General features: G+C 63.1%; 51 protein-coding genes and 2 pseudogenes (1 of these 53 cut by a window edge). 27 read left to right on the top strand and 26 right to left on the bottom strand.

All coding sequences use genetic code 11. The features are described 5' to 3' along the window. The 3 genes in view from ACTJJM_RS05075 to ACTJJM_RS05065 are tightly spaced (at most 32 nt apart) and all read left to right on the top strand, a layout consistent with a single transcriptional unit that may run on beyond the window. Positions 1–13, top strand: partial view of a quinone-dependent dihydroorotate dehydrogenase gene (locus ACTJJM_RS05075; RefSeq protein WP_019338469.1) — the end only. 1043 nt of this gene lie to the left of the window's left edge; only the last 13 of its 1056 coding nucleotides appear in the window; the start codon falls outside the window, past its left edge; its stop codon occupies positions 11–13. Between the two features lie 8 nt (positions 14–21). Further along, on the top strand, positions 22–1083 hold the full coding sequence (gene murB, locus ACTJJM_RS05070; protein ID WP_440865208.1) for a UDP-N-acetylmuramate dehydrogenase: 1062 nt from the start codon (positions 22–24) through the stop codon (positions 1081–1083). Between the two features lie 32 nt (positions 1084–1115). Then, positions 1116–2003, top strand: coding sequence for a DMT family transporter (locus ACTJJM_RS05065; protein ID WP_019338467.1), 888 nt, complete (start codon positions 1116–1118; stop codon positions 2001–2003). Between the two features lie 118 nt (positions 2004–2121). Here ACTJJM_RS05065 and ACTJJM_RS05060 read toward each other — a convergent pair whose 3' ends face one another. The 3 genes from ACTJJM_RS05060 to ACTJJM_RS05050 all read right to left on the bottom strand — a co-directional run bounded on the left by ACTJJM_RS05060 (position 2122) and on the right by ACTJJM_RS05050 (position 4847). Next, positions 2122–3126: a phosphotransferase gene (locus ACTJJM_RS05060; protein ID WP_440865207.1), complete on the bottom strand. Its 1005-nt coding sequence runs from the start codon at positions 3124–3126 to the stop codon at positions 2122–2124. A 99-nt stretch (positions 3127–3225) separates the two neighbouring features. Continuing rightward, complete coding sequence (locus ACTJJM_RS05055) at positions 3226–4260, bottom strand: DUF418 domain-containing protein (protein ID WP_440865206.1); 1035 nt, start codon at positions 4258–4260, stop codon at positions 3226–3228. Beyond that, positions 4257–4847, bottom strand: a complete 591-nt coding sequence (locus ACTJJM_RS05050) for a TetR/AcrR family transcriptional regulator (protein WP_019338464.1) — start codon at positions 4845–4847, stop codon at positions 4257–4259. Before ACTJJM_RS05050 ends, ACTJJM_RS05055 begins: the two co-directional genes overlap by 4 nt. 143 nt (positions 4848–4990) lie before the next feature. Between ACTJJM_RS05050 and ACTJJM_RS05045 the strand changes: the two genes are divergently transcribed. After that, positions 4991–5416 carry a DoxX family protein gene (locus tag ACTJJM_RS05045; protein WP_029550851.1) on the top strand — a complete coding sequence of 142 codons (426 nt, stop codon included), beginning with the start codon at positions 4991–4993 and terminating at the stop codon, positions 5414–5416. On the opposite strand, the gene ACTJJM_RS05040 is transcribed toward ACTJJM_RS05045, so the two are convergent. After that, positions 5389–6192: an APH(3')-II family aminoglycoside O-phosphotransferase gene (locus ACTJJM_RS05040; protein ID WP_053442897.1), complete on the bottom strand. Its 804-nt coding sequence runs from the start codon at positions 6190–6192 to the stop codon at positions 5389–5391. The genes ACTJJM_RS05045 and ACTJJM_RS05040 overlap by 28 nt on opposite strands. 75 nt (positions 6193–6267) lie before the next feature. On the opposite strand from ACTJJM_RS05040, the gene ACTJJM_RS05035 reads away from it, so the two are divergent. From ACTJJM_RS05035 to ACTJJM_RS05025, 3 genes are all read left to right on the top strand, one after another. Then, positions 6268–6450, top strand: coding sequence for a hypothetical protein (locus ACTJJM_RS05035; RefSeq protein ID WP_053442896.1), 183 nt, complete (start codon positions 6268–6270; stop codon positions 6448–6450). Positions 6451–6478: 28 nt separating this feature from the next. After that, positions 6479–7195: an SDR family NAD(P)-dependent oxidoreductase gene (locus ACTJJM_RS05030; RefSeq protein ID WP_010484675.1), complete on the top strand. Its 717-nt coding sequence runs from the start codon at positions 6479–6481 to the stop codon at positions 7193–7195. A 96-nt stretch (positions 7196–7291) separates the two neighbouring features. Next, complete coding sequence (locus ACTJJM_RS05025; protein WP_010484673.1) at positions 7292–9238, top strand: EAL domain-containing protein; 1947 nt, start codon at positions 7292–7294, stop codon at positions 9236–9238. Here ACTJJM_RS05025 and ACTJJM_RS05020 read toward each other — a convergent pair. Beyond that, positions 9235–9846, bottom strand: coding sequence for a TetR/AcrR family transcriptional regulator (locus ACTJJM_RS05020; RefSeq protein WP_010484672.1), 612 nt, complete (start codon positions 9844–9846; stop codon positions 9235–9237). The two genes, ACTJJM_RS05025 and ACTJJM_RS05020, sit on opposite strands and share 4 nt — an antisense overlap. A 104-nt stretch (positions 9847–9950) precedes the next feature. Between ACTJJM_RS05020 and ACTJJM_RS05015 the strand changes: the two genes are divergently transcribed. Together ACTJJM_RS05015 and ACTJJM_RS05010 are read left to right on the top strand one after the other, a co-directional pair. Then, positions 9951–11027, top strand: a complete 1077-nt coding sequence (locus tag ACTJJM_RS05015; protein WP_440865205.1) for an MBL fold metallo-hydrolase — start codon at positions 9951–9953, stop codon at positions 11025–11027. 165 nt (positions 11028–11192) lie between these two features. After that, positions 11193–14312: a discoidin domain-containing protein gene (locus ACTJJM_RS05010; RefSeq protein ID WP_440865204.1), complete on the top strand. Its 3120-nt coding sequence runs from the start codon at positions 11193–11195 to the stop codon at positions 14310–14312. 141 nt (positions 14313–14453) lie between these two features. On the opposite strand, the gene ACTJJM_RS05005 is transcribed toward ACTJJM_RS05010, so the two are convergent. The 10 genes from ACTJJM_RS05005 to ACTJJM_RS04960 all read right to left on the bottom strand — a co-directional run bounded on the left by ACTJJM_RS05005 (position 14454) and on the right by ACTJJM_RS04960 (position 28254). Further along, a complete protein-coding gene (locus tag ACTJJM_RS05005; protein ID WP_440865203.1) occupies positions 14454–17408 on the bottom strand; it encodes a KAP family P-loop NTPase fold protein in 2955 nt (984 codons plus the stop codon). Positions 17409–17599: 191 nt separating this feature from the next. Next, entirely contained in the window at positions 17600–18574 is a 975-nt protein-coding gene (locus ACTJJM_RS05000; RefSeq protein WP_440865202.1) for an ABC transporter substrate-binding protein, read from the bottom strand. A gap of 16 nt (positions 18575–18590) precedes the next feature. Continuing rightward, entirely contained in the window at positions 18591–20336 is a 1746-nt protein-coding gene (locus ACTJJM_RS04995; protein ID WP_440865201.1) for an amino acid ABC transporter permease/ATP-binding protein, read from the bottom strand. Beyond that, positions 20333–20884, bottom strand: coding sequence for a GNAT family N-acetyltransferase (locus ACTJJM_RS04990; protein WP_440865200.1), 552 nt, complete (start codon positions 20882–20884; stop codon positions 20333–20335). The genes ACTJJM_RS04995 and ACTJJM_RS04990 overlap by 4 nt, the downstream gene beginning before the upstream one ends. Further along, a complete protein-coding gene (locus ACTJJM_RS04985) occupies positions 20881–22101 on the bottom strand; it encodes a M20 aminoacylase family protein (protein WP_329837753.1) in 1221 nt (406 codons plus the stop codon). The genes ACTJJM_RS04990 and ACTJJM_RS04985 overlap by 4 nt, the downstream gene beginning before the upstream one ends. A 4-nt stretch (positions 22102–22105) precedes the next feature. Further along, entirely contained in the window at positions 22106–23449 is a 1344-nt protein-coding gene (locus ACTJJM_RS04980; protein ID WP_049483186.1) for an LLM class flavin-dependent oxidoreductase, read from the bottom strand. A gap of 18 nt (positions 23450–23467) precedes the next feature. Next, positions 23468–24445, bottom strand: coding sequence for an MsnO8 family LLM class oxidoreductase (locus ACTJJM_RS04975; protein ID WP_010484656.1), 978 nt, complete (start codon positions 24443–24445; stop codon positions 23468–23470). Positions 24446–24459: 14 nt separating this feature from the next. Beyond that, on the bottom strand, positions 24460–24822 hold the full coding sequence (locus ACTJJM_RS04970) for a DUF3088 family protein (protein ID WP_010484654.1): 363 nt from the start codon (positions 24820–24822) through the stop codon (positions 24460–24462). Positions 24823–24979: 157 nt separating this feature from the next. After that, on the bottom strand, positions 24980–25561 hold the full coding sequence (gene msuE / locus ACTJJM_RS04965; protein ID WP_029379957.1) for an FMN reductase: 582 nt from the start codon (positions 25559–25561) through the stop codon (positions 24980–24982). A 116-nt stretch (positions 25562–25677) separates the two neighbouring features. Next, positions 25678–28254 (bottom strand): TonB-dependent receptor plug domain-containing protein, encoded by a 2577-nt coding sequence (locus ACTJJM_RS04960; RefSeq protein WP_029379956.1) that lies wholly within the window; start codon positions 28252–28254, stop codon positions 25678–25680. A gap of 338 nt (positions 28255–28592) precedes the next feature. Between ACTJJM_RS04960 and ftrA the strand changes: the two genes are divergently transcribed. Beyond that, positions 28593–29594, top strand: coding sequence for a transcriptional regulator FtrA (gene ftrA, locus ACTJJM_RS04955; RefSeq protein WP_010484649.1), 1002 nt, complete (start codon positions 28593–28595; stop codon positions 29592–29594). A 34-nt stretch (positions 29595–29628) separates the two neighbouring features. On the opposite strand, the gene ACTJJM_RS04950 is transcribed toward ftrA, so the two are convergent. The 4 genes from ACTJJM_RS04950 to ACTJJM_RS04935 all read right to left on the bottom strand — a co-directional run bounded on the left by ACTJJM_RS04950 (position 29629) and on the right by ACTJJM_RS04935 (position 33322). Continuing rightward, positions 29629–30123: a hypothetical protein gene (locus tag ACTJJM_RS04950; protein ID WP_049483177.1), complete on the bottom strand. Its 495-nt coding sequence runs from the start codon at positions 30121–30123 to the stop codon at positions 29629–29631. A gap of 91 nt (positions 30124–30214) precedes the next feature. Beyond that, positions 30215–30802 (bottom strand): TetR/AcrR family transcriptional regulator, encoded by a 588-nt coding sequence (locus ACTJJM_RS04945; RefSeq protein WP_049483175.1) that lies wholly within the window; start codon positions 30800–30802, stop codon positions 30215–30217. 84 nt (positions 30803–30886) lie between these two features. Further along, positions 30887–32656: an oleate hydratase gene (locus ACTJJM_RS04940; protein WP_057502642.1), complete on the bottom strand. Its 1770-nt coding sequence runs from the start codon at positions 32654–32656 to the stop codon at positions 30887–30889. A 141-nt stretch (positions 32657–32797) separates the two neighbouring features. Beyond that, on the bottom strand, positions 32798–33322 hold the full coding sequence (locus tag ACTJJM_RS04935) for a GNAT family N-acetyltransferase (RefSeq protein WP_440865199.1): 525 nt from the start codon (positions 33320–33322) through the stop codon (positions 32798–32800). A 163-nt stretch (positions 33323–33485) separates the two neighbouring features. Between ACTJJM_RS04935 and ACTJJM_RS04930 the strand changes: the two genes are divergently transcribed. The 6 genes from ACTJJM_RS04930 (at position 33486) to ACTJJM_RS04905 (ending at position 36509) form a co-directional block, all read left to right on the top strand. Continuing rightward, entirely contained in the window at positions 33486–33941 is a 456-nt protein-coding gene (locus ACTJJM_RS04930) for an SRPBCC family protein (protein ID WP_329764023.1), read from the top strand. 11 nt (positions 33942–33952) lie between these two features. After that, on the top strand, positions 33953–34267 hold the full coding sequence (locus ACTJJM_RS04925; RefSeq protein WP_241875090.1) for an ArsR/SmtB family transcription factor: 315 nt from the start codon (positions 33953–33955) through the stop codon (positions 34265–34267). A gap of 2 nt (positions 34268–34269) precedes the next feature. Continuing rightward, the gene (locus ACTJJM_RS04920) at positions 34270–34728 is read left to right on the top strand and encodes an SRPBCC family protein (protein WP_440865198.1); all 459 of its coding nucleotides are present in this window, start codon (positions 34270–34272) and stop codon (positions 34726–34728) included. A 134-nt stretch (positions 34729–34862) separates the two neighbouring features. Next, positions 34863–35282 carry a helix-turn-helix domain-containing protein gene (locus tag ACTJJM_RS04915; RefSeq protein WP_440865197.1) on the top strand — a complete coding sequence of 140 codons (420 nt, stop codon included), beginning with the start codon at positions 34863–34865 and terminating at the stop codon, positions 35280–35282. Further along, entirely contained in the window at positions 35279–36145 is an 867-nt protein-coding gene (locus ACTJJM_RS04910; protein ID WP_440865196.1) for an alpha/beta fold hydrolase, read from the top strand. Before ACTJJM_RS04915 ends, ACTJJM_RS04910 begins: the two co-directional genes overlap by 4 nt. Beyond that, complete coding sequence (locus ACTJJM_RS04905; protein WP_049410897.1) at positions 36138–36509, top strand: DUF4180 domain-containing protein; 372 nt, start codon at positions 36138–36140, stop codon at positions 36507–36509. The genes ACTJJM_RS04910 and ACTJJM_RS04905 overlap by 8 nt, the downstream gene beginning before the upstream one ends. On the opposite strand, the gene ACTJJM_RS04900 is transcribed toward ACTJJM_RS04905, so the two are convergent. Beyond that, positions 36506–37288 carry a 3-hydroxybutyrate dehydrogenase gene (locus ACTJJM_RS04900; RefSeq protein WP_049410900.1) on the bottom strand — a complete coding sequence of 261 codons (783 nt, stop codon included), beginning with the start codon at positions 37286–37288 and terminating at the stop codon, positions 36506–36508. The genes ACTJJM_RS04905 and ACTJJM_RS04900 overlap by 4 nt on opposite strands. Before the next feature lie 84 nt (positions 37289–37372). Then, positions 37373–37852: a hypothetical protein gene (locus tag ACTJJM_RS04895; protein WP_235650408.1), complete on the bottom strand. Its 480-nt coding sequence runs from the start codon at positions 37850–37852 to the stop codon at positions 37373–37375. Positions 37853–38151: 299 nt separating this feature from the next. Between ACTJJM_RS04895 and ACTJJM_RS04890 the strand changes: the two genes are divergently transcribed. Further along, entirely contained in the window at positions 38152–38526 is a 375-nt protein-coding gene (locus ACTJJM_RS04890) for a nucleotide pyrophosphohydrolase (RefSeq protein ID WP_049410903.1), read from the top strand. Continuing rightward, positions 38523–40406, top strand: coding sequence for a DNA/RNA helicase domain-containing protein (locus ACTJJM_RS04885; RefSeq protein ID WP_049410906.1), 1884 nt, complete (start codon positions 38523–38525; stop codon positions 40404–40406). Before ACTJJM_RS04890 ends, ACTJJM_RS04885 begins: the two co-directional genes overlap by 4 nt. A 66-nt stretch (positions 40407–40472) precedes the next feature. Here ACTJJM_RS04885 and ACTJJM_RS04880 read toward each other — a convergent pair whose 3' ends face one another. Beyond that, entirely contained in the window at positions 40473–41204 is a 732-nt protein-coding gene (locus ACTJJM_RS04880; RefSeq protein ID WP_197654200.1) for a hypothetical protein, read from the bottom strand. A 98-nt stretch (positions 41205–41302) separates the two neighbouring features. Beyond that, positions 41303–42142, bottom strand: coding sequence for a type 1 glutamine amidotransferase domain-containing protein (locus ACTJJM_RS04875; RefSeq protein ID WP_440865195.1), 840 nt, complete (start codon positions 42140–42142; stop codon positions 41303–41305). Between the two features lie 95 nt (positions 42143–42237). On the opposite strand from ACTJJM_RS04875, the gene ACTJJM_RS04870 reads away from it, so the two are divergent. From ACTJJM_RS04870 to ACTJJM_RS04835, 8 genes and pseudogenes are all read left to right on the top strand, one after another. Next, entirely contained in the window at positions 42238–43155 is a 918-nt protein-coding gene (locus tag ACTJJM_RS04870; RefSeq protein ID WP_440865194.1) for a LysR family transcriptional regulator, read from the top strand. Between the two features lie 548 nt (positions 43156–43703). Continuing rightward, positions 43704–44060, top strand: a complete 357-nt coding sequence (locus ACTJJM_RS04865) for a hypothetical protein (protein ID WP_440865193.1) — start codon at positions 43704–43706, stop codon at positions 44058–44060. A gap of 244 nt (positions 44061–44304) precedes the next feature. Further along, positions 44305–44466 (top strand): annotated as a pseudogene (locus tag ACTJJM_RS04860) (ATP-binding protein); the annotation flags it as partial. Between the two features lie 347 nt (positions 44467–44813). Continuing rightward, a complete protein-coding gene (locus ACTJJM_RS04855) occupies positions 44814–46157 on the top strand; it encodes a metallophosphoesterase (protein ID WP_440865192.1) in 1344 nt (447 codons plus the stop codon). Next, positions 46154–47185 carry a GTPase-associated system all-helical protein GASH gene (locus ACTJJM_RS04850; protein ID WP_440865191.1) on the top strand — a complete coding sequence of 344 codons (1032 nt, stop codon included), beginning with the start codon at positions 46154–46156 and terminating at the stop codon, positions 47183–47185. The genes ACTJJM_RS04855 and ACTJJM_RS04850 overlap by 4 nt, the downstream gene beginning before the upstream one ends. Before the next feature lie 53 nt (positions 47186–47238). Beyond that, entirely contained in the window at positions 47239–48243 is a 1005-nt protein-coding gene (locus ACTJJM_RS04845) for a TRAFAC clade GTPase domain-containing protein (protein ID WP_440865190.1), read from the top strand. Next, positions 48240–49088 (top strand): hypothetical protein, encoded by an 849-nt coding sequence (locus ACTJJM_RS04840; protein WP_440865189.1) that lies wholly within the window; start codon positions 48240–48242, stop codon positions 49086–49088. The genes ACTJJM_RS04845 and ACTJJM_RS04840 overlap by 4 nt, the downstream gene beginning before the upstream one ends. 1 nt (position 49089) lies before the next feature. Next, entirely contained in the window at positions 49090–51720 is a 2631-nt protein-coding gene (locus tag ACTJJM_RS04835; RefSeq protein ID WP_440865188.1) for a GAP1-N1 domain-containing protein, read from the top strand. 476 nt (positions 51721–52196) lie between these two features. Here ACTJJM_RS04835 and ACTJJM_RS04830 read toward each other — a convergent pair whose 3' ends face one another. From ACTJJM_RS04830 to ACTJJM_RS04820, 3 genes and pseudogenes are all read right to left on the bottom strand, one after another. Then, positions 52197–52475 carry a hypothetical protein gene (locus ACTJJM_RS04830; protein ID WP_440865187.1) on the bottom strand — a complete coding sequence of 93 codons (279 nt, stop codon included), beginning with the start codon at positions 52473–52475 and terminating at the stop codon, positions 52197–52199. Positions 52476–52575: 100 nt separating this feature from the next. Then, positions 52576–54348: a hypothetical protein gene (locus ACTJJM_RS04825; protein ID WP_440865186.1), complete on the bottom strand. Its 1773-nt coding sequence runs from the start codon at positions 54346–54348 to the stop codon at positions 52576–52578. A 384-nt stretch (positions 54349–54732) separates the two neighbouring features. Then, positions 54733–54957, bottom strand: a pseudogene (locus ACTJJM_RS04820) (hypothetical protein); the annotation flags it as partial. A 708-nt stretch (positions 54958–55665) separates the two neighbouring features. Between ACTJJM_RS04820 and ACTJJM_RS04815 the strand changes: the two are divergent. Beyond that, the gene (locus ACTJJM_RS04815; RefSeq protein WP_440865185.1) at positions 55666–56451 is read left to right on the top strand and encodes a hypothetical protein; all 786 of its coding nucleotides are present in this window, start codon (positions 55666–55668) and stop codon (positions 56449–56451) included. Positions 56452–56700: the final 249 nt, after the last annotated feature.

Below are 56700 nucleotides of genomic sequence, written 5' to 3'. Positions count from 1 at the left end.
GGCCCCACTGTGAGCGCGCCCATGGATACCGTCGACGGCAACGCACCGCTGCGCTGGACGCTCACCCGCAATGCGCCGCTGCAGGCGCTGAACACCTTCCATGTGCAGGCCAGCGCCGCGCAGCTGCTGGAACTGCACGATGCCGCACTGCTGCCGGACGTGCTCGCGCTGCCCGAGGTGGCCAACGGCCCGCTGTTGGTGCTGGGCAGCGGCAGCAACGTACTGATCGCCGAGGACCTGCCTGGCACGGTACTGGTGTTCGGCAACCGTGACATCAGTTTCCTTGAACACCGCGCCGACCATGCGGTGATCCGCGCCGGTGCCGGCGTGCCCTGGCACGGGCTGGTGATGTGGTCCCTGCAGGAGGGCCTGTCCGGCCTGGAGAACCTGGCGCTGATTCCCGGCACCGCCGGTGCCGCGCCGATCCAGAACATCGGTGCCTACGGCGCGCAGGTCGGCGAATTCATCCAGGCCGTCGAGGCCTGGGACTGCCAGGAGCGGGCCTGGGTGCGGCTGGACAACGAACAGTGTGGCTTCGCCTACCGCGACAGCGTATTCAAGCAGCAGCCTGATCGCTACCTGATCACCGCCATCGAGCTCAAGCTGCCGCTGCTGCACGATCTGCGCATGGACTACGCCGGCATCCGCGAGGAACTGCAGGCGCAGGGCGTGGAATTGCCGAGCGCGGTGGACGTGGCCAACGCGGTGATCGCAATCCGCCGCCGCAAGCTGCCCGACCCGGATGTACTGGGCAACGCCGGCAGCTTCTTCAAGAACCCGGTGCTGCCGCTGGAACAGGTCGACGTGCTGCTGCGGCACTTCCCCGAACTGCCGGTGTTCCCGTCCGACCAGGACGGCAAGCGCAAGGTCTCGGCGGCATGGATGATCGAGTCCTGCGGCTGGAAGGGCTTCCGCGAAGGCGATGCCGGCGTGGCGCCAAGCCACGCACTGGTGCTGGTCAACCACGGCAACGCCACCGGTGCTGAACTGCTGGCGCTGGCGCGACGTATTTCCGCTTCGGTGCTGGAGAAGTTCGGCGTACCGATCGAACCGGAGCCCCGCCTGCTCGGCGCACAGTGGTGAACAGCCCCGCCCTCTCCCCCAGCGCGACCCCGATGCGGGCGGCGCTGCTGATGCTCGGCAGCACCATGGCATTTGGCCTGATGGCGGTGGCGATCCGCTATGCCACGCGCTACGTGCCGACCCAGGAAGTGGCGTTCTTCCGCAATGCCTTCGGCCTGCTCGCGTTGCTGCCGATGCTGCTGCGCCCCGGCCACGCGCCGCTGAAGACCCAGCAGCTGCCACGCTATTTCGTGCGCAGTGCGATCGGCCTGGGCTCGATGCTGTGCGCGTTCTGGGCACTGGGCCACCTGCCGTTGGCGCAGGCGGTTTCGCTGTCGTACTCCACGCCGTTGTTCGTCACCATCGCTGCCGTGCTGTGGCTGGGCGAGACCGTGCGCGTACGGCGCTGGGCTGCAGTGGTGGTCGGCTTCATCGGCGTGCTGGTGATCGTGCGCCCCGGTACCGCCGGCTTCACCGCGGGCAGCCTGGTGGCAGTGGCTGCCGCCGTGCTCAGCTCGCTGGTGGCGATCCAGATCAAGCAGCTGACCCGTATCGACAGCGCCGATACCGTGGTGCTCTATACCTACGTGTTCTGGGTGCCGCTGTCGCTGCTGCCTGCCCTGTTCGTCTGGGTCTGGCCCACCGGCGTGGCGTGGCTGTGGCTGTTGGCCACCGGCGTGCTCGGCACGGTCGGCCAGCTGCTGTGGACGCGGGCGCTGCGCCTGGGCGAAGTCTCGGCGCTGACCCCGATCAGCTTCCTGCAGCTGCCGCTGGTGACGCTGTGCGGCTGGCTGCTGTTCAACGAAACGGTGGACCGCTGGACGATCATCGGCGCCGGCATCATCCTTGCCGCGAACGCCTATATCGCCCACCGCGAAGCCGTACTGTCGCGGCGTGCCGCAAGTGCAGCGGCCTCGGCAGCGGCCAAGCCCGCCGAGTAGATCCACGCCAAACGTGGATGACGCTGCACTCCTCTGTAGAGCCGAGCCTACGCTCGGCTGCTCTTCGCGCCTCCACCGTTGACTGAGCGCGCAGGGTTCATCCACGCATGGCGTGGATCTACAGCGCGCGATACACCCGCTCCGCCGCATCGAACACATTGCCCGGTGCGAACTGCTCGCCCAGGTAGTGCAGCGACTGCCTGCGCAGTTGCGGCGAACGCTCCTCACCGTCGCTGCCCAGCAGCACCTGCTGGAACTCGATCAGGTCCTGGAGAATGCGCCAGTGCCGGTACCAGGCGATCCAGCGCGGGTCGCCGCGGTCGCTGCCGTAGCCGTCCTCGAAGCCCAGCGGACTCTCGCGCCCCCAGCGCCCGCCAACAGCCGCACCGATGAACATCAGGTCGCGCTCGCGCGGTGCCAGCGACAGGCCATCCCAGTCAATCAGGTGCAGGCCCCCGTCATTGCCCATCAGCAGGTTGCCGGCATGCAGATCGGTGTGGCACAGATGCAGCTCTACCGGCACGTCCTGCAATGCCGCGAGCAGCTCCCGTGCCTGCGCATGCAGCGCCGCGATGCGCGCATGCTGCCGGTCCCATACCGAAACGAAAGCGCGGCCCAGCCCATCCTTCGCGGCCGCCAGGCCCTCGCCAGCCAGCCATTGCCCGACGGTTTCCAGCGCCGCGGTTTCCAGCCGTACGATCGGCAGCGCCTGCAGCAGTTCCGCTGGCAGCTGCGCGCCGTGCAGGCGCCGCAGCACCTCCCCCAGCCGTTTCCACTGCGTGCGGCTCAACGCCGCCTCGAACCCGGACTGGCCTTCCACATAAGGGAACAGGGTGAACTGCAATCCCCAACGCTGCACCGACGCACCACCGGTCAGTGCCGGCCACGGCGCGACGATCTCATCGATGCCCAGCGTGCCGCGCATCCAATGCAGGCTGTCCCACACTGCGGGGTCGACCTGGTAGGTGCGGCATTTCAACCACCACTGCCCGTGCCGCGCATCGACGCGATACACGCTGGCATTGGCGTCGGCACCCACCGGGCGTGGCACCACGGCGGTAGGGGTGATGCCATAGGATTGTTGCAGGACTTCGCCGAGATGCTGCGCCGAAGCGAATGACATGGATGCAAGCGGAAAGTGTTACCTGCCGCCACTATCGCAGATGCACTCGCCACGACACAGACATGTCCGTCACAACATCGCCTCGGCACGAGCAGAGAACTAGCCTGCGATGCGCCGCATCACCGCCTCCAGCGGGCCGCGTGCGAACTGCCACGACCATAGCCAGGCCGCGCCCGTAGCCAGCATCAGGAACAGCAGTGCCCAGAGCAGCACCGACGCGAGCGATGCACGGCCATCGAGCAGGCCCAGGCTTTCCAGCGTACCCATGCCCAGCAGGATGTGGCCGACGTACAGGGTCAGGGTCATGCGCCCGGCCGCGGTGAACGGTTCCAGCCAGTCACCCGGTCGCGCACGCGTCAGCCACAGGCAGGCGGCAATGACACTGCACGCTGCGCCCGCACCGGTGAGTACGTAGGCGGGCCCCGACGGCATCGGCTGCGTTCCCAGCCACGCCTGCCAGGGCGTTCCCTGTGCAAGCTGCTGCACGCCATGTCCAGCCGCGATCAACAGCAAGCCCAGCACCAGCAGCGCACGCTGGACCCGCGGTTGCGACAGTTGCAGGCGTGCCAGCAACATCCCCAGCAGGAAGAAGCACAGCCACGGCAGCAGAGGATGGAAGCCATTGAACAGCAGGTTGCGGGCCGCGCCCGGCCATTGCCACAGACCGGCGTACTCCAGCGTCTGCCAGTTCCACCCCTGGCTGTAGTCCCAGTGCAGCAACGCCCAGAACGAACCGGCCGCCAGAGCGATGATGCTGGCCAGCAACACCCGCGGCGAGGCCCGCAGCCACAGCACCGCCAACGCGAAATACACCGCGTAGTAGTGCAGGATATCGGCTGGGAACAGGGTCAGGTTGAGCAGGCCCAGCGCCAGCAGGAACACCGCGCGGCGCCAGGTCTGCACACTGGCCGGCCACCACCCTTGCCGCTGCGTGGCCAGCACCAGGCCAAGGCCGGCCAGCGTGACGAAGGTCGCCGAGGCCTTGCCTTCCAGCAGATGGAAGAACCCTGCCAGCCAACCCTCACCCTCTGCGGGCACGGCCATCGCCAGGCGGAAGTTGACCAGCACCATGCCGGCCAAGGCCAGGTAGCGCGCCAGATCAAGGCCGTGCAATCGCCGGTCAACGGCGCTCATGCGCGTGCCCCGAGCAGCAGCGCGAGCAGGCCAAGATCCAGCGATGCCTCCTCGGTGCCATCGGCTTCGCCCAGCCCCCGACGCAGCGCATCGCTTTCGATGGCATCCAGCAGCACCTGCGCCTGCAGTGCCGCTGCCAGCACGGGGCGCCGCCGCTCGCGTTGCGCCACCTGCTGAAGGGCTTCGGCCAGCGTCGCCTGCAATTGCCTGCGATTGGCCGCAAATGCCTCGGCCACGGCCGGATTGCGTGCGCTCTCGGCCAGCACTTCGACGGCAAGCGTCGCCCATTCCGGCTGGCGGCACAGTGCATGGAAGTCCTGAAGGAAAACCAGTACCTGTGCACGCTCGCCATCGGACGCGGTCAGTCGCTGCAGCAACGGTGCCAGTTCTTCGCTCTCGGCCACCGCCACTGCAAGGATGATCGCTTCCTTGCCCGGGAAGTGGTTGTAGAGATTGCCCAGGCTGACACCGGCCGCCTGCGCGATGTCACGCATGCTGGTCTGGTGGAATCCCCTTGCGACGAAGCACTGCAGTGCCGCCTGCAGGATCAGGATCATGCGCTGCTCATTGCGGTCGATTCTGCTCATGCCACAAATAGTGAACGAACGTTCGTCCATTTTGAAGAGGGTAACCCGGCCACCACCGGGCTTCGTTCAGGCAGCCTTGACCTCAACCGCTGTTGAGGCCCGATGCTGCCCGCCCCGCCCAACGCTCAACCCGGAGTTGCTGCATGCCACGGATGATCTCCACCCTGCTCGACAGCCGCGTGCTGTGGTTCCTCGCCCGACTGCTGCTGGCCGTGGTGTTCCTGTCCTCGGGTCTGGCCAAGCTGCTGGCGTGGGACAACAGCGTGGCCGAAATGCAGGCGGCCGGGCTGCAACCGCCCGCGCTGTTCAACATCGCCAGCGCCGTGGTGCTGCTGGGTGGCTCACTGTGCCTGCTGCTCGATCGCCTGCTATGGCTGGGCAGCGGCGCGCTGGCGGTGTTCATGCTGCTGACCATCGTCATCGTGCATACCTTCTGGACCAAGCACGGCGCGGAACAGCAGCTGGCGATGTTCTTCGCGCTGGAACACCTGAGCGTGGTCGGCGGCCTGATCTGCGCGGGCATCGCCAGCCATGCGCGGGCTCAGAAGAACTCGTCGAGCAACCGGTAGAACGCCAGCCGACGCTCGTCGACCAACGCGCCGTAGCGCTGGAACAACGGCGCCACCCAACGCGTGTCGCCGAAGTTGTGAACCAGGCTGCGCGCGGCCAGCGCCAGGTCCTGGTAGCGGTCGGCCACACCCAGCCGCCCACAGTCGATGAAACCACTGAAACGCCCCTCGACCGCCATCAGGTTCGGCAGGCACGCATCGCCATGGCTGACCACCAGATCTTCATGCTCGGGCCGGGTGCTGCACAGTTCGGCGAACACCTGCTGTGCGCTCTGCCCCAGGCGCTCGTCATCGAAGTCATCGGCGTCGACCAGGCCCGCCTCCACCCTTGCCTGCGCGGCCTGCAGGCGCGAGGCCAATCGCTGGTCGAACGGACAGGCTGCCACCGGCAACACATGCAGCCTGCGCAGCGCGTCAGCCAGCAGTTCCACCAACTGCTGCGGCGCAAGTTCCGGCGACGAGGCCAGGTCGCGGCCGGGCAGCGCGCTCATCAGCAACCAGCGCCGGCCCGCTTCTTCGGCGGTGGCAATCACCGTTGGCGCCGGCACTCCCTGTGCCTGCAGCCAGCGCAGGCGCGCGATCTCATCGCCCAGCTCACTGAAGGCGTCGATCACTTCCGACTTCAGGAAGGCGTCAGCCTGCCCGGGACGATGCACTCGCGCGACATCCGCACGAGACACGCCGATCGACTGCCGCTCGATGCGCGCATCGGCCAACGCTTCCTGCCACGCCCGCGGCAGCGGCAGGCCATCAGTGAAGGGATCGGGTGCTCCCATGTCGGGATGCTCCTGTTGCTGGGGACCCTACGGATTCTCGCCGATCCCGAAGCACACCGCCCAGCAGAGCCCGCAATGGAAGGCCTGACCAAACTGACCCGGCTGTCAGTGGTCAGTACATCCCAGCACCTGCAGCAGCTGCGACGGCTACTACCACAGTACCGTTGCCAGCTCGACAACATCGCCTCGATCATTACCGCTGAACGCAGCAACCTGCGCGCGTTCGCCGACTGGGACACCATTCTGGCTGCCGACTGAGGCCGCCGCAGTACAACAAGGAAGCAACATGAAATTGATGGTCATCGGCGCCAGCAGGGGCCTGGGTCGGGCGTTCGTGGAAGGCCTGTGCAGTGCGGGCGACACCGTCATCGGCGTTTCGCGCAGCCGTCCGCGCGATCTTGAATGCCCCGAGGGTGTCACTCTGCAGTGGATCGAGGCCGATCTGTCCCAGCCCACCCTGGCTGCCAATCACATCGCAGCGCAGGCACCGGCCGATCTGGATGTGCTGATCCACAACCTGGGCATCTGGGAAGAGACCGCCTTCAGCGACGAGTACGCCTTCCTCGAAGAGAGCGATGCCGCGCTCACCCAACTGGTCGACGTCAACATCACCGCCACCTTGGTGCTGCTGCAGCGCCTGCTGCCGCGAGTGCTCGGCGCACCACGCCCGCAGCTGGTGCTGACCGGATCAACCTCGGCACTGCCGCGCAGTGGCCGCCCGGAAGTGGCGTTCGGCGCATCCAAGTTCGCACTCAACGGCATCGCCGATGCACTGCGCGAGGGCTTCCGCGATCGCCGCCTGGCGGTGACCAGCCTGCAGCTGGGCTACCTCAACACCGACGATGCACTGTCGGTGCCGGTTGCAGAGGCTGCAGCGCGCGGCGACGGCGAATTAGTGCCCGTGCATGACGTCGTTGCGATGGTGCGCGCGTTGCTGCAGTTGTCACCGTCCGGCTTCGTGCGCGAACTGGTGCTGCCGGCCATCGCCGACCCGCGCTACTGACTGCAGAGGCCTCGGCCCGGGGCCCTTGGTGGCCGCTCGGGCGCCTGTGGTTTACCCTGCTCCCCACTGGCCGTCGGTCACAGGCGGGAACCTGCTATGGATGCGCTTTCACGGGTCTCGGCCCAGGTCCTGGACAGCGCCCTGCCCAGCCTGCCGCTGTACCTGCTGCAGGCCACGGCGGTGATCGGCATGATCGGCGTGCTGCTGATCGCCACCCGTCGCGCTGGCCATGCCATTGAAGGCCGCCGCCTGTACGTGGGCGTGGCGCTGGGCCTGATCTACCTGTTCAACGCCTGGTTCGTGGCCCGCTATACCCAAGGCGTGGTCAAGCTGCACCTCGGCTTCGACATCCTGCTGGTCAGCGGACTGCTCGGCGGCTGGCGCGGCGGCCTGGCCTGCCTGGGTGCCAGCCTGCTGGCCCGATACCAGTTCGCCGGCACCCAGTATTTTCTGCCAGCCGGCCTCGAGGCCACGCTGCAGATGCTGGCCGGCGTCTGGCTGCGCAGGCGCCTGCACCCGCGCATGCTCAATGAACTCTCGCTGCGCATGATCCTGCAGGCCTGGGGCGTGCGTATCGTCGTCACTGCGTTGGGCCTGGCACTGGGCGTCGCAATCATCGGCGCCAATCAGCTACCCGTGGAGGAGTTGGCAATCCAGCGCCTGCTGGCACTGCCACTATCGCTGCTGATGCTGGGCGCGGTGTTCGCACTGGTCTACAACGATGCGCAGATCGATGCACAGCGTCAGCGCGAACACGCCTGGCTGCGCATCGATCCGATCAGTGGCCTGCCCAACATGCGTGCGCTCGGCGAACGCCTGCAGCATTACTGGCGCGACAACGACGGTATCGGCAAGGCCTGCCTGATCGTGGCCGAGATGGGCAACCTGCGCGACCTGCGCCTGCGCTACGGTCCGCTGCAGGACAACGGACTGTGGCAGCGCGACAGCACCGAAGAGGTGCATCGGCTGCTGCCCTCGCTGCCGGCCGGCCAGCTGGAGATCTACCAGTTCGGCGATGCCGCGCTGGCGATCCTGGTGCGCGACCTGACCTTGTCCGAACTGCGCACGCAGCCGCAGATCACCGAGCTGGCCAGCAACCTGGCCGATCGGGTCGGCCGCGATTGGCCCGGCTTCCGGCCGCTGTTCCGCTGCGCGGTGGTCGAACTGAAGCCACCGGGCGCGGCAGACGATGGCCACCTGCCCTTCCGGGCAATCACCGTGGCGCTGAGTGCGATCGAATCCGGCGTCGTGTTCTTCGACGACCCGATCCAGCGCGACAGCGAGATCGACGCCCTGATTGAAGTCGCCCTTGATCGCTGGCTGCAGCAGGGCGACGCCCCGCTGTGCTACCAGCCCAAGCATCGCCTGCAGGATCGCCAGCTGGTCGGCGCCGAAGCACTGCTGCGCATGCGCGACGGCGAGGGTCGGCTGATCGCGCCCATGCGGGTGATCTCGCTGCTGCGCCGGCAGGGGCGGCTGGCTGAACTGGAATGGGCCACGCTGCAGTCGGCCATCCACTTCCTGCAGCAGTGCCGACGCGATGGCACGCAGCTGAAAATCGCCGTGAATGTTTCGGCCGAGTCACTGCGCCTGCCCGGCTTCGGCCTGCGCCTGCAGGAACTGCTGCAGCTGCACGATGTGCCCGGCGTGATGCTGCGCCTGGAGATCGTCGAATGGACCGAGATCGTCGAGCGCGACGTGGTCGATGCCAACATCGCACAGCTGCTGGCGGCGGAGGTCACGTTGTCACTGGATGATTTCGGCGCTGGCTATTCAACCCTGATCCTGCTCTCGCAGCTGGCCATCGCCGAGGTCAAGATCGAGCAGGCGCTGATCGCCACACTGTCCGACGCCAAGTCGCAGTCGATCGTGCGCTTCATCGTCGAAGTCGCGCACCGCTGCGGTGCAATCGTGGTGGCCGAAGGTACCGAGACCCTGGCGCAGGAACAGCAACTGCGCGCACTGGGTGTGGATGTCGGCCAGGGCTATCTGTACTCGGCGGCGCTGCCGGCCGACGAGTTCCGCCGCTTCGCGACCAGCTAGACCGCGTAGAAACCCAGGAACATCGCCACCGCTGATTCGGCAACGCGTGCACGCTCCTGTGCGCTCAACGGTGCCTGCCCCATCGTCACCTGTGGCCAGAACGCGAAGCTCTTCACCAGCCCGTGCAGCTGGTGGCCGGCGAACTCCGGATCGACCTCGCGCAGTCGGCCATCGGCGATGGCCGCGCGGATCCAGGCACTCTCGCCGCTTTCCTTTTCGCCCATGCGGCAGACGATGGCCTGCGCGCGCTCAGGTGAGTGGATGATCTCGGCCATCGCCACCCGCGCCAGGTCAATGAAGTTGGCATCGCTGAGCAGTTCCAGCTTCTGGCCCAGCAACTGCAGCAGCTGCGCCTGCAGCGGCTGGTCGGCGCGGTACGGTAACGCGTCGCTGGCCACGCTGCGTTCCCAGAGCTCCTCCAGGATCATCGAAAACAACGCTTCCTTGCTGGGAAAGTGGTTGTAGACGGTGCGCTTGGAGACCCCGGCCGCCTCGGCGATGCGGTCCATGCTGGTGGCCTCGTAGCCCGAGGCACGGAACTCCTCCACCGCCGCGCGCACGATGGCATCGCGTTTACGGTCGGTCAGGCGTTGCGGGGCACGGGGCATGGCAGAAACCGGATAACTGAACGGATGCGCACATTTTACACCGGACAGTGTACTTTTGAAAAACACGAAACTACACTGTGCAGTGTACCCAGCGGACGTCACCCATGAAGCGCCTGCTCGTTTTCCTTTTGCTTGGAATCCTCGCCGTGACCGCCTACACCTTCTGCAAGTCCTGGTCCCTCCCCGACTTCCCCGATTCGCCGCAGTACCGTGATGGCAAGTTCCGCAATGCCCTGCCCCGTCCGGCGATGGGCCTGCGCGACGGTGCGGAGATCTGGTGGACGTTCCTGTTCAACAAGCCCAAGGGCACCGTCCCGGCCCACCCCATTCCGGTGCTGCCGCTGGACCGCGCCACCCTCGACGCCGCGCCGGACCGCAGCCTGTTCCGGCTTGGGCACTCCACGATCCTGCTGAAGCTGCGCGGCCAGTACTGGCTGACCGACCCGGTCTTCTCGCAGCGCGCCTCGCCGGTGCAGTGGATGGGCCCGGCACGCTTCCACGCACCGCCGATCAGCATCGAAGAGCTGCCGCCGATCGCTGGCGTGATCCTCTCGCACAACCACTACGACCACCTGGACCATGCCGCCGTGGTGCAGCTGGCAGGCAAGACCGCGCGCTTCATCGCCCCGCTCGGCGTCGGCGACCAGCTGATTGCCTGGGGTGTGGACGCCAGCAAGGTCGAACAGCTGGACTGGTGGCAATCGACCGAGGCCAGCGGCCTGCGCCTGACCGCCACCCCGGGCCAGCACTTCTCCGGCCGCGGCCTGGGCGACAGCGACCGCAGCCTGTGGGCGTCGTGGGTGATCCAGGACGACGACTTCCGCATCTTCTTCAGCGGCGACACCGGCTACTTCGACGGCTTCAAGGCCATCGGCGAGAAGTACGGCCCGTTCGACCTGACCATGATCGAGACCGGCGCCTATGATCCGCGCTGGGCGTTCGTGCACATGCAGCCGGAACAGACGCTGCAGGCGCACCTGGACCTGCGCGGCAAGTGGCTGCTGCCGATCCACAACGGCACCTTCGACCTGGCCCTGCACGCATGGCAGCAGCCGTTCGAGCGCATCACCGCATTGGCGGCCGCGAAGAACGTGCCGGTGGCCACGCCGATGATGGGCGAAGCGCTGGACATGCAGGCGCCGCAGGCGGGTACGCGCTGGTGGGAGACGGTGGAGTTGTAGCGTGCGGTGCGCTTGACCTGCCGGAAACCATGTAGAGCCGAGCCATGCTCGGCTGCGTCAACCACAGAAGCGGCCTGCGACGCTGCAGTGCGTCATGTAACCGATTACATCCCTTGCTAGCGTAGCGCTCGCCCGACACCGGCCGAACCTGCGAGGCTGTACGTAATGACATTGCGCGCCGAACGCTCCAAGGTCTCCCGCTCAGCCATTCCATGGCGAGCTGCCGCCACCCTGCTGTTGGCCGCCCTCGCCGCTGCCGCACAGGCACAGCCCCTTCCCCCGCGCAGCCATTGGCAGGCCAGCAGTTCCTCGCAGCAGGTGCCGGCGATGGCGATCAGCCACCTGATCGACGGCGACCCGAAGACCGTCACCGGCGGCGCCTTCAGCCCCGGCCACTGGTTCCAGATCGATCTGGGCACGCCAACCCTGCTGGCTGGCGCACGACTCACCTGGGATGTCTCCAACCCGGAAGGCTATTCACTGCAGACCTCACTGGATGGTACGCAGTGGCAGACCGCGTACACGATGGCCGATTCACTGGGCGATGTGGAAACGCTGTACTTCGCGCCGCGGCAGGCGCGCTATCTACGACTGGCCAGTCCGCAGCGCACCTCCGACTGGGGTGTGTCGATCTTCGAGATGGAGCCGCTGGACAGCACACTCAGCGCACGCATCGCCGATGTCGATGCAACACAGGCAGCCGCGCTCTGGCAAGGCGGCGGCACCATTGCGGTTCCGACCGGAAAAGGTGGATCCCATGCGCTCGAGATCACGCTGCCGCAGGCTCAATCCTCGGCTGGCCTGGTGGTCGACTGGGCCGATGGCGCGCGCGGCGCTGCACGACTGCAGGCGCAGGATGCACAGGGCCGCTGGCAGGACCTCGCACACGATGCACAGGCGGCCAATCATCGGCAAAGCTGGCTGGCTGCTGACACGGCACAACCCCTGCGTGCGTTCCGGCTGAGCGTGGACGGCCCCGCACCGCAGGTCGCGCGACTGCGCCTGCTCGGGCCAAAGGCGGTAATGACGCCGATGAAGCGATACCAGATCACCGCCAGCGGCGCTCAGCGCGCGTTGTTCCCGGCATCGCTGCAGATGCAGCAGACCTACTGGACCGCCGTCGGTGTGCACGCAGGACGACAGAAATCGATCTTCGACGAATACGGCAATCTGGAAGCCTTCAAGGGCGCGCCGCTGGTGCAGCCGATCTGGCGTGGCGCTGACGGGCGTGCCGCTGGCGCGGCAGGACAGCCGATACAGCACGCGTTGCGGGATGGCTGGAAACCGATGCCCTCCGCTACGTGGTCACCGCAGCCCGGCCTGGAGCTGCGCAGCGAGGTATTCGCCATCGAGCGCGACGGCCAGCCGGTAACGTTCTTGCGGCATCGCCTGCACAACACGGGCAGCGCCAGGATCGAAGGCACGCTCAGCCTGGTCGTGCGCCCGATGCAGATGAATCCGCCGTGGCAGAACGGCGGGCTGTCACCGATCCGCGATGTGACCATCGATGGGCAGGCGGTGCGCATCAATGGACGCACGCTGCTGCAGTCGCTCACGCCGGTGGCTGCGTCGGGCGCGGCGCCGTTCGGCAAGGATGGCGCAACGGAAATCACCGCGACCCTCGCTGCCGGCCAGCTGCCCTCCACGCAACACGCGCGTGATGACCAGGGTCTTGCCTCGGCTGCGTTGAACTACCGCGTATCACTGGCACCGGGGGCCAGCGATGCCATCGTGGTCGCGTTCCCGCTGGGTACTACCGCCGCCGATACCAAGGGCGCACTGCCCGAAGCGCCTGCGCTCGATCTAGCCACGCTGCCCCGCGATGCCAATGCGGCGTTCGATTCCCTGGCCACGCAGGCGTCCGCGGACTGGCAGGCACGGCTGGGCCAAGTCGGGCTGCGCCTGCCCGATCCCTCACTGGTCGACATGCTGCGCGCGCAGGCCGCTTACATGCTGATCAACCAGACCGGCCCGGCCATGCAGCCCGGCCCGCGCAACTACAACCGCTCCTTCATCCGCGACGGCATGGCCACCTCGGCGGTGCTGCTGCGCATGGGCGAAGCCAAGGTCGCGCGCGACTACCTGGGCTGGTACAGCGAACACGGCGTGCATGCCAACGGCCTGGTCTCGCCGATCCTCAACGACGATGGCAGCGTCAACACCGGTTTCGGTTCGGATATCGAGTACGACAGCCAGGGCCAGTACGTGGCGCTGGTGGCCGATGTCGCGCGCCTCGATGGCGGACCCGAATCGGTACGTGCCTATCTGCCGAAAGTGAAGGCAGCGCTGCGCTTCCTGCAGGAACTGCGCGAACGCACGCTGGCGCCCGGCTACAAGGCCGACCAGCCAGCGCCGGAGCGCTTCGCGGGCATTCTTGCGCCGTCGATCAGCCATGAGGGTTATCCGTCTCCCACCCACAGCTACTGGGACGACTATTGGGGCCTGAAGGGCTGGCACGACGGCGCTTGGCTGGCCGAATCGCTGGGCGACCACGAGACCGCAGCGTGGGCACGCGAACAGTACAAACTGCTTTACGACGCGCTGCACGCCTCGATCCGGGCGACGATGGCGTGGAAGGGCATCGACTTCATTCCCTCCTCGGCCGATCTGGGCGATGGCGATCCCACCGGCGTTTCGATCGCACTGGACCCGACCGGCGCACAGAGCGTGCTGCCCGCCGAGGCGCTGCGGACCACCTTCGCGCGCTATCTGGACGATGTGCGCAAGCGCAGTCAGCCTGGTGCGTTGTACGCGTACACACCGTACGAGATCCGCAATGTGCTGAGCTATGTGCACCTGGGCCAGCCGCAGGTGGCCGATGAGCTGCTGCAGGGACTGCTGCATGATCGGCGCCCGCTTGAGTGGCAGGTGCTGGCTGAGGTCGTGCACTCACGCCTGCGCTTTCCGCGTTACCTGGGCGACATGCCGCATACCTGGATTGGTGCCGAGTACGGCCGCACGCTGTTCGGCATGCTGATGCGCGAAGACGATGATGCCCTCTCACTGCTGCCGGGTACGCCGCCCTCGTGGGTGGCAGGCGATGGATTGGCGGTGGAGCGGTTGCCGACAGCGTATGGCACGTTGCAGATGCAGGCACGGCAGCGCGATGGCACCTTGCGGGTCACGCTGGGCAAGGGCCTGCGCAAGGACACCGCCGTGCGTGTGTGGTGGCCCAGCCGCACCGCACCGAAAGAAGTGCGCGTGGACGGCCGGCAGGTCAGCGACTTCGATGTCGAAGGTGCGCGCCTGGCGAAGCCATTCCGAGTGCTCGAGGCGGTCTGGTAGCGCCGGCCAGGTCCGGCGCTACTACAGGTCCGGCAGCTCCGTAGTCTTGGGCCGCGTAGACCCAATGTACACATCCTACGAAGGGACTACATCTACGAGAAGTCCGTTAATAAACCTTTAGAGGACGCCGCCCTGTCCAACTCACCAGAAGCCATTCTTCAAGGACTTGGACATGGAATCCAATCGCTGCGGCCGAATGCACCTTTTCATGAAGTGGAAGAAGGCAGGATCAGATCTCCAGTCCATCCCTCCGACATCTATCCTTGCGGAGCCCACGACGTCCTCAGAGGCTTTCACAGAAACAGCGGGATCCAGTAGAGCAGCGACAGTGCCATGCCAGTTGGCGAAATCGTCAGACTCTCTGGAAATCTTCTCGATGTCTGCAATTCTATTCGACACAATCGACGACTCCTCCGCGTTCCCCGCCACGCTCGCGTCATGGCTCCCGCCCCACTGCAGCCACCGCACAAAGTCTGGCCAGCGAATTGCCATCACGATCCAGATTGCATAGCTCTCCAAAGAAGGTGCGACCCAGAAGTGATCAAGCTTGCGCCTCTCATTTCTAAGCGCGAGATACAATCTGGCCATATTTGCCATCCGCTTAATCTCCCGTGGATTGACCACGCCGAACTCCACGACACCCCTCATTATCCTCCCCACATCCTTGCTATCCAGAGTGGGAACGGACGCTGCTATAGCCGGGGACTCCGAGGCCTGAACGGAAACTCCCTTCAAGGAAATGGAACCATCAACCTTCGCCTCGCCAGCCCTCGATTCCAACGACTCTGCAGCGGGACGAGTTTTCCCCGCACCAGCATCGGATTGCTCATCCTCGTCAGGAAGAACAACCACACCCGAGAGCGACGAAATATACCTATCTGTGTTTGCTTGCGGAGGAATCGTAAATGGTAGCTGCACGAATTTGTCCATGAACCTCCATCCAAGCGGAACGCGACGCTCATAGCTTGGTAGACAGTCACGTATTTCCTTATGCGCACAATCAAGGGATGCAGCAACCACTTGCGGATCCATGCCTACAACAAAGACACAGCGATAGGAGTCACTCGCCAGCAACATGCTGATCCCCTCAACAACCGAGGACACCTTTGATGGCGAGCACCTGTCAAGATCATCAATAAAAACGACGACTTTTCCACTTTGCCCTTGAGCGGCTTGTGCAGATCTCATTACCCGCTCAAGGTCTTCATCCATTAGATGAATAGATCCGAGTGAGCGCGAATAGTCAGGAATACTGAGATAGGGAGCCAGAGAAAATTTGGCAGATTCCTTCCTCTTCCAGAACCACCTGCAAGCAGCAACTGCGCCGGTTACAAGCCCTGCCCCGCCCAGCATATTCAAGAGCATCGAAGCAAGGACACTCTGACCAATCATCAGAAGAATCGATGCAATGATCGCCAGGGGAATCAGCCAGACCATCACTGACAATGCCGACTCCAACAGGCGGTTGTACACCTTTCTCCTGATGACGCCAGCATCCATTCTGGAAATATGGAGCCTCAGATAGAATGCCTCCCGCTCGGCCAATGGCATTCGAGCCGCCAACTGACTAATGATCGCGTCAACCATCCCTGCCCAAAGCTGCTCGCTTGATTCATACTTCCATGCATTGAACCAAACAGTGGAGATTCCTTTTGCCTCACCAGAATTCGAATCATCCACACTCTCTTTCATGCCCCCCATTCTCTTCTTGAGAATTTTCATGACATCGCTCAAAGCGAGGCCAAACGAGGTCAGATAAACAGGCTTCGAATCATCCACACTACCCTTCGCGCCATCCATTCTCTTCTTGAGAATTTTCAGGACATCGCGCAAAGTTAGGCCAATCGAAGCCGCATAACCCGCCGCTTTTCGCTTATCTTCCGGATCAAGCTGGTCACGGATCATCTTCATCAGGGAAGATTTCCCCGCACCCCAGGGCGCCTGGATGCTCACACTGAGGGGAACTGGAGTCTCCGCATGCAAAACAAAGCCTGCTATCGCGGACGCGTAAACAGAGTAGCCGAGCAGATCCTCACTGGACGCCGAATCGTTGCATAGGCGCATCTTCACGTGACCGGACACTATTTCACTGAAAGCATCCGACAGATCATTCAACCCCACCTGCATCCGTTTCAGGTAAATTCGATACTGCCCCTCTCCCTCAAGCAAGGAGAAGACAAGATCCTCAACCGAGAACAAGTCTCGGCCGTAACCCTTCGCTCGCTCCAGAGCTGCTGCAAGAATCAGTGAGGCGCGCCTAGTAGCCGATTCAAACTGACGCCCATCGGCAAAAACCCCGACCACGCCAGTATCACCAAAAAGAGAATTCCATCCATCCATGTGGCGCGAACCACTCAAACCCAGAATGGCGGTATTGAATGCGCATGCGAAACGATCACTCGTTCGCATAGCCCCAGGGGAAGACCCTGCGTGCATCAAGCCAAACAGGATCAACTCCGTTGTCAGTTCCACCTGACCAATCTTCCTACCGAGGAAGAACGATAGCGAAAGCACCTCGGACGCGGTGGCACCCGCCCCCCAACGGTCTGCGCGACCTGTTCTTCCAGCCCTCACATGGGCCAGCAACGCCCTGAGATCGTCATCATCGGCCTGACCTGGCCTAGGCAGGGCGATGATGCTGGTCAAGCCACCGTCGAGTAGACGTCCAGCTTCCTTGAGGGCAACCATCGAGATATCAAAGCTCTCGATGAGGGAAAGCCCTGCATCTCCAGTGCCCAGCAGAGGAAGCCAAACAGAAGATGCGGAGCGAATCTCCGCACTAGACAGTGCCTTCTCAAGGTTCTTCGAAAGCAGATCTGCAGGCTTATGCCCTCCTTTGATGGTTACGACGAAACAGATGATCCGTTGTTCGTGACGTAGAATGGCATAGCCCTTCAACAGGAACGTAGCCTTGGGACGGAGACGTCTCTGCGAACCAAGCAAGCCCATTACATGGTCACTTAGTTGTCCTGGCGTTCCGACCTCATCTGTGGGAACGAAGATGACCTGCTCGTCGCTTGGCGCCTTCATGCACGCAACTGTTCCTCCGGCTATAGGAACAGCTTCGTCTTCATACAGGCGGTGAACATCGTCCATTGGAACCCCTCCTTGCTGGAGTCCTAGGATCTTACGAAACACCGGTTGTTCACAAGCACTTAAGAAGGGAGTTCATCCTCTGAACATGCTCCTAAGTATCTGCAGAAGCCGACTCCAATCAGGATTTTCTCAAAACCCGAGTTTTCGCGGAAGGCGATATTCGCGTGGCCAGCGCTGGGGCTCGCCTGGCGTCACAGCGTCGGCAACCCCGGCGGATTGGTCTGCGACTGCGGCACCGCTTCCTCGGCCACATTCCATCGCTTCAGCGCCTGCGCATAGGTGCCGCTGCCTATCTGGGTATTCAGCGCCTGCGTCACCGCGTCGGCCAGGCCGCTGCCCTTGCGCGTGGTCACCGAAATCGCCGCAGCGTTCGGCCATCCCCCTGGGAACAGGCCAACACGCCGCACCTTGCCATCGCGTGCCGAATAAGCGCCGGTGGCATTGGGCTCGAACGAGACATCGGCGCGGCCGGTGATCACCGCCAAGCGGCCGACCACCGCGTCGTCGAAGTACTGGTACTCCACCGGCTTCAGGCCGGCAGCGATGTTCTGCTGGTCCCACTGGCGCAGGATCTGGTCCTGGTTGGTGCTGGCGCCCACCACCACCTTCAGCCCGGCGACGTCGGCGGGCTTTTCGATCTTCTGTATCGGCCCATCAGTGCGCGTGTAGATGCCCAGCAGGTCGTAACGATAGCTGGAGAAATCGAACTTCTTCTTGCGCTCCTCGGTGACCGTCACGTTCGACAGCACTGCATCGTACTTGCCCGACTCCAGCCCGAGTGGCCAATCGGCCCATGCCACCGGCACGATCACCAGCTTCAGGCCCAGCCCATCGGCGATCAGCCGCGCGATGTCCGGCTCGATGCCGACCACGTCCTTGCTGTCGGCACCATAGTCGGCCAGCGGCAGCTGCCCCGGATGAGTGGCAACGGTGAATGTGCCGGGGGTGACGAAGCGATAGTCGGCCGGGATCAACGCCTGAGCCTTCGGGTCAAACGTACCCTTCAGCACGGCCGTGTTCGCTCCGGCCAGGCTGGTCGCAGCCACCGCCGCAGCCTCCGGGGCCTGGCGTACGCGCGAATAGACGATGCCGGCGATGCCGATGACCAGCACGCCTACGATCAACAGGGTGCTGCGCGAGGGGCGACGCGGTGCTGCAGGGCTCATGGTGTTCCTTCCAGGGCTATAGGGTCTTGGTCAGGAAATCGGCGGTGCGTTGCTGGCGCGGGCGCTCGAACAACGCCTCGGGCGTGCCCTGCTCGATCACCCGCCCCTGGTCCATCATCACCACGTGGTCGGCCACGCGGCGGGCGAAACTCAGCTCATGGGTGACGATCACCAGTGTGGTGCCGGAACGGGCCAGTTCCTCGATCACGCTGAGTACCTCCGCCACCAGTTCCGGGTCCAGTGCCGAGGTCGGTTCATCGAACAGCAGCACCTTCGGTTGCAGCGCCAGTGCGCGGGCGATCGCGATGCGCTGCTGCTGGCCACCGGACAGCTGGCGGGGGAAGGCATCGGCCTTGTCGGCCAGGCCGACCCGCTCCAGCAGTGTGCGCGCCTGCTGCTCGGCCTGCGCGCGCGATACACCACGTACCGCGATCGGTGCCTCGATGATGTTCTCCAGCGCGGTCAGATGCGGGAACAGGTTGAAGCCCTGGAACACCATGCCCACCTCGGAACGACGGCGGCGGATCTCGCGCTCGGAAAGTTCGTACAACGTGTCACCCTCGCGGCGGTAACCGATCAGCTGGCCGCCAACAGTCACGTAACCACTGTCCGCGCGTTCCAGGTGGTTGATCAACCGCAGCAGCGTGGATTTCCCGGCACCGGACGGGCCGATCAGCACCGTCACGCTGCCGGCGCGCAGGTCCAGGTTCACGTCTTCCAGCACCGGCTGATCGCCGAACACCTTGCCCACGCCATGCAGCGATACCGCCGCACCCTCGCCCGCTTCCACCTGGGTGGCGATGCGCGGCCGGTTGGCCACGCGCGGCGCAGCATCACTGGATGTCCGCACCGGTGACGACACCCGCGACACCGAGCGCTCGCGCTGCAGCTGGCCGCGCGCGAAGCGCTGTTCCACGCGCCGCTGCAGCAGCGACAACACGGTCAGGATCACCAGGTACCAGACCGTGGCCACCATCAGCAGCGGCACCACTTCCAGGTTGCGCCGATAGATCACCTGCACGGTGTAGAACAGCTCCGGCAGCGCCAGCACGTAGACCACCGAGGTGCTCTTGGCCAGGCCGATCACATCGTTGAACGCGGCCGGCAGGATCGAGCGCATCGCCTGGGGCAGGATGATGCGCCGCACCTGGCGACCGCGCGGCAGGCCGAGCGCGGCCGCGGCCTCGTACTGGCCGTGGTCGACCGAGAGGATGCCACCGCGGATCACCTCGGCCGAGAACGCGGCCTGGTTCAGGGTCAGGCCCAGCACCGCGGCGGTGAACACACCGATCAGCTGCGTGGTCGGGTACGAGAACAGGCTGATGCCGGTGAACGGCACGCCCAGTTCGATGGTGCTGTACAGATAGCCCAGGTTGTTCAACAGCAGCAACAGCACCAGCAACGGGATCGAACGGAACAACCACACATAGCCCCACGACACCGCCGACAGCAGCGGCGAACCGGAGACGCGTGCCAGCGCGAGCAGCGTACCCAGCGCGAAACCGAGGCCGGTGCCAAGCGCGGTCAGCAGCAGCGTGCGACCCAGGCCTTCCAGCACCGGGCGTGCGAAGAACCACTCGGCGAAGGTGCCCCAACCCCAGCGCGGATTGCCCAGCACGGACTGCAGCCCGATCAGGATCAGCGCCAGTGCCAGCACCGTGCCGAAGACCTGCAGCGGATGCCGGGCCGGCACGATCTTCAGTGCCTGTCCGGGCGCCGGACGAGCGGCGATGCCCTCCAGCGCGGTCGACGGTGTGCTCATGCGTGGGCTCCGTGCAGCAGTGCCTGTGCAGCGGTAACGACAGGCGTCGTCGCCCGCAGGTGCTTCTCGAACGGCAGATGCGCAACCGTTTCCGGGTCGGCCTCCAGATCGAACAGCGCGGTGTAGCCATGACTGAGGTACAGGCCAACGGCTTCAGGCTGACGGAAGCCGGTGGTCAGGAACACTCGTCGGTACCCTTGCCGTGCCGCCTGGTCTTCCAGCTCCTGCAGCACGCGTCGCGCGATGCCCTGGCGGCGCAGTCCGGGCAGCGTCCAGATGCGCTTGAACTCGGCGGTATCCGGATCGCGGTGCGGCATGAACGCACCGCCGGAAATCGCCACCCCGTCGCGCAGCAGCAGCACGAAGGCACCTACCGGGGCAGCAAAGGCCTGCGCCGGGTATCGCTGCAGCTCCTCGCGAGCGCTGCCACCGATGCGTCGGCGCACGTCGGCGTAGCGGCTGTCGTACTCCTGTTCAAGACCGTCGAACAGGGGCCGCGCCAGCGGATCATCCACCGAGGTATAGAGGAAGCGTTCGTTGCTGCTCATGTCGCATCCTTCACCAGATAGTCTTCGGCCAGTCGCGCCCACAGGCTGGCGGCGGGGGCAATGGCGGCATCGTTGAACACGTAGCGCGGGCTGTGCAGCGGCGCGCTCTCGCCGTTCCCGACGAACACGAAGCTGCCCGGTCGTGCCTGCAGCAGGAAGGCGAAATCCTCGCTGGCCGTGCGCGGCGCGAATTCGGGCACCACCTGTGCGGCGCCGAAGCCCTGCACGGCCACCTCGCGGATGTAGGCGGTCTGCTGCGGATGGTTGATCACACTGGGGAAGCCGCGCGGGAACTCGATCTCGGCGCGCGCACCGAACGCGGCGGCGGTGTGTTCGGCAATCTCGGTGACCCGGCGCCGCAGGGTGTCGCGCACTTCCGGCAGGTAGGCGCGGACGGTCAGCTTCAGCTCGACCACGTCTGGAATCACATTGGCGGCCTGCCCGCCGTGGATCGAACCGACGGTGACCACGCCCATCTGCCGCGGATCGACATTGCGCGACACCACGCTCTGCAGCGCGGTGATGATGTGCGCCGCCACCAGGATCGGATCGACGCTGCCCTGTGGCTCGGCGCCGTGGCCGCCCTTGCCGATCACCTTCAGCCGTGCCCAATCCACCGACGCCATCGCCGGGCCATCGACGAAACCGAAGTGGCCCACCGGCACGCCCGGCCAGTTGTGCAGCCCATAGATCGCATCCACCGGGAAACGCTCGAACAAGCCATCTGCAATCATCTTCGACGCGCCCGAACCCGTCTCCTCAGCAGGCTGGAACACCAGCTGCAGGGTGCCGTCGATGCGCCCGTGGTGGGCCAGGTAGTGTGCAGCGGACAGCAGGATGGCGGTATGCCCATCGTGGCCGCAGGCATGCATCAGCCCCTCGGTCTGGCTGGCGTAGGCCAGGCCGGAGTCCTCATGGATCGGCAGTGCATCGATGTCGGCGCGCAGGCCGAGACGACGGCTGCCCTGCCCGCGCTGCAGCGTGCCGACCACACCGGTGCCGCCGAGCCCGGTGGTCACCTCATAACCCCACTGCTGCAGCAACTCGGCCACGCGGGCGCTGGTGCGGTGCTCCTCGAAGGCCAGCTCCGGGTGCCGATGCAGATCGTGGCGGATCGCGATGGCGGCCTCGGCGCGTGCTGCGATCTCGGGCAATATGCCACTGGTTGGGGAAGTCCGCCGGGCGTGGCCCGGCGCTACCGCGGTTTCTCCGCTCATCGCCTTATCCCGCCTTCCGTGCCGGCTCGGCGTCGGTCGAATAGCGGCTGGCCTTGTACGGCAGACCCAGATGCTCGCGCAGGGTCTGTCCTTCCAGCTCGCGCTGGTGGTAGCCGCGCGCCTGCAGGATCGGCAGCACCTGGGTCACGAAATCGTCCAGGCCCTCGCGCTGCGCGGCGAAGCCGAGAATGAAGCCATCGCTGGCACCGGCATCGAACCAGCGGATCAGCTCATCGGCCACATGCTCCGGTGTGCCGATGAAGTTCGGCCGTGGGCTCACTGCTTCCAGTGCCACCTGGCGCAGGCTCAGGCCCTTCTCACGCGCATCCTGCTTGATGCGGTCGGTGGTGGAACGGAACGAGTTGCTGCCGATGTCACCCAGCTCCGGGAACGGTGCATCCGGATCGTACTGGCTGAAATCGTGGTGATCGAAGAAGCGCCCCAGGTACGCCAGTGCATCCTCCAGCGTGGCCAGTGCGGCAATCGCCTGATACTTGGCTTCGGCTTCCTCGGCGGTGCGGCCGACGATGGGGCCGATGCCCGGAAAGATCTTCACGTCATTGCCGCTGCGGCCGTGCGCGATCGCCGAGTTCTTCACCTTCTGGGTGAATGCACGGGTTTCTTCCAGCGACGGCGAATGGGTGAACACCGCATCGGCGTACTTGCCGGCCAGCGCGATGCCGTCGTCAGACGAACCGGCCTGAAAGATTACCGGCTGTCCCTGCGGCGAACGCTGGATGTTGAGCGGGCCTTCCACCTGGAAGAAGCGGCCCTTGTGGTCGAGGCGGCGGAATTTCTCCGGTGCGAAGAAGGTGCCGCTGTCGCGCTCACGCACGAAGGCGTCGTCATCCCACGAATCCCACAGCCCCTGCACGACGTCCAGGTACTCATCGGCGATCTGGTAGCGCAGCGCGTGCTCCGGGTGCGGCCGGCCATAGTTGCGGCCCGAACCTTCCAACGGCGACGTCACCACGTTCCAACCGGCGCGGCCGCCACTGAGCAGATCCAGTGAAGCGAACTGCCGTGCCACCGTGAACGGATCGCTGTAGGACGTCGACAGCGTGCCCGCCAGGCCGATCTTGTTCGTTGCCGTGGCCAGCGCCGACAGCAGCGAGATCGGCTCGAAGCGGTTGAGGAAGTGCGGGATCGACTTCTCGTTGATGTACAGGCCATCGGCCACGAAACCGAAGGCAATGCCGTTGTCCTCGGCGGTGCGCGCAATGTCGATGTAGAACTGCAGGTTGACGCTGGCATCGGCCGGATTGGACGGATGCTTCCAGGCATGCATGTGGCTGCCGGGGCCCTGCAGCATGATGCCGAACGGAATGTGGCGCGGGGTGGTGCTCATGGGAATCGCTCCTGCAGGTCAGGCCACCGCCGCGCGCGGCGCGGGCGACAGCAGTTCAAGGGATGTCAGGCGTGCGTCGAGGTCGGCCACCGGCGCATCGAGAATGAACTCACCCACGCCGAAGCGCCGGTGCAACGCGTCCAATTCGTCACGCACATGCTGCGCATCGCCGGACAGCACGCTGGGGCGCGTTTCCTCGATGCGGAAGTCCGCCACGCCCACCTGGCGTGCGTACTCGGCAGCCGCCTCGGGGCTGGGCAGGTTCACCGCCTGCCCGGGACCAAGGTGCAGCTTGTAGACGCGTAGCGCACCGATATGCCGCGCAGCCGCTTCGGCCGTAGGTGCGGCGAAGGCCACCGTGGCCAGCAGCGGGGGCTGCGAGGAGACGCTGCGGTAGGCGTCGAATGCGGCCTCGATGTGCTTCGGATCACCATCGAAGTGCGCGGCGTAGACGAAGCGCCAGCCCAGCTCGGCCGCCTGCTTCGCACTCTGCGGGCTGGCACCGAGCAGGAAGCGCTCCGGCGCCTGCTGCGGAATCGGCCGCGCCAGCACATCGGCTTCGGCGCCGGACAGATAGCCCTCAAGGTCGCGCAGTTGCTGGTCGAAGTCGGCGAACGCCGGGCGCCCGGCCGCCAGCGCGGCAGTCGACGCTGGCAGGCCGCCCGGCGCCTTGCCCACGCCCAGATCCACGCGCCCTGGCGCCAACGCTGCCAGCAGGTTGAAGTTCTCCGCCACCTTGTACGGCGCGTAGTGGCGCAGCATCACCCCGCCGCTGCCGATACGGATGCGCCGGGTCTGCGCCAGCACCCACGCCGCAAGCACCTCCGGTGCGGGACTCGCCAACGTCGGCGCGGCATGGTGCTCGGCAAACCAGTAACGGTGATAACCCAGCTGTTCGGCGCGCTGGGCCAACTGCAGGCTGTTGCGCAGCGCCTGTTCCGGCGAGGCGCCCTCGGCCACCGGGCTCTTGTCCAACACGCTGATCTGATAGCTCATCGTCGCGTCCTCGCTCAGGGATGGGCCACGGGGATGCCGAGCAACCCGTTCAGCGCGGCCAGGATCGGCTCGGCGCCGGAGATGTACTGGCGGTTCTGGTGCGCACCACTGGCCAGCTCGCTGTGCACGCCCTGCGGCAGCACCAGCTTCGGCAGCGACTGGTCCTGCTCGCCGATCTCGGCGATCACCTCGCGGCGCGGCCGCGCGAAGCCGATGCGGCGCACGTCCAGCTGCGCGTCCAGGCCGTCGATGCTCGACAGCGCCCCTTCCAGCAGCAGGCTGTGCCGACAGAAGAAGCGCTGGCCGGGAATCTGTCCGTCCTCGAACTCACGGTCGAGCAGGAACAGGATGGGCTTGTCGGTTGCGTCCAGACTCACGGGGTCGTCCTCATCGGGGGGCGGCAATGCGATGCCGCTTCGATATCGATGCTAGAGATGACGGCCGTCGGCACGGCGATGCCAGACGACAATCGGCGGTCAGATCCGGCCACGCAGATGCGCCTTGGCCATAAGCAAAGCGCCGCCGGTTATGCCGTCAGGCGATGCGTCGCAGCGGCGCCGCTACCGCCAGCGCCTGCGTAGCCAGATGCCCGGCCGCACGCTCGGTCGCCAGCGCGATCCGCGCCTGCAAAGCGGCACTGTTGATGTGCTCGCCATCGAAGTCGGCAGGCGTGGCATACACCCCGATCGGCAGCGTGTGCGCCTGCAGGAAGCTGAACAATGGCCGCAGCTGGTGGTCGATCACCAGCGCATGGCGCTCGCTGCCGCCGGTCGCTGCCAGCAATACCGGCGTATCCACCAGCGCTTCCAGCCCGATGAAGTCGACCAGGTGCTTGAACAGTCCCGGATACGATCCCCGATAGACCGGCGCAGCCACCACCAGCAGCCCGGCCGCCTCGATCGTCTGCAGCGCCTGCTCCACGGCGGGCTCCACTTCGTCGCGCGACAACGACTGCCCCAGCGAACGCGCGATCGGTGCCAGCTCCACCAGATCCACACTGGCATGCACCCGCTGCTGCAGCGACGCCAGCAGATGCCGCACCAGCAGCAACGTGCGCGACGTCGCCGAACTGGTCGGCGACCCCACCACTGCAACCACCCTCAATGCAGAAGACATGAACTGCTCCTCGATGATGCCGAACTACCGCCGGCCGCCTTTCGCCTTGTGTACAGCCGAGCCATGCTCGGCTGCTTTCGCCTTTGTGGAGCCGAGCCATGCTCGACTGCTCCAGATCAGAACCGGTAATTGATCCGCCCGTACCAGAACGCCCCGATGCGGCTCAGCACGTCGCCCGAATCCCACGTCGTCTCGATGCTCGCCACATCGGTGGCACTGCGCGCGTACTCGGGCACCTTGCGGGTGCGCTTGTCGAACACATTGTTGATGCCCAGCGCCGCACTCCAGCCCGCACCCAGTTCCACGGCACCGGAGAGATTGGTCACCAGCACGGGCGGCTGCTTGTACTCCACGCCGTTGTTCAGGCGCTTGATCGGGCCGTAATAGGTGAAGTCCAGGTTCGAGCGCCAGCGCCCGTTCTGCCACCCCAGCCCGGCCACCTGCGTGTAGCTCGGCGTACGGAAGCGCAGCGCGTACTCGCTGCTCTTGGTCAGCAGGTTGATGTTCGGCAGCCCCTGCAGCGCCGCCGGAATGTCGCTGACCTTCTGGATGGTGGTGCGACCCACGTTGGCCGCGTAGCTCCAGCGCAGCTTGCCCCACGTGGTTTCCTGGTTCGCCTCCAGGGTCAGCTCGACACCGCGTGTGCGGGTGTTGCCCACGTTGGTGAAGTAGCTCGCGTAGAACGCATCACCCGGCAGGATGCTGATGCCGGCCGACCCCAGCAGCGCATCGATGGTGTTCTTCTGCGCTGCGCTCAGCACCGTGCCGCTGTTGTCGGTGATGCGCGCCGGATCCTGTGCGTTGTAGCCGATCTGGCTGGACTGCCCGAGCTGGCCACGGATATCGATCTGGTACGCATCCACGGCCAGATGGAACGCCGGGCTCGGGTCCCAGGTCACGCCCAGGCTGTAGTTGGTGGCTTTCTCGGGCTTCAGCGGCGTGGCACCCAGTGCGATCGCCGCCGGCGAAGACACCTGCGCCACCAGCGTGGTGCCGCAGGGGCAGCTGCCCGTGGCCTGGTAGAACTGCGCGCCCAGGCTGGGTGCATGGAAACCGTTGCTGACCGTCGCGCGCACGCCCAGCGCGTCGGTGACGTCGAAGCGCGTGGTCAGGCGGCCGGTGGAGACACTGCCGAAGTCGGAGTGATCTTCCCAGCGCGCGGCCGCATCCAGATACCAGCGCGAGGTGATGTTGGTGGCCGCACCGACGTACACCGCCTTGCTGTTGCGGGTAGCCTTCACCGCATCGGCAGTCGAATAGCCGACGAACGCCGCAGCACCAAAGCCGGTATACGACTCCCACTGCCCGGCCCCGCGTTCATACTGTTCATGCTGGTATTCGGCGCCTGCGCTCACTTCCAGCGGCGAGGCGAATGCCGCCACCTCGAAGCCACGGCGCAGATCGAGGTTGGCGATACCCTGCTGGTAGTCCAGCTTGCCGTCATAGAAATCGGTGGGCGATCCCGGGTACGGCAGCGAATAGTTCACCGAATTACGGGTGTAGGTACGCACCGTGCTGCGGTTGCCGGTCAGGCTGGCGTCGTAGTCCCAGCCCGCGATCTGGCCTTTCACGCCCGCGGTGCCGGTGTACTGCTTCTCCTTGGTTTCCAGTACCGGCAGGAAGCCATCCGGGAACACGCTCAGCACGCCGGGTGCCTTGTAGGTGGTGAAGATGGTCGCCGGCAGTCGGAAGTTCTGGATTGCCTGCGCGGTGCGATCACTGGCTGTGGCATTGGCGTAGAACTGCGCACTTTCGCCCAGGCCATGGCCTACGTTCACCGCGAAGGCCTTCAGCGCATACGACGGCGAGCTGAGGATGGTGTTGGCCTCGGCATCGCGGTTGGCCTCAGCCGGGTTCGGCGCAGCACCCGCTGGCAATCGATTGTTCGGCCGCAACGCCACCAGATTGCCGCTGCCATCCACCGCCGGGTAGCTCAGATAGCCATCGATGTAGCGGCGGGTGCGGATCGCATGATGCTGGCGGGTGGTCTCGCCGGACAGATTGACGAAGCCATCCTGGCCCCACGGCAGGCCGACGTTGGCGCGCACGCTGGTGCGCGAGCCATCGCCATCGATGCTCTGCCCGCTCTCCACGGCAAATTCACCACCGTGGGCCTGCGACTTCAGGATCACGTTGACCACACCGGTGATCGCGTCCGAACCATAGATGGCCGATGCACCGTCGCGCAGCACTTCCACATGGTCGATGGCCGAGACCGGAATCAGCGCCAGATCGGCCCAGGCATGGCCGGGGAAGCCGCCGCCGTTGGCACCGCTCACATAGGCGCTGGCATTGCGACGCTTGCCGTTCACCAGCACCAGCGTGTAGCCCGGCGACAGGTTGCGCAGCTGGTAGCCGCGGATCAGGCTTTCCTGGTCGCTCTGGTAGCCGCCGATCTGGCTCAGCGACGGCAGGCTGCGCTGCAACGCTTCCAACAGATTGCCCTGCCCGGTCGCGGCAAGGTCCTCGGAGGAGATCACATCGATGGGCGTGGAGCTGTTCTTCACCGTGCGCGTGCTGGTGCGCGAACCGGTCACTACCACTGCATCCAGCGTGGACGCTGCCACGTTGGCTGTCGCGGCGGTGGCGGCAGGATCGGCATCGGCTTCCGCCGCATGGGTGGGCGACGCGGCGAGGATAGCAGTGATCAGAACAGCGAGAGTGCTCAGGACAGGGGCGTGGGCGGCAGGCATGGGGGCTCGTGGGGGGGGCCGGAAACACGCTTCCATTCAAGGGCCTGTTCACCTGGCGCGACAGGCGGGATCACGTCACCCAACCGTCATATCCGGCCACCCACATGACCGCTGGTAATGAGGTTAGGCGGCATTGCCGGTGCACTGCTGTCTGTAGAGCCGAGCCCACGCTCGGCTGCTCTTCGCGACGGCGTCAGATGCATCCACTTCTGCCAATTTTGAGCCGGGCGTGGGCTCGGCTCTACAAGAGGGGAGCGACCGCTCCATATGCCTGGCTGGCATCACCTCATGCCCGCGCACCACTCAGCGCCATGCATCTGCACCCGTAGCATCAAGCCATGCCCAGCCCACCCGCCGATCCCGCCGCGCCGCTCGTTGCCATCGTCGCCTGCCACGGCCAGGGGCTGTTCGAATTCGGCTGTGCGGTGGGCCTGTTCGCGCCGATAAGACCCGAGCTCGGCGTGGCCTGGTACCGCACCCAGCTATGCGCAGGCGAGCCCGGCGCACTGCGCATGCTCGGCAATGCGCAGGTGCAGCTGCCCTGCGATCTCAGCACGGTTGATGACGCCGACATCATCGTCATCCCCGGTTGGCGCGAACCCAGCGAACGCCCGCCGCAGGCACTGCTCGATGCGCTCAACCGTGCCCACGCACGCGGCGCGCGCATCGCCTCGATCTGCTCCGGTGCGTTCGTGCTGGCCTGGGCCGGGCTGCTCGACGGTCGCCAGGCCACCACCCATTGGCGCCTCACCGAAGCGCTCGCACGTGAGTTCCCACGCATCGATGTGCGCGAAGATGCGCTGTATGTGGATACCGGCAGCATCATCACCTCGGCCGGCTCGGCCACCGGCATGGACATGATGCTGCACATGGTGCGCAAGGACTACGGCGCGCGTGTAGCCAACCTGGTGGCCGAGCGGCTGGTGCTGGCGCCGTGGCGCGACGCCGGCCGCAGCCAGCGCGTCAGCCGGGCCATTCCCCATGGCGAGCCCACGCGCTTGGCAAAGCTGATGGAATGGATGCGCCGCAACCTGCGCGAGCCACATTCCCTTGGCAGTCTCGCCGAGCAGGCTGCACTCAGCCAGCGCACGCTGCAGCGGCAGTTCCTGGAAGCCACCGGCCTGTCGCCGATCGACTGGCTGATCCGCGAGCGCGTGGCCTTCGCGCGCGAACTGCTGGAAACCACCGACCGGCCGCTGCAGTGGGTCGCCGAGCAGGCCGGCTTTGGTTCACAGGAATCGTTCCGTCGGCACTTCCGGGGTCAGGTCGATGCGAGCCCTACCGAGTATCGCAGCCAGCATCGTGGCGGTATTGGCGCAGATCGGCTGGTGGGCTGCTGATTCCGCGGTACTTCGTGCTGCGGGCCTGCATCGCTTACAACGTGGTGGTGCGCCGATGGATCCGCCAGCACTGCGCGGCAAAGCCCATCACAAACACCACAGCCAATCCCAGCAGCGTCTGCAGCACCACCGGGGCCATCGGCGCCGCAGCAATCGGATGCGCCGCCGGCAAGCGGGTCAGCGTTTCATTGACGCCGGGCACCAGCGACAACAGGAAACTGAACGACAGCGCGAAGGTCGACAGGTAACGCGCTGCGCGCCCCAGCCAGCGCAGCCGCGCGGCCAGCACGCCGCCGAATGCCACCAGCAGCACGATCACCCCGAATGCGTGGCCCGGGTTGATCCCGCCCGTGCTGGAGACGGTGAATGAGGTAGCGACAGACAGCACCAGTCCCGCCAGGTACAGCTTGCCCGAGCGTGTTGCAGGGTCGATTGCGCGATGGCGAATGAAGGCATACAGGCCGCTGAGGACCGGGATCAGGCTGACAACGGTATGGAACACGCCCAGCGTGGACAGAGAGTGCGACATGGAACATCTCCAGAGTTAAATAAACCTACTAGTAGGTAGGTGCGTGATTCAAAAAATGACCCGCGTCGCCGCGGGCCCCACCACAGTCATGTCAGGCAGTCGCGCTCACCCGCGCAATGGCCAACCGCGCCAGTGCCGCGAACGTCGCCGCATCGCCGAAACCGCGCGCGGCCAGCATCGCGCCATGTACCGACGACATGAAGGCCTTCGCCTCGTCCGCCGCCGAGCCCTGCAGGCGCAACTGGCCCTGCGCGGCGCCCTTCTCCAGCGTCACCGTCAGCCACCCGCTCAGATCCTCGAAATGCCCGCGTACTTCTTCGGCAATCTCCGCAGGGATCATCGGTGCCTCTGCCGCCAGCATCGCGCAGATGCAGAACGAAGACGTGCCACCGGCGATACAGCTGGACCAGTAGTCCACATAGGCGTTGAGCTCCTGCAGCGGGTCGCCCAGCTGCCGGTCCAGCAGCGCCAGGCCCTCACGCGCCTCGGCCCGGTACAGCTCAACCACCGTGCGCACCAGATCCGCCTTGCTGGGGAAATGGTGGTGGATGCTGGCCTTGCTGATGTTCACTCGTGCCGACACGTCGGCGTAGCTGAAGCCGTTGTAGCCACCGGCCTCCAGCAGCGAACGGGCGTGGGCCAGGATCTCCTGGGCCTTGGGCGAGAGCGACTCTTTCATGCCACAAACCTACTAGTAGGTTGATACGCTGTCAACTCCCCGCTGCTGCACTCGCCGGGCATGGCCCGGCGCTACCCACTCCCGTCAGTCCTCCTGCACCAGCTTGAACTCGCGCAGCAGGCCACCGATCTGGGTCTTGTCCAGCTTGTTCATCAGCAGGTTGCGCAGGAACGCAGGCCCGGGAATATCCAGTTCCTTGCCATCGCGCAGACGACCGGCGGCGGCCAGCAGCGAGCGCACGTCGTAGGTGGAATTGAACACCTCCGGCACGCCGCGTTCGATATCCAGCAACGTGTACACCGCTTCCATCGGCGTACGCACCGAATACTCGGTGGTGAAAATGCAGTCACGCTGCTTCGATTCGGCGAACTGGCCGATGAAGGCGAAGTTCACCGCCCCCTCCGGCACCACGTCAGGGCGATCACCGGCCTGGCGCGGCATGAAGAACGCGGTGATGTACGGCATCATCACCGGTACCGTCTTCGCACCGGTCGCGGCCAGCTCGTCGATCTCGTCCACCGGCACGCCCAGGTGGTACAGCCACTCGCGGGTGATCTCCTCGCCGGTGCAGTCCTGCATCGGCTTGTTCACGTAGTCGCCGGGCGTATCCACGAACAGCGAATACACCCAGACCACGATCTGGTCCTTGGGCTGGTTCTTGAAATGTGGCTGCCGGTTCACCGTCCAGCTCATCAGCCAGCGCGAGTCGCGCACGCTGACGATGCCGCCGGTCACCACCTTGCCGCTGAAGGGATCGCGCTTGGCGATCTTCTGGATGTAGGCCGGAATGCGCGCATCCAGCGTGGTCACCGTCGCCGATTCCCACTTGGTTTCCGGAATGTGTGCGCCGAACACGTCCGGGCGCCCGAACGCCGCATCCTTCGCGGCAATGCGTCGCCACAGGTCCCAGGCCGGCGCCGGGCCTTCGTTCAAGCGTGCCGCAGTGTGGTGGTCGCCGTTGTCCGAGTTCTCAGTCAGCGAGCCGATGGTCATGAACAGAAGATCGTCCGCGCCCAGATCCACGCCACCGGCTACACCATCACGCATCCAGTGGATGCGCGTGGCCTGCTTGCGGCCCGGCTGCAGATCGAAGTCGACGTCGGTCACTTCGGTGCCGTACTGAAACACCACACCATGGTCCTGCAGCCACTTCACCAGCGGCAGCACCAACGATTCATACTGGTTGTACTTGGTGAACTTCAGTGCGGAGAAGTCCGGCAGCCCGCCGATGTGGTGGATGAAGCGGTGCAGGTACAGCTTCATCTCCAGCGCCGAATGCCATTCCTCGAACGCGAACATGGTGCGCCAGTACAGCCAGAAATTGCTGTCCAGGAAGTCGCGGCCCAGCACTTCGTTGATGCGCTTGTTCTCCATCTCCTGCCGGGTGGCCAGGAACAGCGCGATGATGTCCTTCTGCGCCTGCTCGGTCAGCGTAAACAGGCCATCGGTGTGCGCATCCTCGCCGCGATTGATGGTGGCGCGCTGCAATGAATAGTTCGGGTCGTCCTTGTTCAACCAGTAGAACTCGTCCAGCACGCTGGCGTCATCGATCTCCAGCGAGGGGATCGAGCGGAACAGGTCCCACAGGCACTCGAAATGGTTCTCCATCTCGCGGCCACCACGGATCACGAAACCCTTTTCCGGTACCTTCAGGCCATCCAGCGCGCCGCCGGCAATCTGCTGCTGTTCAAGGATGGTGATGCGTTCACCGGCCATGCGCCCATCGCGCACCAGGAACGCGGCTCCCGCCAGCGAGGCCAGGCCCGAACCGACAAACCAGGCGCTCTTGCCATCGACACCGGCCGGCTTGCGCGGGCGCGCGAAGGCTTCGTAGTTGCCACTGCTGTAGTACATGCGCTGCTCCTTCCTGGAGGGGGTCATCAGGAACCCGCAGCGGGATGACACAGCCATCCCGTGCAGGTCATGGCCCTACTCTAGCGCCGAACCGATGTACCGTTTCCTGCACACACGCTGCGACCGAATGACGCAGCCGCGTCAGAGCTGCCGGCCCAGCAGCATGCCAGGCCAACCGTCCACGTTGAACGGTGCGATGCGTGTGTAGCCACAGGACTCATAGAAGCGCACCAGATCCCCATTGCCACCGCCGTAGCAGTCCACGCGCAGATGGTCGAGTCCGGCAGCGCGCGCCTGCTCATCGGCAAACGCCATCAAGCGGCGGCCGACGCCGCGCACGCGGCTATCGCGCGAAGCCACCAGCACGCGTACGTACAGCTCTGGCCCATCGGGCGCCGGTACATAGGGCATCGCCTCACCCAGCGCCAGGAACGCACGCACCTCACCCAGTGCGTTCTGCGCCACCCACGCGCCGGGCAGCGCGCAGGCATCAGTCACCTGGGTGATTCGACGCGGCACCGTCGACCACGGCTCGCTGCCCCACTGCTGCAGATTACCGATCGACACGAACCATTCGATCACCTCGTCGAAGAGCCTCAGCACCGCAGGGGCATCGGCCACGCTGGCGCGGCGGATGGTCACGGTGTCCTTTCCAGCTTCAGTCATGCACGTACTCCTTTCAACGCATCAATCGGCTGCACCGAGGATGCCGGCCAGCGGCCGGCACTACCAGGGCCGGACGTCCGTGGGCCGGATTTGACATGCAGGCATTTACCTGCATATAGTCCACTCGACGGCGGCGCCTGCCCGCCCACGCGAGGAACCTGCAATGGTGGATATCGCACACCGGGTCGGCATCAAGGCCCCTGCAAGCCTGGTGTATCAAGCCCTGGCCACCCCCGAAGGCGTCGCCGCCTGGTGGGCTGAAGACACCCACGGCGACCGGAACGTCGGCGGCACGGTGAAGGTCCGTTTCACCCACAACGGCCAAGAGATCGGCGCCATGGAAATGCTGCTGGAACAGCTCATTCCCGGCGAGCTGGTGCTCTGGAAGTTCCTGGCCGGTCCCGCCGAATGGATCGGCACGCATGCGCGTTTCGCACTGAAACAGGAAGGCGACTACTGCATCGTGCTGTTCACCCACGAAGGCTGGAAAGAACGCGTCGAGTTCACCTCCCACTGCAGCACCAAGTGGGCGGTGTTCCTGTTGAGCCTCAAAGCCCTGCTGGAAACCGGCAAGGGCCAGCCCAACCCGCACGACGTCAGGATCGACAACTGGAACTGAAGACGCCCCGCATGAATGCAGACAAGGTGTTCAAGGCCCTGGCCGACCCCACGCGCAGAACGCTGCTGGACCTGCTCTGCGAAAACAACGGCCAGACCTTGGGCCAGCTCTGCGAGCACCTGGACATGGCCCGGCAATCGGTCACCCAGCACCTGGGCCTGCTGGAAGACGCGAACCTGATCAGCACCGTGCGCCAAGGCCGCGAGAAGCTGCACTTCATCAACCCGGTGCCGCTGCATGAAGTCTACGAGCGCTGGGTACGCAAGTTCGAGCAGCAGCGCTTGAGCCTGCTGCATGACCTGAAACGAGAACTGGAAGGAGAATGACGATGTCCGCAGAGTCCACCCGCTTCATCCACGTGATCTACATCGCCTCCACGCCGCAGAAGGTGTTCGAGGCCATCACCAGGCCCGAGATCGCCAGCCGCTACTGGGGCCACGAAAACGTCTCGAACTGGAAACCCGGTTCGCGCTGGCAGCATGTGCGTGCCAACGAAACGCGCTCGGTCGAACTGGTCGGCGAAGTGGTGGAAAGCACCCCGCCCTCGCGCCTGGTCATCACCTGGGCCGCCGCCTCGCAGGCCGACAATCCCGCAGCCTACAGCCGGGTCACCTTCGAGATCGTGCTCTACCAGGACATGGTGCGGCTGACCGTTACCCACGACGAGCTGGAACCCGGCAGTGGCATGGATACCGGCATCCGCCAGGGCTGGCCGATCGTGCTGTCGAGCCTTAAGTCGCTGCTGGAGACGGGCAAGGGGCTTGATGTGTTCGCCAAGCCAGCGTAGCCGTCGGGAGGGTTGGCCCGCGCGAGCGGCACCGGGCAGATGGCCCGCTGTCGCCGTCGCCGCACAATCCCCAATCGCTCCCCCACATTGCATTTCATGGAACAATAGGGAGCACATGGTTCTCGAGTTCCGTTATGTCCCCCGCGTTGCTAACCGTCGATCAGGCTGCCCAGCAGCTCAGCCTGCACCCCAAAACCGTCCTGCGGCATATCCGTAGCGGCCAACTGCGCGCGACCCGCATCGGCAAGTCCTATCGCATCACCGCTGAAGACCTCGACGTGTTCACCGGCACCGTGCGTGAGCCCTCCGCTGCGCGCCCACAGCTGACCACGGTGGTGGATATTCCCGGATGCGGTGCGGCACGTGCCGCCGACCTGGTGCGTGCCCTGCATGCGCGCGTCACCGGCCGCGAGGCCGACGATGAGCCGCTGCACATGGAGACGATCTATTCGCCTGAGCACGATGTGCTCAAGCTGATCGTGATCGGTGGCCTGGCAGGTTCCACGGCGCTGCTGGTCAGCCTGCAGCGTCTGCTGCAGGACCGCAGCGCATGAAGCGGCAGCGCCCCGGCATTCCCACGCAGCACGTACTTGCCGCCTATCGCCAGGTGCTTTCGGACTGGCCGGTACCACACGAATCGCACCATCTCGCCACCCGCGCCGGTTCGACATTTGTGGTCAGCTGCGGCCAGGAGCACGGCCCGGCCCTGGTGCTGCTGCATGGCACCCTCAGCAATGCCGCCAGCTGGATGTTCGATGCCGAACGTTGGAGCGAGTACTACCGCGTGCATGCCGTCGACATCATTGGCGAACCGGGCCTCAGCGAAGGCACGCAACCTGCGCTGGACAGCGACGCGCATGCGCAATGGCTGGATGATGTCCTCGACGCACTTGGCGTGGAAAGCGCAGCGTTCGTGGGCCTGTCGTTCGGCGGCTTCCTGGCACTGGACTACGCGCTGCGAAGGCCTGCCCGGGTCAACGCACTGGTCCTGGTCAGCCCCTCGGGTATCGGGCGCCAGCGTGCATTCCTGCTCAAGGCGCTGCCACTGTTGCTGCTTGGCCGATGGGGACGCGAGCGCCTGCGCCGCGCGGTCATGGGTCCCGCGCCACTGCATGCACCTGCACGTGCGCAGCCGCTGCTCGACCTGCTGGCATTGATCCGTGCCGAGGTTCGGCCACGTCCGCTGCGCATTCCCCGCATCAGCGACGAGCGCCTGGCTGCGTTGCATCCGCCGGCAGCCCTTGTCATGGGCGCGCGTGATGCCCTCATCGACACCCCTGCCGCCGCCGAACGCATGAAACGGCTCGTCCCGACGGCGGACGTCACCCTGCTCGCAGACGCCTATCACTACATCCCCGGCCTGCGCGAAGACATCCTCGCCCGGCTGCGTCAACTGCAGAACCTCCAGCATGAATGATTCCATTGAACACATCGGCACCACCCGCCTCCTGCGCATCGCGCCGCAGGGCCCCGCACTCGATGCCAACGGCCTGCGCGATCTGGTCGGCGATGCCCTTGGGTACCAGGCCGAGTGGATTGCCGTGCCGGTGCAGCGCCTTTCGGCAGACTTCTTCGAGCTTCGCTCCGGCATGGCCGGGCAATGGCTGCAGATGCTGGTGAACTACCGCCTGCGTTTCGCCGTGCTGGGCGATGTCAGCGCTTACCGCGCACAAAGCGAATCACTGGACGCGTGGATCACCGAATGCAACCGCGGCCACAACGGCTGCTTCGTGTCCGACTGGGATGCCCTGCTGGCACGTCTTCCCGTGTCGGCCAGCTAGCGCGCCGTCCAGCCCCCATCCATGGGCAGTGCCGTGCCGGTGATCTGCGCTGCGGCGTCCGAGGCCAGGAACACCACCATCTCGCCCAGCTGCTCGGGCGTCACGAACTGCAACGACGGCTGCTTCTCGGCCAGCAGCGCGCGCGCGGCGGACTCCTGATCCGTGCCCTCGCGCTCGGCCAACGCGGTGATCTGCTGCTCGACCAGCGCCGTTCGCACCCAGCCTGGGCAGATCGCGTTTGCGGTGATGCCGGTGCCCGCATTCTCAAGCGCGGTCACCTTGGTGAACCCCACCACGCCATGCTTGGCCGCCACATAGGCCGATTTGTTCACCGAGCCGACCAGCCCGTGCACCGACGCAATGTTGATGATGCGGCCAGCGCCCTGCTGCTTCATGTGCGGCAAGGCCGCCGCAGTGGCATGGAACACCGCCGACAGGTTCAGCGCCAGGATCGCATCCCACCTGTCGACCGGAAATTCCTCGATCGATGCGGTGTGCTGGATACCCGCGTTGTTCACCAGGATATCGATGCGCCCCATCGTCGCGATGGCGCGGTCGATCATCTCGCGCACTGCCTCGCCCCGCGACAGATCGGCGCCATCGTGTGCTACCCGTACGCCGAACTCAGCCTCCAGGCCGGTACGGAGGCGCTCGATCTCTGCCGCATCGCCAAAGCCATTCAACACGATGTCCGCGCCCTGCCGCGCCAGTGCCGTGGCAATGCCAAGACCGATACCGCTGGTGGAGCCGGTGACCACCGCAACCTTTCCAGAGAACATGGGCGAGCATCCATCGGGGGTAGGCCAGCAGTGTAGCTCCACGGGCCAACCCTTTTGAATGGAACGACCGATGTCGGCCCACGATTAGAAGATAACGCTCGCTCGATCAACGGTCGCGAGCGGATTGGCCTTCCGCACCGCCTCCAGGAAGAGCAGAAAGTCGCGGTTGAACAGCGACAGGTTATTGGTGAACGTCACGCACTTTCTACCCGATACCCTGCTGAAGCACACCTGCCAGACATAGCGCGCATAGATGACGTCGGACGTTCGTGTGACTGAGGTGATCTGCGAGAGCGGAACCGCCGTGGGCACCGGGCCCCGCCGCAGGTAGAAGGATTCTGTATCAAAGAAGTAGTGCTCGCGATCCTCTTTGCCATCCACCATCACCAAGGTCATGGACGTGCCGGAAATCCGACGAGGCGGACTCAAACGCAGCCCTGATCCCAACGCAGAACGGGCTCTCAGCGTCCTCCGCCGCTGGATGAACCAAATGGTCAACAACGGAAGTGCCGCAAGGGCAATGAAGCCTACGGTCTTCAAAACGGTTTCCAGCGTGCTTGGCACACAGATCTCCTGGATGATCGTTCAGGATGGGCGACGCCCTGCTCGCAGGGCCCGGTAGATCCACGCCACGCGTTGGTGCTCTCGCCTTATCACCCCCCACTTCCAATGCTGAGCTTCCATCGGGTGCAGGAAGCCATTGTAGCTGCTGTCTTTCGCCCTACTGACGGTGTTGCGATGCCCCTCTTCTCTGACCAGAGCTGTTCTGCGTCCCGCCGATTCTTCGGATATCACAGCGTCTGTCGCTTACGCCCTGCCGGGATGGGTAGAATTGGCCAACTTGTGTCGTATAAGGCCATGTCATGGATCACCCTCTTGTTGAGGTTCGGGGCGCTGCCCAGGCGCTCAGGGAGTTCGCTGAAGCCCGCGACTGGGCTCAGTTCCACTCCCCCAAGAACCTTGTCATGGCGCTCTCTGGTGAAGTTGGAGAGCTGAACGAAATCTTCCAGTGGATGACGGAGGCTGACTCCTTCAAGGCAGCGTCCTCTGAAGCCACCGCCAAGGCCGTGCGCGATGAGATCGCCGACGTAGCCTTGTACCTCATCCGACTGTCTGACGTGCTCGGCATCGACTTGAATGAAGCCGTCAGCAGCAAGCTGGCCACGAACGCCGCCAAGTACCCGGTGGACCTCTCTCGTGGCGTCAGCACCAAGTACAACAAGCTGGCGCAGTCATGATCGTCTATCAGGCGGACAAGGACGCGTTCCTTCGTGACTGCAACAACGAGGAGATCGAGGAGGTCATCCTCGCCAGCTACAAGGCAGCCACGAACACCAGGGTCAGCAGCTCCGAAGTCGTTTCCTGGCGTGATTCGCTGAGATATGTCGCTCGCGCGCTGAATCATCCCTCCATTCCCGGGGACATCGGCGTGGCAGTGGAGGTCATTCTTCCACAATCGCGAAAGCGCATCGATGTTGTCCTGACCGGCCACGCCGCGGACGATTCGCCCCACGTCATCATTGTCGAACTCAAGCAGTGGTCGGTGATCAAGCCTTCCGCTCGTGACGCGATGATCGAGCTACGCCCGGGAGACCTACGCGTCCACCCCAGTTATCAGGCATGGTCCTATTCCACCTTCCTGGAGGGCTTCAATGAAGCCGTCTACGAAGGCAAGCTCCAGCTTCACCCCTGTGCCTACCTGCACAACTATGTGCGGGATGGCGTGATCGACTCGCCACACTACCAGCCTTACATCCAGCGTGCCCCGCTCTTTCTGAAGGGCTCGTCCGACCTTCAGGATCTGCGCACCTTCATTGGTCAGTACACCAGCAAGGGTAACGGCCTCCCGGTGTTGGCCGAACTGGACAGCGGGCGTATCCGCCCCTCCAAGGCACTCGCCGACGAAGTGTATCGGCTCCTGTCAGGGAATAGTGCATTCACCTTGCTGGACGAGCAGAAGCATGTATTCGAGGCAGCCAAGGCAGCATGTGCTCAGGCGCGCGCAGACAGGAAACCCCGTGTTGTCATCGTTGAGGGCGGCCCAGGAACGGGCAAGTCTATCGTCGCCGTGAACCTCCTGGCCACGCTACGCGATGGCCTGAACGTCAAGTACGTCTCGAAGAATGCCGCACCGCGCGCGGTCTACAGTAACGCGCTCGGAAAATCGAAGGATAACGCGCGCCTGCACCACTTCTTCGGCGGTTCCGGGGCGTTCATTGATTCTCCTGAGAACCAGTTCGACGCTCTGATCGTCGACGAAGCGCACCGGCTTACCGAGCAAGGCGGATTCTACGGAAACGAGGGCAAGAACCAGATCATGGAGCTGATCAACGCTGCCCTGTGCAGCGTGTTCTTCATTGATGAAGACCAGCGGGTCACGCTCAAGGATATCGGCACCAAGGAAGCCATCCGGGAATTTGCGATTGCCCGTGGCGCCACCGTGGAGGAGTACGTTCTGTCGTCGCAGTTCCGCTGTGCGGGCTCGGACGGCTACCTGGCATGGTTGGATGACGTGCTGCAGATCCGCCCAACCGCAAACACCACACTGGATGGGATCAGTTACGACTTCCAGATATTTGACGACCCGACCGCGCTGCATGCCGCCATCGAATCAAAGAACGCCGACAACCGCGCGCGCGTCGTAGCCGGCTACTGCTGGCCGTGGAACAGCAAGAAGAACACCAAGGAGATGGACATTGTCATCGGCAGCTACCGGCGGCAATGGAACCTGGACAAGGACGGAAGCCTCTGGATCGTCTCCGCAGACTCGATTGACCAGGTGGGCTGCATCCATACCTGCCAAGGGCTGGAAGTCGACTACATCGGGGTGATCATCGGGCCGGACCTGGTCGTGGAAGACGGCGAGCTCAAGACTGTACCTCGCGCGCGGGACCGGCACGACAAGACCATGAAGGGGTTCGTAAAGCTGTCAAAGTCTCACCCCACCCAGGCCGCCGAACTCGCGGACACCATCATCAGGAATACCTACCGCACCTTGATGACCCGAGGAATGAAGGGCTGCTACGTCTATGCGACCGACCCGCAGGTTGCCGCCTACTTCAGGGCCCGGCTGCAGCGACAGGCAGCCGTAGAACAGTCGGTTGAGGTGGAGGCCTAAGCGCTCCACCTGACGGCCATCTCCGGTAGGTCCACGCCACACGGGGGGCTCTCCCTCAGCGCCCCATCACTTCCAATGATCCGGCCCCAGGAACGGCAGGCTCAACACAAACACCGGCACCGCCACAGGGATCAACGCCGCGCCCAGCACCTTGCCCGCCGCCGAACCCACACCCGGCTTGTCCTCCATCTCCGGCAGGATCCGCTGCGCCCGCGCATTGATCGGCTGTGCCAGCTTCCCCTTCTCCGCCAGCGCCGCAGCATCCGGCAACTTCACCCGCTCGCCGTCGCCCTCGAACAGCGCGCTGTAATAGCTGCCGCCCTTCTTGGAAAGATTGCAGGCCCGGTCAAACGCCAGCGCGTAACGGGTCCGGTCCATCGGCAGGTAGTAGCGCGCCCGCTCCTCCACGGCCTTGGCCTCACGCGGGGGGACCTCAATCCGCTCCAGCTTGAACTGCGCGGCCTGCTCCGGCGTCACCTGCTCCGGCCGCAGCAGCAGCGCATAGCTGCCGTGCACCTTGGCCTTGTTGGCCGGGTCGCGCCAATCCTCATGGAAGTACATCTGCGCGCAGGCCACCGCCTCGCGCAGCGGGCTGTCCATCAGCGCCCGGTACTCGCGGAACGGCGCGGCATTGAAGCGCATCGGCTCGTCATAGCGCGGCAGCAGGTACAGCTGGCCGTCGTCGGCCACGAACGCACTGGTGATCTCGCGGCTTGAGGCGTGCTCCTCCGGGCCACTGGCACAGCCGGACACCAAGCCAAGGCACAGGGCGGAGAGAATGAAAAAAGACGTTCGCATGTCGTGTTCTAGAGCTTCCGTGGAAAACCGGCCTCGCCCAAAGGGACGAAGCCAGTCCGCCATGGTGCCACGGCGCCGCATGCGGTGCAGAACCCGCCCTACTTCAACCTCTCCACCAACCGCTGCCCCACCTCCAGCGCCGAAGCCGGGTTCTGCCCGGTAATCAGCTCGCGGTCCACCACCACATGCCCGGTCCACGGCGTGGTGTTGATGCTGAACGTCGCCCCCGCCCGCTGCAACGCGGTCTGCGGGTAGAACTTCATCTCACCGCCGCCCAGCAGCGGCTTGGCCTGCTCTTCTTCCTGGTTGCTGATCACCGTCATCTGGTAGCCGCTGTAGATCCACTTCGGCGTGGCCGGCATCGCACCCGTCTCCAGCTTTGCCACGAAACCCGCCGCATCCGGCAGCGCCGACAGCAGCGCGATCGGCCCGTGGCAGACCAGCGCGGTGGTCTTGTTGCGCTGGTGGAAGTCAGCCAGCAGCCGGCCCAGCGCCGGGCTCTTCAGCAGGTCCTGCATCGGCGCGTGGCCACCGGGAATGTAGACCGCATCGAAACGCGCGTAGCCCTGCTGCTCAACGCGCGCCAGGCTGACCACCGGCGAGGCCGTCGGCGAGGTCAGCGCCAGTTTCTCCAGCAGGTCCTTGTGCAGCTTCAGCTGCGCGGCATCGTTGCCGAAGTAGGCCGGCGTCACCGAGGACGCATCCACCGTCGGCGCCCGCCCCTGCGGCGTGGCGAAGGTCACCTGGTGGCCCGCGTCCAGCAGCAGCTTGACCGGCTGCATCAGCTCGTTGAGATAGAAGCCGGTGGACAGCACCTTGCCGTCCTTCAGGTCCAGGTGGTTTTCGTCGGACAGCACCACCAGCACGTTTGCGGCATGCGCGCCGGTCGCAGCCAGGGTCAGGGCCAGCGCTGCGGCCAGCCGGGTCATCAGGTTCATGGGAGCTCCTATCGGGGAATGGCCGCCACTTTATTCATCGTCCCAGCGGCGATAAATTGGCCCCATCGCAAAACATCTGTTCCCCGGAGAGCCAAATGAGCCGCAAGTTCGACTACCTGGGCGATGTGGAAGTGTTCCTCGCGGTGGTCGAGCACGGCTCGTTCACGGCCGGCGCCGTGGCGCTGTCCACCACGCCCTCGGTGCTGAGCCGCGCGGTCACTCGTCTTGAAGCGCGGCTGGGCCGCCAGCTGCTGCAGCGGACCACCCGCCGCGTGGGCCTGACCGACGCCGGGCGGCTCTATCTGGAACAGGTGCGCACCGCCTTCGGCCTGCTGGACGACGCCGAGCGCGACGTACTGGCCCAGGACGGTGCGCTGGCCGGCCGCGTGCGCCTGAGCGTGCCGACCACCTATGGCCACTACCGGCTGCCGCCCGTGCTGGCGCGCTTTGCGCAGCAGTACCCGCAGGTGCAGGTGGAACTGAACATCACCAACCGCAACGTGGACCTGGTGGCCGAAGGCTTCGACCTGGCCATCCGCCTGGGCCAGCTGCCGGACAGCGGGCTGGTGGGGCGGAAGCTGGAGGATGCGCCGCTGCTGCTGGTGGCTTCGCCGGACTACCTGCAGCGCCGCGGCACGCCGCAGACGCTGGACGAGCTGCAGCAGCACCTGTGCCTGCCGTTTGTGATGCCGCGCACCGGGCGGTTGGCGCCGTGGATCTTCCGCGACGACGGGCGCGACGTGGACTGGTTGCCGCGTTCGTCCATCGAGACCTCCGACGATGTGCTGGGCGTGGTGTCGCTGGCCGAACAGGGCATCGGCATTTGCCAGAGCTATGCGTTCATCGTGCGCGAGCGGCTGCGGCGTGGGCAGCTGGTGGAAGTGCTACCGCAGCTGCGCGGGCGGTCGCGGCCGTTCTCGGTGATCTATGCGCCGCATCGACGGCAGTCGGCGGCGGCGCGGGCGATGATTGAGTTGCTGGTGGGGAATGCGGCTGAGGATCGCACTTGTTGAGGCCGCGAGGCGCGCTGGCGATGTCGGGTTTGAACCGCTTTTCGGGATGTGCGGCTGATCGGGCGCCGTTGCTTGGCGAGGCGGACTAAGAACTGTTGCAAAGAAGGCTGTCGCGCTATTCGCTTGCGGCATGGGCGATTGCGCCACTTTGATTCGCAATCGACAGGGCAGCTGCACGAATGCGTCTGCTGGCGTCGCGCGCTGCACGAATGGTGCGTGCAACAATAGTTCTTCGCTCTCGAGTTCGTCGATTCCTTCGCGAATTTCTATTGGCATTCGAAGCGGCTGCGTAAACACCATGGCGCGCCACCGACAACGGGTGGCCGGGTCTGCAAACCCGAAGAAAGCGATGTCTGTAGTTTGCGCTTGCCCGTCGGCACCGTCCTTAACCGGTGCCGGCGGGCAATCCGTCGGCCTGTATGGCGGGCGGTGCGTGGGGGCCCTCGGGCCCGCCGGTCTTATGACATCGCTTCTTCCGGTTTGCAGCCACGCATCGTCCGCCACCCTTCGCGGTGGCGCTGTTAAGCACAGCCACGGAAGCCGACGCCATGAACGAATCCGACACCTTCTCTTCGTACACCGTTGTTGAGCCCATCAACGACGACACTCCCCTGCCCGACCTGAACTCCCTCCTCGGCATCCTCAAGCGCATGCGCGGCTGCGAAGGGGCTGATGGGCATCCTTGGCCGGAAACCGATGTGTCACCTGGTCGTCGCGTGAGCTTGGCCAGGAGCGAGCGCGCGATGGTGGGAGCGCTGACGGTCTTGGAGCTGCTACACGCGGCAGACCGCTGCCGGGTGGCAGCGGACCCGGAGCGGCATTTGGATGAGGGGGTGGTGGATGGGTTGTTTTTGGCTTGCCGGGGGCTGGTTGAGTGGGCTTGTCAGCAAGTCAGGCCGGACTGACTTATGAGCGCACCCTTGGCGACGTAAATGCCATTCGTCGCCAAAGCGTCTGCTTTCGGCCAGAAGCGGACACCTTCATGGGACGCCAAGTCAAAATGAGCCTGCAAGAGCCGAGGCCCCTCCTTACCTCAGTGCGCCGTGCCCAAGTTGCTGGGCATGCCCTTGCGCAGCGCTGACAGATACCGGAAGTACTTGCCAACGAAGACCCCGGTGAACCCGCCGGATAGCATCAGATAGGCGGCGCTCCTCGCGCCTGCCCAGCCTGCTGCCGGATAGCGAAGAGATCGATGCCCTGCAGTTGGCGGCCATTACCTCGGTCAGCGGCGAAGGGCTGAATCCGAAGCGCTGGCAGCAGCAGCCGCTCCGGGCGCCGCACCACAGCGCGAGCGCGGCGCCCTTGGTGGGCTGTGAACTTGCAAAGAGGATGCAACTGCGCTGAAGAGGGTGCAACAATCGGACGAGAGGATCATAATTGGCGAGAAGATATGTTCAGTTAGGCATGAGGACTCGATCTCCCCTCGCCCGCGGGGCAGGCGCGGCGGGCGAGGCCCCAAAAAGGGTGCGCCCCAAGCGAAGTGCATCCGGATTCACGGCGGCGGTCGGGATTCGGGCACAGGAGTATCCCCAAAATCAGACTTGACCGACCTTTATTCGCTCTACAATTGCGCAGCCAATCGCTAAGAAATTCGCATCAGGAAGCAACAAAGGCGAGACAGCCGTCATTGCCTAACAATAGGGAAGCCAGGAGGGGCTGTGCCAGCAATATTCGTTCATCTTTCGGACATTCATTTCGGGCAGGAACGGCCTGGAGGACCGCGAAAAATCAATGAGGATGCTAGACAAGGGCTCATTGAGGATGCTGCATACGTGATATCCGGCCTGCCTGGAGGAGCAGCATCAGGAATTTTGGTAACTGGCGACATCGCCTACGCAGGCAAACACCATGAATATGAGGACGCAGGCAAATGGCTTGATGAGCTTGCCGCACGCGTTGGCTGCGCCCCTTCCGACATACAGATGGTTCCAGGGAATCATGATGTTGACCGCGATAAAATCGAAGGAGCAACAAAGTTCCTTCTGGACTCCATCCATCGGACGGGTGAAGCGGCCTTGGACGAGATATTGGCGGACCCAGCAGGTCGCGAGGCTCTGTATACCCGTTTTGAGCACTACCGACATTTTGCGGCTGCATATGAGTGCCCGTTAGATTGCGAGGGGCAAAGCAGCGCCGAGAGAAAGATTGAGCTAGCCCGGGGCCGATCCATCCGATTCGTCAGGCTCAACTCTGCGCTCACCTGCACCAAAGGCCGCGAGGAGAAAGGAGCACTTCTTCTCGGCAAGCAGCAGCGGGTGATGCGCGCTGCGCCAGGCGAAGAACTAGTTGTCCTAACGCATCATCCGCTGAGCTGGTGTGCCGACTCTCAGGACGCCAAAAACTTCCTTCGTGGTCGAGCTCGAATGTTCATCTCAGGACATGAACATCTTGCAGCCGTATCGGTCGAAGAGGTTGAAGACGGCTGTTCCTTGATGATGCTCGCTGCCGGTGCGACTACGCCCGACAGAGTTGAAGGCGATTACACCTACGCCTACAACGTTATTCAGTTCGACTGGGATGAGAACGCCGACGCACTCGCCGTTACTCTTCATCTTCGAGCCTGGAATGACGATCTAAAGCGCTTCGTCTCCAATCAAGATCGCCTTGAAAAGACGAAAGAAACGACTGTGCTTGGCTCTCCAAACTTTGCAAAAGCACCCCGACCTACTGCCCACCCAAGAGACGAGCCTGCTGAAGCGCCTCAACCAGTGGAGATCATTCGTCACACTGATAGCGAGGAGAGCGCATCGCCTCCCGCCGCCTCTGAAACCGAATACCGAAACCTTCACCTGAGGTTCTTCAGAGACATCTCAGAGGGTGATCGCCTACGAATTTTCGCAGACCTAGACGCGATTGTCGGAGATATGGACGACGGCTTCACCCATAGCTATCAAACCAGTTTGCTAAGAGAGCTCGTCATGAGCGAGAACAAGCTTGAAGTCCTTAGTTTGAAAGTAACCGAACTAGTTTCCGAGAAAGCAAAGTCACAGGGGGAAGAATGAACAAGCTTGCTGAGTATTCGTTGCTCTTTGGGGCCATCGTCAATGACGATTGGGTGGAGAAGAGAAGGAGAGCCGTTGCAGACATCGCCCAATGGATAGCCAAACTCTCGGCCCAAGAAGCAATTAGACACGCGTCAGACCTTGCCAACGCCTTGGGAAATGTGGAGAAGCTTCCCAGCACGACCTCCGCTCTAATCGCAGGGAAAATCCAGAAACATGCCGTTTCTTTCGTTGCATCTAGCGAAAGCGATGAACATCAGATTAAGGTTCTTTTCTCAGTTGCAGTGATGGACCTCATCGTTCAAGAGCTACCGACATCACAGTCGGAGGTTGCAGACCTCTTGGCCGCAGCGCTGTGGTCTGCGCTTTCGTACCAGCTCCCAATTGAAGAGAAAAAGTCAGAGAACGTAAGACGAGACCTATTGGAAGCCTGTCGCGCCCGGGCATTGAGCGCAGCAGATGCAGGTCGAGAACGTAGGGAGGTGCCAGCGATTGCAGCTGTCACCATTTCTCAAGACTCGCCCGCAGGACTCAAGGTCAATCAGGCCTTCAGGAAGGCCGTCGAACCAATGGTGGTCGCACTTGAACGCAACGCCGAACTGGATCGTGAAGAACTCGATTTCATGTGGTGGTTGCTCGCAAATCACAGCGATAGCCTTGACGCTTCGCTTGCCGCGCTTCCGCCCCTAACCAGAGCGCTGGCGTCGGGAATTGATGCCGCAAATAGACTGAAAAAACTCCCAGGACACGGTCATCGCCATATTGTCCTGAGAGATATTTCAAATGGAGAGTCCGTCGCCCTGCCCGAGCTTATGGCGGAAATTACCGATCACAGAGAAAAACTTGCGGCTGCTTTGCCGCCACCAGCACATGCGCCTGCAGTGTTCCCTCTACTGTATGCGATAGCCAATTGCTCGTCGGACGGCGTATTTAGCTCCCAAAGGCGCTCTCTGGCGGACTGGGGAGCTAGAGCATTGCTCGAAGGTAGCGTCGCACGATTGACCACTCCACACGTGACTCAAAAATGAAGATGGCACAGTGTTCTGCGCCGGAGTGCACTGTGGCGCAGACTAATCGTTGCATGAAGGGCTATCAATCGCCTGAGCTTTGCCCAGAATCGACAAGCTTCGCTGCCGAATCGCACGGCGCCGCAGGCCAATCTGTCGAAATACACAAACAGGAGGGCGCCGACAGCAACTTTCTTGAAGAGCTAACGACCACAGCTCCTGGCGACGCGGTATTGCCGGCTCCCACGGCGTCGGCTATCGCTCTGCCGAGAACGGGAACGCTAAGTATTGAGTCGGCAGGCAAGTTGATGCAGAAGCGTTATGTCAGCTTAGTCGCTATCCTTGGTCTCCCCGATGCAGGCAAGACTGCCTGCATTGCCAGCCTTTACCTGCTCCTGGCTCACCAACGACTGAGGGGATATAGCTACTCCGATAGCGAAACCCTGATGGCTCTGGACGAAATATCTCGCGGTGCGCGCAGCTGGAATGCCGGACAAGCACCAGAGCAAATGACCACCCGCACAGAGATAAGTGATGCCCGCCAAGCTGGATTCTTGCATCTTCGACTGAAGAGGAACCGCGACGGAAGGAAGTTTGACCTATTGATGCCAGACCTGCCCGGGGAATGGACCACATCTTTAATCAACAACTCCGAGATCGAGCGATTTGAATTTGTTAGATCGGCAGAAGTCGTTTGGATCATGGTGGACGGTAGACAGTTTGCCGATAGCAAGACCAGACAGCGTGCCGAGCACACTTTGACAAATCTCATTGAGCGGCTTTCCCCGCTCCTTTGTTCATCGCCACAAGTAGTTCTTGTCTCCACATGGCGCGACCAGCAAGCCTTCCCGCCAACATCGCTGCTCAGGATTCAAAAGACCGCACTCTCCTTTGGCTTGGAGCTAATATTGGCGCCGATCGCATCATTCTCGAATGATGGCGAGGTTGAGCCGGGCGAGGGCCTGTCAGAATTGATAGACACCACGCTTTCACGGATGGTTACCGCTCCAGATCCGTGGCCGGACGTTGCACCTTCCGCATCTGGTCGAGCTTTCGCCAACTACAGGAGGCAACTGTGAGCCATCGCTCTATTCTCTTGATCGGCGGTCCTGACTCCGGAAAGAGCAACTACGTCGGCCGCCTTTGGATCGCGCTTAAGGAGCGCCAAGGCAGGCTTCAGCGGATCGGTATGCCTAGCAACATCGAGTACGTAGATTCAATCTGCGAACAGCTATTGAAGGGCGAGTTCTCCGGAAGAACCGACCGCAGCTCTGATAGGCGCGAGTTCACCGCGGAACTAAAGGACGGTGATCAAGGCTCCCCTTTTCATCTCGTTGTTCCAGACTTCTCAGGCGAGCTATGGCAAGAGGCGATACGCGACAGTGAACTCCCCCAAGAGTGGCTGGAAGAGCTGGAGAAGGCATGTGGCGCTCTCATCTTCGTTCGGGTTCATTCGCCGTCAAATGTCCAGCCAATCAATTGGGTTGTGGCGCGCGGCCAGCTTGCGGGAAAGTATGGCGGCCAGAACAACGATACCGAAATTCCTACTCAGGTAGTTCTTTGCGAACTGTTGCGATTGCTTCAGCAGCGTCTCTCTGGATCTGGCAAGAAGCCCCGTGTCGCCGTGATGGTGACGGCATGGGACCTGCTGGATGAGGCGACGCGTTCAACTGGGCCGCAGGCATATCTCACGGCTCAGTTCCCGTTGTTCGCCGGAGCGATTGAAGGGTGTGAATCGCTTGACATGAGCGTCTACGGCGTATCTATCGTTGGTGGCGATCTAAGTGAGCCTGACTTCCAGAGAGAGTGCCTTGAAGCAGAGCTCTCTGAGATGGGAGGTGTTCATCGGATGGTAGGCGATCGCTGGGAGGAATCTCCAGACGTGACACTACCAGTTGCATGGGTTATCGGCGAGCAAGATTGAGATGAATGTAATTCTCGCTCAGCAACTGCATGGCTATCGGCAAGGCCACCAACTGCTATCCGCCGGCGTAAAGCTTGGAAAAATTGATCAGGCGTTGGTCGACCGCCTGTCGGACGTTGCCGGGCCGCTGCGGCCAGGTGAAAAGTTCCCGCCGTATCTCTCCCTATATCCTCTTCCCTCGATGATGTACTACGTAGTGGCGAGGACGTGGCAGGATTTAGAGGCCTCAAGAGCGGGTTGTGTCAGTACGCGGAGCATTTTCGTTCCTATGCAAGCGTGGGAACGAGGCGTGTGCCTCCAAGCATGTGTTGCACTACTGGACAGCCTCGGACCTAAGATCGTCGCGGAGCCAATGCAGCTACCAACTACTAGTGGTGGCATTGACACGGTTCAAGAGGCAAGCGCGACGGAACTCGTGGAAGCCATCTTCTTAGAGGACAGACAGCCCATCGCTGTCTTCGGATCCACAGCAGCAGAGGCCATTGCATGTCGACTACTGACAGCAGTTTGGCCAGCGCTTCGCCGTGAACTTGCCATCTCCACATTTGCCCTCTCACCTCGCACGCTAGGAGGGCGAAGCTTTGACATTGTTTTTTCGCCCAAGGATGCCAGGTCGAAATTCGGCGAATGGAGTGGAAGGAAGATCGATGCTACGCGATCTTCATCTCCCCGACATCGCTGGTCTATGAGCATTGCTCAACAGCTGTTCCAGAGCGTCGTTCCTTCTCTCATTAGCGCTCCGAGTCGAGAGCTGGGACCACAATTGGATATCTCACAGGAGGCCGACCTCAGGATCGCGTACCTCTGGACCGAACTTTTACAGAAGGTCGATCAAGCCCCTCACGCCATCCTTGGACTGTTGGATATCGTAAACAGCCGCCGCCCCAGAAGCGTCGAAGCCATACACGCCCTCGAGCCAAGGGTTGCAAGCTCGGCTGACCTAGCTGTTGCAGCGCTGGCTCCTGCCGACGCATGGCGATTCTTGCTAGCGCTAACCGACAAGTTGAGCGGTGTGCCCATAGGCCTGTCTGTATTACGCCGCATTCGCTCCGCTGCTCGCACGTTGGCAACCTCTTCGCCTGACGTCGCGCTGCGCAGCATCGACATGCTTGTAGAGTCTCACGCTCGCCCACTGCTTCTTGGTGCACTGGGTGACGGCATCTCGCTGAAAAGAGAAGCCTGGATTGCCCGAGAATTTGTGAGTGCGCCTCCCGCGGGTATTATCCAAGCGCTCGTCGGAAGCAAGGCGCTGGCTGCTTGGCTGGTCCCGGAGCAACCGAGTCTTTCCGAAGGGATCGCAGAGGGGCTGTCCACCGCATCGCCCCGACAGAAGCGAATGGCGAAGCACAGGCTTTTGCCGCTACTTACTAGTTCCGCCCACTTCGTCCCAGCGGCAATTCTGATTCGCAGCTTGGACGAGGGTGAGCTCTGTGCTGAGTTGCTCTGTCTCTATGAGGCAGGCAGTCTTAGCAATTTCCGGTATCGCCGGGCGCTCCAACGTCGCTCAAATGAGATTTCTGCGAAGAAGTCGCTTATGGACACTGCAGCGCGCTTACCCGCGACAGAGGAGGTCTACTCGCTCATCAGCGAGATGCTCACATCAAGCGCGGAGGATCTGCAGTGGGTCATCAGGCAGATCAGTCTATCAGCTGGGACCAGAATTCGGCTGGTGACTCACCTGGTCGACTTGGCGTCTGACACCGAATTGCGTGCCATGCTGGCGCTCCATGAAGATCTAATTGGAACTCTACGCATCCTTTGCGAGCTCCCCCAGCATGGCGCGAGCGGAGTAATTCGTATTCTAGGCACCACCCGACCACAGCCTGAATTCATAGCGCCGTGGTTGCTCCAGGTTCTTCCTTTCGCCTCGAGTCGGGAAGCCCACGCGTTAGCCGAGATGTCACTTGAGCACCTCCTTAGTGCAGTGACCAACGATTCGTGGGCACATTCAGTTCAAATGCTCTTCGACCATCTCGGCGCTAGGATTCAGGCAGCACGCATTGCTCGAGCCGCACTGCATCCGGATCTCGCTCCAGCGCTATTCGAGAGGAATGTAGCCATCATCGATTGCTGCGCTCCGTCATCCAGACAGAGAATTCTTGAAGAGATTGAGCTAATCGCGAGAACCATTAGCAAGCGCGAACTCACTGATTATTCGTATTCAACCGCGATGACGCTGGGGCGGCTCATTTGGGATTCGACAGCGCAGAGTTCTTCTGCTCAGCTGAGAGCTTCCGCCACACTTCTACCTGCTCTCCTAGCTTCAGAGCACGTCAATGCCGGGACGATGGTCTCGGCCACGTTCCCACCGGCTTACCAAGTTCTACGCCGATCTGAAGATGCATTTGGTTTGCTTAAGTTCTTTACAAGCCACGACTGGGGCAAGTGTCGCGATGCAAGAGAGGATCTAGTTTTGTCCTACCTCCGGTCAGAATGGAAACCTCTGGATTTCGCTATCACCGCGGCAAGGTCAAGTGATGTGAAGCGCATCTTTAAGGCATTGGTGCAGCGGCCGGGCGGGACTGATGCAATTCTCCGGATCCGATCGATTTCGAGCCAGCTGCCACAAACTTTGCAATGGGAGGTTGAAACGGCCATCTCCGATCTGGAACTCAAGGGGAAACTGAAGTAGTCCTTCACAAATATTCCGCGTTGGCTCAGCAGCAGCCTCAAAGCTGAATCGGAAGCTCCAGCCTCAAATTGCGCATTTCGCCACTACCAATCTGAGCTCCGAATGGGTTTCGAATTGAAATCTCAGGAAGAAAGGAGATTCGAACAGGGTGTTCGATGCCAAAGAACTGACAGTTGTCTGGGCCTGCCACGACTGCCGCAGGCCCAACCTCGGGCAATCCCTAACATCTGCGAAATCACCAGCGGCATGGTGACGGGGAACTCGACTGGCCAGAATCCAGAGTGGCAAGCTGACGGGTGGACCACGTGTAATCGCTAACGCCTCATCGGCTTGCCAGTTCGATACCTGGTGCATGACTGGGAAGCGGGCAACTGTACCTCGATCAGCAACGGTTGCATCTCCCCGACATCAAGCCATGCCAGCAGCGTTAGTACGCTCATGACTGTAGAGCACCGATATGAGCAAGCTCAAGCTACTTACGACGGATCACGATCGGGAACGCACAGCAGCGGAACCACGGTGTACTCATCTTCCCGGTACTGCATGTCTTGGGCAGCATCCTTCGCAGCTGCAGCTGTAGGCTCGAACGTTGTGTGGTCGATTCCCCCCAGAAGCCGCAAGGTATATCCGGTCGGTTTCTCGACTGCAGCAGCAAGGGCGTTGAGCACGATCGCAAGATTGGGGTCGGCGATCCCGGCTTGCAGTGCCTTTGCTGCAGCACGAAGGTCGGTGGAAAGCGCGGTTGATTTGTGCATCGTACATGCTCCTTGCTGGGCGGGTGAATGAGGGACTGAGTGGTGTTCACTCTGACGTAGCATCGGAATTAAGGAGAAACAGCTCTCCAACTGGCACCTTTCATTGATCGCGCAGTTTCCTTCTCGATAACTTTCGCTGAGCCCTGGTGGCACCAGTGGCAATCTTAGTCTCGAAGTCCATCATATGCTTCAGCAAGCGTGTCCACAGGCCTTCGACCAAGTGGGCCTCCGCCCTCACCATGCGCTCCTCACCTCGCAGATCTTCAATGTTGGCCGGGAGCTTTGTGGGCTGATGTCGCACGGTCAATGGGCCAAGCAACCATTGAGGAACTTGAGAGCTTCCACCCCAAGGGGCCTGTCCGTCGTACGGAAATTGATTAAGCCAACGCGAGATGTCAGTGCTGGACATACGTGAGCGTGATGTGTTCCGAACCTGGCAGAGAGGAAACTCGGCATCGTCTGCCCTGCGAAGAACTTCAACCAGATACGTGTATTGGTCGGCTACCTGAAGCTCAAGTATGAGGAAGTAGCGAGGTACAGGGCCAGCGGTCACGAATTGATCGACAGAGTTGTTAAACACCATCTCTGCTGTCCAACGCCAACCTGACGGGTGAGGGTTGTCCTGAACGTACTGGATTATTGCTTGGTAAGCGGCGCGACTTCGCTCGAAAAGCGCGGCGGGGTCCTCTGGAGGTTTGGCTGGCGCTGCCGGCGACTCGATGCCGACCGCTAAAATGGTCTTGTCTGGCTTGCCCTCCGTCACCAAAGACGCAGCCTCTATAACCACGGTTGGATCAGGCAGAACCAGAGATTGCCCGATCACTTTGGATGTAGGGCGCTCATCTATGCGTGTCGTCTCATTGACGTCTTCCGCGCTGTAGTCAACGAAGGTCATGCCATTCATCCGAGGCCCACGACGCCTGCGCCCACCAGCCTGCCCACTCACAAGAGGGAGAGGCTTGTCTGGATCAGGCAATGCAGGCCCATTCTGGGCTATGGTCGGCGGCAGGTTCTCTGTCGCTGGCTCGGCCGTTCGCTGACGAACCACCTCAAAGGTATCGTACGGAAGCGGTACGTGTGCCCCCATCAGATGAAGAAGTAGCCAGCGGGGCTTGCCGTTAACCGTCTTCAACGGCCTCATCCGGCATGACCATTTTGCCGGTACCGAATGAGGGGGGCGCGCCATGGGCAGGAATGTTGACCTGGGCTCCATTAGCTTCGCCCAGATGTTCATTGCATAGCGGCGTGCCTGTTGATCAAACAGCAGCCTGGAGAACTGCTTGGCAACTGGCACTGAGATGTGCTCAGGTAAGTGGTAGGTGACTGTCCTTTCCACACATGCGGTCCCAGGCAGCCATGGGACCTCCGTACCATAGTCTTTGGTGACATCAAGCATGCCAGCAAGGACGCTAGCCATGATCTCCCGATCAAAGAGGTACCAGGCCTGCAAGATTTGCCAGCCTGGTACCACCAGCTCAACACCCTCGACTGTATCGAAGACCCAGCAAGAGGAAAGAATTTGACGCTTGTAGAACGGATACTCGGCCTCGGTAAATGGCGGATTCTTCGTCATCTCAGCGTATCGCGCTGAGTCGGGTATGACCGTCAGGTGCTGAATCGGAAAATTCTTGTCGCTGTACCCTTGGAAACGCCCATTTCGCCAGGAAGCCTGGGAGGCGAGCAATGGCAACTCTTCGATCGGTCGTTCATCCACCACCCACGGTCTGTACGCCCGGTGATCAATCGGGTGCTTTAGGAAGATCGCCTCAACTCGAAGTGGTGATGCTGCCTGCGCATCACGGATGAGGCGTCCGAGCCACATCAGCCGATAGTCACCATCTTTGATCTTTTCAATGAAAACGGCTTGCGTCACTGCATCCTCGGCACTCTGATAGACCTGAACTTTCAGTCCCGCGGCCCCGCCGCGTCGTAGCCAGTATCATAACGTTGCCGTCTTAGCGCAAACGCGAGTGCCATCCCCCTCCAAACTGCATGTTCAACTGCGGCGCGCGTCAAGATTCCGACGCTCGGCGACCTGCCCAGCGCAGCTGCAGGTTCGCGACAGGGCGCTCAATCTTAATCAAGGCATTCTCTAACTATCTAGGATGGGAGACGCGAGCGCGCCCATCGAAATGACACCTGTAAACTCCTGCAGCTCTTGCTGCACCCACGAAAGAATCGGGCCAGCCAATCAAACTCCGGCGTATGACGTCAAGCATGTATCACCGTTCAGAGGCTCGGCATTGCTCTATCCCCATTCCCAAATTTTCGGCTCGTCTTGAACGATTTTGAAGAACAGGCCAGAGGTCCGGTTAAGCAGGTGGACCGTGTCAGGGTCATCGCCGAAAAGCTGGCGGTACTGTTGCCAAAGAACGTGAAGTTCCACGAGCTTTCGGTGCAGCTCATAGAAGCTCACCCCAAGCTCTTGTCCCATCGAGGAGATGTACTCGCTACGGACTTCATCCATGGACCGAGTGACCATTAGTGTGCGCCCCAACTATCTAATAGTCGGACCCGTGGGTCCGGCTATACGAAGTATCCACAAGGCACTGTATGGTGGACTTCCCCCTGATACAGCTCGATGCTAGGGCGACTGGGTCCGGCTAACAAGCCGGCGTAGAACCAGGCCTAGCACTAGCGGACACCACAAACAACAAGGGCGCCTCTCGGCGCCCTAGTTCTCCCAACTCATTCCCACTCGATCATCAACAGACCACGCAAGTCCGCGTGGCTAAAGGGTTTGGCTTTGATCGACAGAGGCCCTTACCGTCGCTTTTACCGTCAGAAGCGCAAGACCTTTGCTGACGCGGGCTTGCGGGGCATCGGCCTACCATCAATCAGGGCCTAGGATAGCGCAGTCGGCCGCGCTGCGAGCGCGTCGGCTTGCTCGGCAGACCTCCTCGCATCTGCCTTCTGGGCCGCGGTATGCCCTGGAGGGAATGCGTGGCAACATGACTACCCTCCTAGAGCCGGTGCCGTCGGCCAAGTCATCTCGCGCCAGTTCGACGCGACCTGCCCGCCACCGGTTCGTGGCCCTGCAGCGCTGGACATCAAACACCTGCGAGACGCACCTCTGGCCGGAGCCAATCTTCCACGGCATTCTTACCGCGATGCTGACACCTCTTGCAACAATGGAAGGCTGGACTCGAATGATCGCAATTGGGTACACCGCGCACGAAAGGAATTGACAATGCGGACGCAACAACGGCTGCCGCTGGCTCGTGCCAGCGACATTCATGAGCTTCGGCGGCTCATCTCGCAACTGAACATCGAAGTACCCCTACGCACAGAGGGACGACGGTCCGAGCATGTGGAACGCTACGCCATCGTCCATTTGCTGCTCTCGATCCCTGCGTCACGCTTTCAGTTTCCTCTCTTAGTCGATCACGGCGACCGTCCGGACTTCCTCATCACTGATGGGCAAAAACGCATCGCCATCGAACATGTCGAAGCCATAACGACCAATGAGGCGAAGAAGTCGGCGCTTCGCGAGCAGGGCGATGACAGCCGCGGACATTTTGTTTCGCACGCCACCCCGGGCGAAGGGGAAAGATCGACCAAGCGCCTCTTGAAGGAGATCGAAGCTGACGAACCTGGCGATGGATGGGTCGGTGACAGCCCCGAGCGAGAGTGGGCCGACGCGATGGCCTACTTCGCCCTTGGCAAGGCCGGGTCGGTCACCCTTCCCGGTTATGACAGAGGTGATGAAACCTGGCTCCTGATCTACGACAACTGGCCTGTTCCTCACGTCGTCCCCGATACCGCCGCCCGATACTTCCTAACGGATTCACGGCTGCCAGCCATCTTTGCCGTGTTCGGTCGTGTCTACGTCCTGAACGGAGTCCGGATGTGGGAGTTCACTGCGGACCACTATGAACATCACCTGCGGCACCGCCCAACGAACATGGCAGCACTCGATAGACGCGTCCTCCCCTGCCCTACGAACGCCAGGATGGCAGCAGGCGAATCCATCTGATCATCCGATAGCACTTATCTCACGGGATGCGTCCGCAGCGAATCACCCTGGCTCTATAGTGGCGACGCACCTTGGTTCCGACAGGGTGCAATCGCCCGGCGAGGTTTCATGTACCTCGCCGGGCGAGCTCTTTGGGACTTGGGCATCCCTCCTAGGACACTTGATCGCTGCGTCCCTCGAACAAACCCGCGTACTCGATACACCCCCACCCGAGCCGATGGGTCCGTCGGCCAGTACAGGGTAGCCGTT

This window comes from Stenotrophomonas sp. 22692 (genome assembly GCF_052045015.1).
GTDB classification, from domain to species: Bacteria; Pseudomonadota; Gammaproteobacteria; order Xanthomonadales; family Xanthomonadaceae; genus Stenotrophomonas; species Stenotrophomonas geniculata.
Note: the sequence above shows the minus strand (reverse complement) of the source record. Positions and strands in the feature narration are given on the sequence as shown.

Excerpts from the sequence above, each read along its gene's own strand:
- ftrA (WP_010484649.1), top strand. The coding sequence starts at position 28,593 with ATGCCCAGCCCACCCGCCGATCCCGCCGCGCCGCTCGTTGCCATCGTC.
- ACTJJM_RS04925 (WP_241875090.1), top strand. The coding sequence starts at position 33,953 with ATGAATGCAGACAAGGTGTTCAAGGCCCTGGCCGACCCCACGCGCAGA.
- ACTJJM_RS05065 (WP_019338467.1), top strand. The coding sequence starts at position 1,116 with ATGCGGGCGGCGCTGCTGATGCTCGGCAGCACCATGGCATTTGGCCTG.
- ACTJJM_RS04880 (WP_197654200.1), bottom strand. The coding sequence starts at position 41,204 with ATGCGAACGTCTTTTTTCATTCTCTCCGCCCTGTGCCTTGGCTTGGTG.
- ACTJJM_RS04940 (WP_057502642.1), bottom strand. The coding sequence starts at position 32,656 with ATGTACTACAGCAGTGGCAACTACGAAGCCTTCGCGCGCCCGCGCAAG.
- ACTJJM_RS04995 (WP_440865201.1), bottom strand. The coding sequence starts at position 20,336 with ATGAGCACACCGTCGACCGCGCTGGAGGGCATCGCCGCTCGTCCGGCG.
- ACTJJM_RS04815 (WP_440865185.1), top strand. The coding sequence starts at position 55,666 with ATGCGGACGCAACAACGGCTGCCGCTGGCTCGTGCCAGCGACATTCAT.
- ACTJJM_RS04980 (WP_049483186.1), bottom strand. The coding sequence starts at position 23,449 with ATGAGCACCACCCCGCGCCACATTCCGTTCGGCATCATGCTGCAGGGC.
- ACTJJM_RS04845 (WP_440865190.1), top strand. The coding sequence starts at position 47,239 with ATGAAGGGCTATCAATCGCCTGAGCTTTGCCCAGAATCGACAAGCTTC.
- ACTJJM_RS05010 (WP_440865204.1), top strand. The coding sequence starts at position 11,193 with ATGACATTGCGCGCCGAACGCTCCAAGGTCTCCCGCTCAGCCATTCCA.
- ACTJJM_RS04985 (WP_329837753.1), bottom strand. The coding sequence starts at position 22,101 with ATGAGCGGAGAAACCGCGGTAGCGCCGGGCCACGCCCGGCGGACTTCC.
- ACTJJM_RS04960 (WP_029379956.1), bottom strand. The coding sequence starts at position 28,254 with ATGCCTGCCGCCCACGCCCCTGTCCTGAGCACTCTCGCTGTTCTGATC.
- ACTJJM_RS04875 (WP_440865195.1), bottom strand. The coding sequence starts at position 42,142 with ATGAACCTGATGACCCGGCTGGCCGCAGCGCTGGCCCTGACCCTGGCT.
- ACTJJM_RS04930 (WP_329764023.1), top strand. The coding sequence starts at position 33,486 with ATGGTGGATATCGCACACCGGGTCGGCATCAAGGCCCCTGCAAGCCTG.
- ACTJJM_RS04975 (WP_010484656.1), bottom strand. The coding sequence starts at position 24,445 with ATGAGCTATCAGATCAGCGTGTTGGACAAGAGCCCGGTGGCCGAGGGC.
- ACTJJM_RS05015 (WP_440865205.1), top strand. The coding sequence starts at position 9,951 with ATGAAGCGCCTGCTCGTTTTCCTTTTGCTTGGAATCCTCGCCGTGACC.
- ACTJJM_RS04915 (WP_440865197.1), top strand. The coding sequence starts at position 34,863 with ATGTCCCCCGCGTTGCTAACCGTCGATCAGGCTGCCCAGCAGCTCAGC.
- ACTJJM_RS05005 (WP_440865203.1), bottom strand. The coding sequence starts at position 17,408 with ATGGACGATGTTCACCGCCTGTATGAAGACGAAGCTGTTCCTATAGCC.
- ACTJJM_RS04990 (WP_440865200.1), bottom strand. The coding sequence starts at position 20,884 with ATGAGCAGCAACGAACGCTTCCTCTATACCTCGGTGGATGATCCGCTG.
- ACTJJM_RS05000 (WP_440865202.1), bottom strand. The coding sequence starts at position 18,574 with ATGAGCCCTGCAGCACCGCGTCGCCCCTCGCGCAGCACCCTGTTGATC.
- msuE (WP_029379957.1), bottom strand. The coding sequence starts at position 25,561 with ATGTCTTCTGCATTGAGGGTGGTTGCAGTGGTGGGGTCGCCGACCAGT.
- ACTJJM_RS05055 (WP_440865206.1), bottom strand. The coding sequence starts at position 4,260 with ATGAGCGCCGTTGACCGGCGATTGCACGGCCTTGATCTGGCGCGCTAC.
- ACTJJM_RS04905 (WP_049410897.1), top strand. The coding sequence starts at position 36,138 with ATGAATGATTCCATTGAACACATCGGCACCACCCGCCTCCTGCGCATC.
- ACTJJM_RS05060 (WP_440865207.1), bottom strand. The coding sequence starts at position 3,126 with ATGTCATTCGCTTCGGCGCAGCATCTCGGCGAAGTCCTGCAACAATCC.
- ACTJJM_RS04870 (WP_440865194.1), top strand. The coding sequence starts at position 42,238 with ATGAGCCGCAAGTTCGACTACCTGGGCGATGTGGAAGTGTTCCTCGCG.
- ACTJJM_RS04920 (WP_440865198.1), top strand. The coding sequence starts at position 34,270 with ATGTCCGCAGAGTCCACCCGCTTCATCCACGTGATCTACATCGCCTCC.
- ACTJJM_RS04835 (WP_440865188.1), top strand. The coding sequence starts at position 49,090 with ATGAATGTAATTCTCGCTCAGCAACTGCATGGCTATCGGCAAGGCCAC.
- ACTJJM_RS04910 (WP_440865196.1), top strand. The coding sequence starts at position 35,279 with ATGAAGCGGCAGCGCCCCGGCATTCCCACGCAGCACGTACTTGCCGCC.
- ACTJJM_RS04865 (WP_440865193.1), top strand. The coding sequence starts at position 43,704 with ATGAACGAATCCGACACCTTCTCTTCGTACACCGTTGTTGAGCCCATC.
- ACTJJM_RS04900 (WP_049410900.1), bottom strand. The coding sequence starts at position 37,288 with ATGTTCTCTGGAAAGGTTGCGGTGGTCACCGGCTCCACCAGCGGTATC.
- ACTJJM_RS04890 (WP_049410903.1), top strand. The coding sequence starts at position 38,152 with ATGGATCACCCTCTTGTTGAGGTTCGGGGCGCTGCCCAGGCGCTCAGG.
- ACTJJM_RS04885 (WP_049410906.1), top strand. The coding sequence starts at position 38,523 with ATGATCGTCTATCAGGCGGACAAGGACGCGTTCCTTCGTGACTGCAAC.
- ACTJJM_RS04850 (WP_440865191.1), top strand. The coding sequence starts at position 46,154 with ATGAACAAGCTTGCTGAGTATTCGTTGCTCTTTGGGGCCATCGTCAAT.
- ACTJJM_RS05045 (WP_029550851.1), top strand. The coding sequence starts at position 4,991 with ATGCCACGGATGATCTCCACCCTGCTCGACAGCCGCGTGCTGTGGTTC.
- ACTJJM_RS04935 (WP_440865199.1), bottom strand. The coding sequence starts at position 33,322 with ATGACTGAAGCTGGAAAGGACACCGTGACCATCCGCCGCGCCAGCGTG.
- ACTJJM_RS05020 (WP_010484672.1), bottom strand. The coding sequence starts at position 9,846 with ATGCCCCGTGCCCCGCAACGCCTGACCGACCGTAAACGCGATGCCATC.
- ACTJJM_RS04945 (WP_049483175.1), bottom strand. The coding sequence starts at position 30,802 with ATGAAAGAGTCGCTCTCGCCCAAGGCCCAGGAGATCCTGGCCCACGCC.
- ACTJJM_RS04830 (WP_440865187.1), bottom strand. The coding sequence starts at position 52,475 with ATGCACAAATCAACCGCGCTTTCCACCGACCTTCGTGCTGCAGCAAAG.
- ACTJJM_RS05025 (WP_010484673.1), top strand. The coding sequence starts at position 7,292 with ATGGATGCGCTTTCACGGGTCTCGGCCCAGGTCCTGGACAGCGCCCTG.
- ACTJJM_RS04950 (WP_049483177.1), bottom strand. The coding sequence starts at position 30,123 with ATGTCGCACTCTCTGTCCACGCTGGGCGTGTTCCATACCGTTGTCAGC.
- ACTJJM_RS05050 (WP_019338464.1), bottom strand. The coding sequence starts at position 4,847 with ATGAGCAGAATCGACCGCAATGAGCAGCGCATGATCCTGATCCTGCAG.
- ACTJJM_RS05040 (WP_053442897.1), bottom strand. The coding sequence starts at position 6,192 with ATGGGAGCACCCGATCCCTTCACTGATGGCCTGCCGCTGCCGCGGGCG.
- ACTJJM_RS05030 (WP_010484675.1), top strand. The coding sequence starts at position 6,479 with ATGAAATTGATGGTCATCGGCGCCAGCAGGGGCCTGGGTCGGGCGTTC.
- murB (WP_440865208.1), top strand. The coding sequence starts at position 22 with ATGGATACCGTCGACGGCAACGCACCGCTGCGCTGGACGCTCACCCGC.
- ACTJJM_RS05035 (WP_053442896.1), top strand. The coding sequence starts at position 6,268 with ATGGAAGGCCTGACCAAACTGACCCGGCTGTCAGTGGTCAGTACATCC.